44 protein-coding genes (2 of these 44 cut by a window edge) are annotated in these 57671 nt (G+C 72.3%); 18 read left to right on the forward strand and 26 right to left on the reverse strand.

Annotated features, from left to right (window positions below; all coding sequences use genetic code 11):
* On the forward strand, positions 1–9 hold the end of the coding sequence (locus ACFP1Z_RS10550) for a hypothetical protein (protein ID WP_390315753.1). It extends 171 nt beyond the left edge of the window; the window shows 9 of its 180 coding nt (coding positions 172–180); its start codon lies off the left edge, out of view; it ends in the stop codon at positions 7–9.
* A gap of 29 nt (positions 10–38) precedes the next feature.
* A complete protein-coding gene (locus ACFP1Z_RS10555) occupies positions 39–302 on the forward strand; it encodes a hypothetical protein (RefSeq protein WP_390315754.1) in 264 nt (87 codons plus the stop codon).
* Between the two features lie 67 nt (positions 303–369).
* Here the strand turns inward: ACFP1Z_RS10555 and ACFP1Z_RS10560 are convergent, their stop codons facing one another.
* Complete coding sequence (locus ACFP1Z_RS10560) at positions 370–1245, reverse strand: MBL fold metallo-hydrolase (RefSeq protein WP_390315756.1); 876 nt, start codon at positions 1243–1245, stop codon at positions 370–372.
* Positions 1246–1369: 124 nt separating this feature from the next.
* On the opposite strand from ACFP1Z_RS10560, the gene ACFP1Z_RS10565 reads away from it, so the two are divergent.
* Complete coding sequence (locus tag ACFP1Z_RS10565; protein ID WP_390315757.1) at positions 1370–1813, forward strand: MarR family winged helix-turn-helix transcriptional regulator; 444 nt, start codon at positions 1370–1372, stop codon at positions 1811–1813.
* Between the two features lie 102 nt (positions 1814–1915).
* On the opposite strand, the gene ACFP1Z_RS10570 is transcribed toward ACFP1Z_RS10565, so the two are convergent.
* The 3 genes from ACFP1Z_RS10570 to ACFP1Z_RS10580 form a co-directional block, all read right to left on the reverse strand.
* Positions 1916–3100: a serine hydrolase domain-containing protein gene (locus ACFP1Z_RS10570; RefSeq protein WP_390315758.1), complete on the reverse strand. Its 1185-nt coding sequence runs from the start codon at positions 3098–3100 to the stop codon at positions 1916–1918.
* Between the two features lie 227 nt (positions 3101–3327).
* Positions 3328–8013 carry an HAD-IC family P-type ATPase gene (locus ACFP1Z_RS10575; RefSeq protein WP_390315759.1) on the reverse strand — a complete coding sequence of 1562 codons (4686 nt, stop codon included), beginning with the start codon at positions 8011–8013 and terminating at the stop codon, positions 3328–3330.
* A gap of 204 nt (positions 8014–8217) precedes the next feature.
* Complete coding sequence (locus ACFP1Z_RS10580; protein WP_390315761.1) at positions 8218–8565, reverse strand: hypothetical protein; 348 nt, start codon at positions 8563–8565, stop codon at positions 8218–8220.
* A 324-nt stretch (positions 8566–8889) separates the two neighbouring features.
* Between ACFP1Z_RS10580 and ACFP1Z_RS10585 the strand changes: the two genes are divergently transcribed.
* The gene (locus ACFP1Z_RS10585; protein WP_390315762.1) at positions 8890–9183 is read left to right on the forward strand and encodes a hypothetical protein; all 294 of its coding nucleotides are present in this window, start codon (positions 8890–8892) and stop codon (positions 9181–9183) included.
* A 163-nt stretch (positions 9184–9346) separates the two neighbouring features.
* A complete protein-coding gene (locus tag ACFP1Z_RS10590; protein ID WP_390315763.1) occupies positions 9347–9667 on the forward strand; it encodes a hypothetical protein in 321 nt (106 codons plus the stop codon).
* A gap of 76 nt (positions 9668–9743) precedes the next feature.
* Here the strand turns inward: ACFP1Z_RS10590 and ACFP1Z_RS10595 are convergent, their stop codons facing one another.
* From ACFP1Z_RS10595 to ACFP1Z_RS10615, 5 genes are all read right to left on the reverse strand, one after another.
* Positions 9744–14567, reverse strand: coding sequence for a DNA repair ATPase (locus ACFP1Z_RS10595; RefSeq protein WP_390315764.1), 4824 nt, complete (start codon positions 14565–14567; stop codon positions 9744–9746).
* A gap of 249 nt (positions 14568–14816) precedes the next feature.
* A complete protein-coding gene (locus ACFP1Z_RS10600) occupies positions 14817–16841 on the reverse strand; it encodes an SPFH domain-containing protein (RefSeq protein ID WP_390315765.1) in 2025 nt (674 codons plus the stop codon).
* 88 nt (positions 16842–16929) lie between these two features.
* Positions 16930–17523, reverse strand: coding sequence for a hypothetical protein (locus ACFP1Z_RS10605; protein WP_390315766.1), 594 nt, complete (start codon positions 17521–17523; stop codon positions 16930–16932).
* A 182-nt stretch (positions 17524–17705) separates the two neighbouring features.
* Positions 17706–18770 (reverse strand): PucR family transcriptional regulator, encoded by a 1065-nt coding sequence (locus tag ACFP1Z_RS10610; protein WP_390315912.1) that lies wholly within the window; start codon positions 18768–18770, stop codon positions 17706–17708.
* A gap of 202 nt (positions 18771–18972) precedes the next feature.
* Positions 18973–20733, reverse strand: coding sequence for an NRAMP family divalent metal transporter (locus tag ACFP1Z_RS10615; RefSeq protein WP_390315767.1), 1761 nt, complete (start codon positions 20731–20733; stop codon positions 18973–18975).
* 569 nt (positions 20734–21302) lie between these two features.
* On the opposite strand from ACFP1Z_RS10615, the gene ACFP1Z_RS10620 reads away from it, so the two are divergent.
* Together ACFP1Z_RS10620 and ACFP1Z_RS10625 are read left to right on the forward strand one after the other, a co-directional pair.
* Entirely contained in the window at positions 21303–21467 is a 165-nt protein-coding gene (locus tag ACFP1Z_RS10620; protein WP_390315768.1) for a DUF5993 family protein, read from the forward strand.
* Positions 21467–22123, forward strand: coding sequence for a disulfide bond formation protein B (locus ACFP1Z_RS10625; RefSeq protein WP_390315769.1), 657 nt, complete (start codon positions 21467–21469; stop codon positions 22121–22123). Before ACFP1Z_RS10620 ends, ACFP1Z_RS10625 begins: the two co-directional genes overlap by 1 nt.
* A gap of 25 nt (positions 22124–22148) precedes the next feature.
* Here ACFP1Z_RS10625 and ACFP1Z_RS10630 read toward each other — a convergent pair whose 3' ends face one another.
* From ACFP1Z_RS10630 to ACFP1Z_RS10665, 8 genes are all read right to left on the reverse strand, one after another.
* A complete protein-coding gene (locus ACFP1Z_RS10630) occupies positions 22149–22745 on the reverse strand; it encodes a TetR/AcrR family transcriptional regulator (RefSeq protein WP_390315770.1) in 597 nt (198 codons plus the stop codon).
* Positions 22742–24298 carry an MFS transporter gene (locus ACFP1Z_RS10635; protein WP_390315771.1) on the reverse strand — a complete coding sequence of 519 codons (1557 nt, stop codon included), beginning with the start codon at positions 24296–24298 and terminating at the stop codon, positions 22742–22744. The genes ACFP1Z_RS10630 and ACFP1Z_RS10635 overlap by 4 nt, the downstream gene beginning before the upstream one ends.
* 153 nt (positions 24299–24451) lie before the next feature.
* Positions 24452–25099, reverse strand: coding sequence for a trimeric intracellular cation channel family protein (locus ACFP1Z_RS10640; protein WP_390315772.1), 648 nt, complete (start codon positions 25097–25099; stop codon positions 24452–24454).
* Between the two features lie 189 nt (positions 25100–25288).
* Complete coding sequence (locus tag ACFP1Z_RS10645) at positions 25289–25972, reverse strand: esterase/lipase family protein (protein WP_390315773.1); 684 nt, start codon at positions 25970–25972, stop codon at positions 25289–25291.
* A gap of 106 nt (positions 25973–26078) precedes the next feature.
* The gene (locus tag ACFP1Z_RS10650; protein WP_390315774.1) at positions 26079–26558 is read right to left on the reverse strand and encodes a hypothetical protein; all 480 of its coding nucleotides are present in this window, start codon (positions 26556–26558) and stop codon (positions 26079–26081) included.
* 90 nt (positions 26559–26648) lie between these two features.
* Complete coding sequence (locus tag ACFP1Z_RS10655) at positions 26649–27596, reverse strand: D-alanine--D-alanine ligase family protein (protein WP_390315775.1); 948 nt, start codon at positions 27594–27596, stop codon at positions 26649–26651.
* A 28-nt stretch (positions 27597–27624) separates the two neighbouring features.
* Positions 27625–28941, reverse strand: a complete 1317-nt coding sequence (locus ACFP1Z_RS10660; protein ID WP_390315776.1) for an aminotransferase-like domain-containing protein — start codon at positions 28939–28941, stop codon at positions 27625–27627.
* 274 nt (positions 28942–29215) lie between these two features.
* Positions 29216–29740 carry a DUF6415 family natural product biosynthesis protein gene (locus ACFP1Z_RS10665; protein WP_390315777.1) on the reverse strand — a complete coding sequence of 175 codons (525 nt, stop codon included), beginning with the start codon at positions 29738–29740 and terminating at the stop codon, positions 29216–29218.
* Between the two features lie 230 nt (positions 29741–29970).
* Here ACFP1Z_RS10665 and ACFP1Z_RS10670 point away from each other — a divergent pair, with 230 nt between their 5' ends.
* Positions 29971–31188 carry a tetratricopeptide repeat protein gene (locus ACFP1Z_RS10670; protein ID WP_390315778.1) on the forward strand — a complete coding sequence of 406 codons (1218 nt, stop codon included), beginning with the start codon at positions 29971–29973 and terminating at the stop codon, positions 31186–31188.
* Positions 31185–31739 (forward strand): GNAT family N-acetyltransferase, encoded by a 555-nt coding sequence (locus ACFP1Z_RS10675; protein WP_390315779.1) that lies wholly within the window; start codon positions 31185–31187, stop codon positions 31737–31739. Before ACFP1Z_RS10670 ends, ACFP1Z_RS10675 begins: the two co-directional genes overlap by 4 nt.
* A gap of 164 nt (positions 31740–31903) precedes the next feature.
* Here ACFP1Z_RS10675 and ACFP1Z_RS10680 read toward each other — a convergent pair whose 3' ends face one another.
* The 3 genes from ACFP1Z_RS10680 to ACFP1Z_RS10690 form a co-directional block, all read right to left on the reverse strand.
* Positions 31904–32473 (reverse strand): HAD family hydrolase, encoded by a 570-nt coding sequence (locus ACFP1Z_RS10680; protein ID WP_390315913.1) that lies wholly within the window; start codon positions 32471–32473, stop codon positions 31904–31906.
* A 118-nt stretch (positions 32474–32591) separates the two neighbouring features.
* On the reverse strand, positions 32592–33251 hold the full coding sequence (locus ACFP1Z_RS10685; RefSeq protein WP_390315780.1) for an HAD-IA family hydrolase: 660 nt from the start codon (positions 33249–33251) through the stop codon (positions 32592–32594).
* A gap of 73 nt (positions 33252–33324) precedes the next feature.
* Positions 33325–33801, reverse strand: coding sequence for a hypothetical protein (locus ACFP1Z_RS10690; RefSeq protein ID WP_390315781.1), 477 nt, complete (start codon positions 33799–33801; stop codon positions 33325–33327).
* Positions 33802–33988: 187 nt separating this feature from the next.
* Between ACFP1Z_RS10690 and ACFP1Z_RS10695 the strand changes: the two genes are divergently transcribed.
* Positions 33989–35146 (forward strand): amidohydrolase family protein, encoded by a 1158-nt coding sequence (locus ACFP1Z_RS10695; protein ID WP_390315782.1) that lies wholly within the window; start codon positions 33989–33991, stop codon positions 35144–35146.
* Between the two features lie 219 nt (positions 35147–35365).
* On the forward strand, positions 35366–37810 hold the full coding sequence (locus tag ACFP1Z_RS10700; protein ID WP_390315783.1) for a heavy metal translocating P-type ATPase: 2445 nt from the start codon (positions 35366–35368) through the stop codon (positions 37808–37810).
* 31 nt (positions 37811–37841) lie between these two features.
* On the opposite strand, the gene tpg is transcribed toward ACFP1Z_RS10700, so the two are convergent.
* Positions 37842–38402, reverse strand: a complete 561-nt coding sequence (tpg, locus tag ACFP1Z_RS10705; protein WP_390315784.1) for a telomere-protecting terminal protein Tpg — start codon at positions 38400–38402, stop codon at positions 37842–37844.
* Between the two features lie 27 nt (positions 38403–38429).
* A complete protein-coding gene (gene tap, locus ACFP1Z_RS10710) occupies positions 38430–40901 on the reverse strand; it encodes a telomere-associated protein Tap (protein ID WP_390315785.1) in 2472 nt (823 codons plus the stop codon).
* A 302-nt stretch (positions 40902–41203) separates the two neighbouring features.
* Between tap and ACFP1Z_RS10715 the strand changes: the two genes are divergently transcribed.
* On the forward strand, positions 41204–42181 hold the full coding sequence (locus tag ACFP1Z_RS10715) for an ArsR/SmtB family transcription factor (RefSeq protein ID WP_390315786.1): 978 nt from the start codon (positions 41204–41206) through the stop codon (positions 42179–42181).
* Between the two features lie 70 nt (positions 42182–42251).
* Here the strand turns inward: ACFP1Z_RS10715 and ACFP1Z_RS10720 are convergent, their stop codons facing one another.
* The 4 genes from ACFP1Z_RS10720 to ACFP1Z_RS10735 all read right to left on the reverse strand — a co-directional run bounded on the left by ACFP1Z_RS10720 (position 42252) and on the right by ACFP1Z_RS10735 (position 45716).
* Complete coding sequence (locus ACFP1Z_RS10720; RefSeq protein ID WP_390315787.1) at positions 42252–43193, reverse strand: TauD/TfdA family dioxygenase; 942 nt, start codon at positions 43191–43193, stop codon at positions 42252–42254.
* A gap of 126 nt (positions 43194–43319) precedes the next feature.
* Positions 43320–43529: an MbtH family protein gene (locus ACFP1Z_RS10725; protein ID WP_390315788.1), complete on the reverse strand. Its 210-nt coding sequence runs from the start codon at positions 43527–43529 to the stop codon at positions 43320–43322.
* 166 nt (positions 43530–43695) lie between these two features.
* A complete protein-coding gene (locus ACFP1Z_RS10730; RefSeq protein ID WP_390315790.1) occupies positions 43696–44712 on the reverse strand; it encodes a histidinol-phosphate transaminase in 1017 nt (338 codons plus the stop codon).
* Positions 44709–45716: a class I SAM-dependent methyltransferase gene (locus ACFP1Z_RS10735; RefSeq protein ID WP_390315792.1), complete on the reverse strand. Its 1008-nt coding sequence runs from the start codon at positions 45714–45716 to the stop codon at positions 44709–44711. The genes ACFP1Z_RS10730 and ACFP1Z_RS10735 overlap by 4 nt, the downstream gene beginning before the upstream one ends.
* 326 nt (positions 45717–46042) lie before the next feature.
* Here ACFP1Z_RS10735 and ACFP1Z_RS10740 point away from each other — a divergent pair, with 326 nt between their 5' ends.
* The 6 genes from ACFP1Z_RS10740 to ACFP1Z_RS10765 form a co-directional block, all read left to right on the forward strand.
* Positions 46043–46780, forward strand: a complete 738-nt coding sequence (locus ACFP1Z_RS10740) for an ABC transporter ATP-binding protein (RefSeq protein WP_390315914.1) — start codon at positions 46043–46045, stop codon at positions 46778–46780.
* 7 nt (positions 46781–46787) lie between these two features.
* Positions 46788–49394 (forward strand): ABC transporter permease, encoded by a 2607-nt coding sequence (locus ACFP1Z_RS10745; RefSeq protein ID WP_390315793.1) that lies wholly within the window; start codon positions 46788–46790, stop codon positions 49392–49394.
* Between the two features lie 200 nt (positions 49395–49594).
* Positions 49595–50941 carry a sensor histidine kinase gene (locus ACFP1Z_RS10750; RefSeq protein WP_390315795.1) on the forward strand — a complete coding sequence of 449 codons (1347 nt, stop codon included), beginning with the start codon at positions 49595–49597 and terminating at the stop codon, positions 50939–50941.
* On the forward strand, positions 50878–51564 hold the full coding sequence (locus tag ACFP1Z_RS10755; protein ID WP_390315796.1) for a response regulator transcription factor: 687 nt from the start codon (positions 50878–50880) through the stop codon (positions 51562–51564). The genes ACFP1Z_RS10750 and ACFP1Z_RS10755 overlap by 64 nt, the downstream gene beginning before the upstream one ends.
* Positions 51565–51776: 212 nt before the next feature.
* A complete protein-coding gene (locus ACFP1Z_RS10760) occupies positions 51777–53132 on the forward strand; it encodes a serine hydrolase domain-containing protein (protein ID WP_390315797.1) in 1356 nt (451 codons plus the stop codon).
* Between the two features lie 160 nt (positions 53133–53292).
* A protein-coding gene (locus ACFP1Z_RS10765; RefSeq protein WP_390315798.1) for an amino acid adenylation domain-containing protein crosses the window boundary here: on the forward strand, positions 53293–57671 show its 5' end (the start). 5191 nt of this gene lie beyond the right edge of the window; 4379 of the gene's 9570 nt are visible here — the first part of the coding sequence; its start codon is at positions 53293–53295; the stop codon falls past the right edge of the window.

Below are 57671 nucleotides of genomic sequence, written 5' to 3' on the forward strand. Positions count from 1 at the left end.
GGAGCCTGAACAGGACCGTCGATCAACGGGAGGGGACTATGAGCACAGTCATTCGGCGCCTTTTCAACGGCAGAGGGCACGGCAGCTTCGTCCAGCCGATCACCTCGCCGGTCGCCTTCGCGACCAGCAGCATCGTCGCGTCGATCTCGGAAGTGGACGGAAACGGCAATCCGTTCATCGGCAGTGCCCGTATGACGGTGCACAACATCGCCGCGAGGAACGGGGAGTACGACATCTGGGTCGACATCGAGTGGCCCGACGACCTCAATTACCGGCTGACGGTGCTGGTCAGCAACGACTGAGCCCGTAGGGGCGGTGCGGGGGCGCCGGGACCCCGCACCGGTCATGCCGAGCCCGGCGGCAGCCCCGTTACGCGTCCACCGCCCGCCAGACCACCCCGTTCCCGTCCGTCTCGACGCGCCCGAACACCACATCCGCGAAGTGGTTCCCGAAGCCGATCGTCCCGGGCTTGCGCAGTTCCTCGACGAGGTGGCCGCGGTGGACGGCCGCCTGTGCGCCGTCGTGGTCGACGGCGGACGGCCATTCCGGGCGGGTGACCTGGACCGGGGTGTGCATCGCGTCGCCGAAGGCGATGAGGCGGCGGCCGCCGCCGGTGATGACGTAGGCGGTGTGGCCGGGCGTGTGGCCGGGGGTGGGGAGGACCGTGACGCCGGGGAAGAACTCCTCGCCCTCGGCCACCGTGCGGACGCGCGGGGCGATTTCGGCGAGTTTCTGCTCCGTGGTGCCCGTGGCGAGGGCGGCTTCGCGCTGTTCCCATTCCGTCTCGCCGAAGAGGAACGCGGCGGCGGGGAAGTGCTCTTCCGACGCCCAGCCCGTGTGGTCGAGGTGGAGGTGGGTGAAGGCGACGGTCTCGATGCGGTCCGCGGGGTGGCCGAGGCTCGCGAGGTTGTCCAGCAGCCGGCCGCCGTGGATCTCGCCGTAGGGCTTGCCGGGCTCGGCCGGCCAGTGCTGCGGGCCGAAGCCGGCGTCGATCAGGAGCGCGCGGTCGCCGTGTTCCACGAGCAGGGAGCCGACGCCCGCGGCCAGCCAGCCGTCCGCGTCGACGTACTCGGCGTGCGCGGCCCAGAACTCCTCGGTGCTGTCGGGGAGCCAGCCGCGCGCGGAGAGCTGAGTGGCGCCGTCCGGTACGTACGTCACCTTCGTCTCGCCGAGCCGCAGCGAGCGGATGCCGGACGGGCGGCGCAGGCGGGCGGTGTCGGCGGTGTTTCCGGGTGTGCTGGTCATGGTGGTTCCCCCTGTCTGCGTGCGGAGCGCCGGTGATCACCGGCGCCGCCGCGAGCCTACGCTTACAGCTTGAATCATTCAAGCTGTAATTATTCTGACTTGATGCGCTTGTTAGGATCGGACCATGTCCGCGACGCCCGCGCCCCAGCCCCAGGATTCCCAGACCGTCGCCGAGCGACAGCTGTGCGGTCTGGTGACCGGGCTGGCCCGGCAGATCGCCGACCACGTCCGCGAGCGCGCGGCCCGGCTCGATCTCACCGCGCCGCAGGCGACCGCACTGCGCGAGCTGACCGGGCCGATGACCATGAAGGAGCTCGCCGAGCGCATGACCTGCGAGCCCTCCAACGCGACGTTCGTCGTCGACAAGCTGGAGAAGCAGGGCTTCGTCGAGCGCCGCCCGCACCCGGCGGACCGGCGGGCCAAGCAGCTCGTCCTCACCCCCGAGGGGGCCGCTCTGCGCGCACGGCTCGTCGGCCTCCTCGTCGAGGGAGGGCCGCTGAGCGGGCTCGACGAGGGTGAGCTTGAGCAGTTGCAGGAGTTGCTGCGGCGGGCCGCCGCGCAGCACTGATCCAACGACCTCGCGCGGTTTCGATTGCCACTGAACGCGTGAGGCGGGGTCCCGCCGACTGTCAGGAACAGCCGGCGGGACCCCGCCTCAACGTGTCGCCCGTCAGCCCTTGTTGAGAGCCTTCGGCTTGGCCTTGCCGCAGAACTCGGCCTCGAACATGTCCTGGTAGAGGTCTCCGTCCTCCAGCCAGTCACCGTTGATGTTGAAGGTGAGCATGTGCTTGCCGTCCCGCGTACCGGCGGTGCTGCTCAGCGAGCCCCACACGATGCCGTCGTGGCCCCACACGTCGACGCCGCAGCTCAGCTGGCGGCGGATCATGCCGAGGCCGTAGTCGAAGAACGTGCCGGTCTTGACGGGGGTGAGCATCTCCTGCGTCTGCCGGTCGGGCAGCAGCTTGCCCTGGAGGATCGCGCTGTAGAAGCGGTTGAGGTCGCCGGTGGTGCTGATGACCTCGCCGGTGGCGCCGGACCAGGCCGGGTTGTACTCGGTCGCGTCGTGGATCTCGGGGCCCGGGTTCTCGGCGTAGAGCTTGGAGTAGCCGACCGCGTGCGGGGCCGGCATCTTCGGGTCGGTGCCGGGGAAGGTCGTCTCCTTCATGCCGAGCGGCTTGATGATGCGCTGTTCGGCCTCGTGCGCGTAGGAGTTGCCGGTGACCTTCTTCACGATCATGCCGGCGAGCACGAAGTTGGTGTTGGAGTACTTCCAGCCCTTGCCGGGCTCAAAGTCCGGCTTGTACTTCAGGGCCATGGCCACGATCTGCTCGGGCGTGCGGGTCTCGTAGCGGTGCTGGAGGAAACCGTCGCCGTTCATGTACGCGCGCCACTCGGGCGCGGAGACCATGTCGTAGACGCCGCTGGTGTGGTTGAGCAGCTGGCGGACGGTGATGCGGTTGCCGTCGTAGCCGTTGCCCTGAAGGACGCCGGGCAGCCAGCGCTCGACGGAGTCGTCGAGGCTGAGCTTGCCCTCGGCCTCCAGTTGCAGCAGGACGACGGTGACGAAGGACTTGGTGATGCTGCCGGCCCGCAGGTGGTCGGCGGCGGTGCGCTCGCGCTCGGCGGCGGTGTCGGCGTAGCCGGCCGAGCCGAACCAGGTGCCCTGCGGGGTCCAGGTCTCGGCGGCGATGCCGGGCATGCCGCCGGTGGTGTGCAGGGCGTCGAGGGCGGCCTGGGTCGCGGCGTGCGGGGCGCCGGCGCCCGGGGCGGCGACGGCGGGGGCCGCGACCGCTCCGACCAGCGCGGCGGCCGTGAGGCCGATGAGGGTGCGGCGTATGCGTGCGGTACGTGCCATGTGGGGGGTCCTTCGCGACGTGCGTACGTGATGGGGCGTCATACGGATCATGCGGTCGGGACTCGTCAGCATACGGGACGGTCGGTACGCGATTTGACCCAGGGATTTACCGGGGTTTACCGGAATTCGAGGTTCCGGAACGGCAGTTGACGCATCGGCGCCCCGCCGGACCGGCTGCCCAGCTGCTCGACTGTCCGGCTGTCCGGAACCGGCGGGGCACCCGCACGTCAGCGAATCACCCGCACCGTCGGCCACAGATGCGCCGCCCACCGCGCCACCTGCCGTTCCACGGGTGGCAGCAGCCACGGCGCGAGCGCCGCCACCCCGACCGCCGCCCCGACCCCCGTCCACGCCACCGGCCCCAGCGGCGTGCAGCCGAAGAAGTGGCTGACGACCGGGGTCTGCACGACGGCGGCCAGGACGAGCGCCGAACCGAAGGTCGTCGCCAGCACCAGCGGACTGCGCTGCCGGCCCGCGACCGTCTGCGTCAGCTGCGCGCCGACCACCCCGCACAGCGCCATGGTGCTGCTGCGGCGCGCCGACCCCGGCGTCAGATGACCGATCAGCCAGGCGACGGCCGCGCCGACCCCGGTGATCAGACCGCGCTGCCGGATCTGCCGGGTCAGCGGAGCCCCGAGCGCGGCGAGTCCGACCGGGGCCGCGCCCGGGGACGCCTCGCCCGCCTCCTCCCCCGGTGCCGCGTCCTGCGGGGTGACCGCGACCGCCATCGCCGGGAACATGTCCGTCAGCAGGTTGATCAGCAGCAACTGCCGGGTGGACAGCGGCGATCCGCCGCCCAGCAGCGTGCCGAGGACGGTGAAGCCGACCTCCCCGGCGTTCCCGCCGATGAGGATGCTGACCGCGTCCGCGACGCTGCGCCACAGGGCTCGGCCCTCGGCGACCGCGTCGACCAGGGCGGACAGTCCGTCGCCGGTGAGCACGAGGTCGGCGGCGTTGCGGGCGGCGGCCGAGCCGCGGGCGGCGATGCCGACGCCCACGTCGGCGGCGCGGATCGCGGCGGCGTCGTTCGCGCCGTCACCGACCATGGCGACCACCCGGCCGGCCTCCTGCAGGGCCTCCACGACCTGGAGTTTCTGCTCGGGGGCGACGCGGGCCACCACCCCGCAGTCCCGCAGGAGTTCGGCCCGGCCCGCCCGGTCGAGGCCGGCGAGCCGGTCGCCGGTGACGACGGTGACGTCCTCGGGCCAGCCCAGACGGACGGCGACGGCGCGGGCGGTCTGCGGGTGGTCGCCGGTGAGCACCACGGGCCGTACGCCGGCCCGGCGCAGCCCCGCCACGAGGGGGGCGGCGTCGGGGCGCGGGGCGTCGGCGAGGGCCACGAATCCGACGAGGGCGAGGTCGTCGAGGGGTTTGTCGAGGACGTCCGGGCCCTCGCCGGGGACGAGCCGGCGGCGGGCCACGGCGAGTACACGCAGGCCCTGCGCGGCGAGCGCCTGCGCGGCGCGCTCGGCCCCGGCGGGCACGTCCGCGCACGAGGGCAGGACGACTTCGGGGGCGCCCTTGACGACCAACAGGGCTTCCTCGGCCGCTGGTTGAGCGGTGGGAGCGGTCTCGCCGTATGCCGGGAGGTCGGCCGTCGGCTGCCCGGTGACGGCGCCGAGGGCCCCGGGGTCCGGGACGGCTGCCGTGTCCGGCGCCGTCGGTCCGGCCGGGGCCGGGGCCGGGGACGCGTCGGACGCCGAGGGTCCGGGCCGTACGTGCCCGGCCGCCGCCGGGGGCCCGTCCGGCCTCGCTCCCTGCGTCAGTCGGCCCGTTGCCGCCGCGTACCCCCGGCTCGCCTCGAAGGGGTGGGCATCCGTCTGGATCCACTGCGGGTCGGGGGCCGCCGCCGCGAGGACGGCCTCGTCCGTGGCGTGCGCGTGGGCCTCTTCCGCGTCGGGGACGCGGGGGCAGGCCCGGGCCGCCGCCCGGAGCACGGCCTCCCCTTCGGGAGCGGCCGCCGCGTACGCGTGGCCGTCGGCCGTGACCAGGCGGACGACCTGGAGCCGGTTCTCCGTCAGCGTGCCGGTCTTGTCGAAGCAGATCGTGTCGACGCGGCCGAGTGCCTCAAGGGTGCGCGGCGCGCGCACCAGGACGCCGCGCCGGCTGAGCCGGCGGGCCGCCGCCATCTGCGCGACGGTCGCGACCAGCGGCAGCCCCTCGGGCACGGCGGCCACCGCGACCGCGACGCCGCCGCCCACCGCCTCACGCACCGGCCGGCCGCGCAGCAGGGAGAGCCCGGTGACGGCCGCGCCGCCCGCGAGTGTCAACGGCAGGACGCTGCTGGTCAGTTCCTGCAACCGGGCCTGGACGCCCGCCGCCGGGGGCACCCGGGAGGCCAGGGCCGCCGCCCGTCCGGCCTGGGTCTGCTCGCCCGTACCGACGACGACGGCCCGGCCCCGGCCGGCGACCACGGTCGTCCCCTCGAAGACCATGCAACTGCGGTCGGCGACCACCGCCCGTGGTGTGGCGGCGAGTTGTTTACGTGAGGGCAGGGACTCGCCGGTCAGCGCGGACTCGTCGACCTCCAGGTCGTACACCTCCAGCAGGCGCGCGTCGGCGGGCACGACGTCGCCCGTGCCGAGTTCGACGACCTCGCCCGGGGCGAGCCGGGCGGCGTCGACGACGGACGTCGTCCCCGTGCGCGGGTCGGCCAGGCGGCGCGCGGTGCGGCGCTGGCCCACCGCGAGGGCGGCCAGGGCGCGTTCGGCCCGCAGCCGTTGGACGCCGCCGACCAGGGCGTTCATCATGAGCGCCCCGGAGACGAGCAGCGCGTCGACGACGGAGCCGAGGACGGCGGAGGCGGCCGCGCCGACCGCGAGCACGGGGGTGAGCGGGTCGTCGAGTTCGGCCCGTACGGCCGTGACCAGGCGCACCGTCAGCCGGGCCGGGGCCAGGACGGTCCGGGCGGCCGCGCTCTCGACGACACGCGTGCGCAGTACGGACAGCGGGCCGGGAGCCGTACGGGGCACACGGGCCAGACGGGACAGCGTCTCCTCTGGACGCAGCGCGTGCCACGGGACACGCGGCGCGGGCCCCGGCACGCTGCGCGCGGCCACCCCCCGGGCCGCCCGCACACCCGCGAACAGGGCTGCCGCCGCAGCCGCGTTGACGGGCCCGACCCGCAGGCCGACAGGCAGGAACGTACGGCGCGAACGCGAGCCGCCCGTGATCACCAGCAGCCCGGACAGGGCGGCACCCGACCGCGCCAGCACCTTCGCCCGCCGCCCGACGGCCCGCGCGACGGGCGCGGCCGCCAGCAGCCGCCACACTCCGGCCATTCCGTCGAGGGCGAGGACGTCCGCGCTCCACACGACGGCGCTGTCGCGGTCGGTGACGGCGACGGCGAGGTCGCCGGTGAGCAGGCCGGTGAGAAGGCCGTCGTTGTCGACTGCGGTGCCGGGGGCGGGGGTTGTGCGTGACGTGGGGGTTGTGGGGGTGACGGCCGGGGAGACCCGGGCGACGGTCAGGACCGTTCTGCCGTCGGCGCGCAGTGCCTCGACGACCTCGGCGAGCGGGGTGTCCGCGGGGACGACCGTGTCGGCGAGGGACGCGAAGTCGCCCAGGGAGGGGTCGTCGACGAGCACGACCTCCAGCCCGGCGCGGCGTGCGGCGTCGAGGGCGGCCTCGGCGAGCGGGTCGAGTTCGCGGCCGACGAGGACGGTGCCGATGTCCTGGCCGTGTGCGGAGGCAATCATCAGGCCGGTGTCGTCGTGGCCGTGGTCGGGCACGGGGCGCAGGCTCACCTCGGGTTCACCGGCCGCGTCCAGGACGGCGGTCGCGGCCTGCCAGAGCCGGTCGCGGTCCCAGGAGTCGGTGCTGGGGTGGGCTTCGAGGACCGTACGGCGCTCGCCGTGCAGCGCGGTCGGGTGCAGGACGACGGTGTCGACGAGTTCCAGCCGCCGCAGCCGTTCGATGTCCCGGACGAGTACGCCGCCGCGAGCCAGGGCGATGCCGAGCGCGGCCGTGAACGCCGCAGGCCCGTAGCGGGCCGCCTTGGGGGATCCGGCCAGGACGGCGTCGGCGGCATCGGCCACGTTCCGGGTGAACAGCAGGGTGGCGGCGGCGCCGGCGAGACTGCCGGTGACGGCTTTGTCGGCGTACTCGCCGGCGGGCAGGCGGCGGAGTTCCGGTCTTCGCGGACGCAAGGCGGGGCCTTGCCGGTCCGGGGCGCAGACACTGTCGTGCGCGGCGTCGAACGCGACGGCCCGGGCCACCGCCTCCGCCAACTGCCCGGTACGCAGGGCCGCGTCGAGGACGAGCGCGGTCGGCGACTGCCCGAAGCCGTGGGCCGCCGCGCCGGCCGCCGCGAGGACGAGATCGGCCCCGGAACAGCCGAATCCGCGCTGCAGGAACGTACGGACCCGGGAGTCCTCCCGGAGCAGGGCGACTGCCGCGGTGACGACGCGCGGCGACTGCCGCAGCCGTATCGCGCGGGCCGTCACGGCGGTGGCGATCCCGGCCGCGTCACAGGCCAGGACGAGCGCGGCGGCTCGGACACCGGAGGTGTCGCCCGGGTGCGCAGGCTCTTGCCGGTCCGGGGCCGTGGCCGTGGCCGGGTTCGGGTCCGGGTCCGGGCCGGTCGTCAGGCCGTGGCGGGCGGCGAGCAGTTCCGTCTCCTCGACGAGGTGCTCGGTGTCGGCTTCCTCCGTGACGTGCAGGACCAGCCGGGACAGGGCGGTGTCCCAGTGGGCGTGCAGGACGTCGGGGCGGTCGAGGAGTGCTTTGCCGATCTGCTGTGCCGCAGCCGGTAAGCCGGGGTGCTCCCCGGAGTCCGGGCCGCCCGGCCGCAGGGGCAGGTGGAGCCGGGTACCGGCCCGCCAGTGACTGCCGGACGGGGTGAGGGTGTTGCGGATGACTCGGGCGGTGCGGTGGGCTGTCGCGGACAGGGTGGTCAGGGGGTGCGGTGCCAATGGGTCAGCCTTTGCGGGAGTGTTCTGGGGGTTGGGGGGGCGGTCGTGTGGTGCGGTGCGGGTGGGTTGGTCGGTTGTGTTCCCCAGCCCCGCCCCTTCCCGAAACTGGGGCTCCACCCCAGACCCCGGTCCTCAATCGCCGGACGGGCTGGATTTCGCGCACCCCGAACGGGGGTCCAGGGGGCGCAGCCCCCGGTTTTCGGTTCAGCCCGCACCACCCCGCCCCGCCCCCTTCCGCTTACGGGGAGCCCCCGAAGAACCGCCTCGCGGCGCAGCCCCCTTCGCCACCGGTCGTGCCTGCGTCAGCCAGATCAGCGCCGCTCCCGCCGCCGCGAGCGGCCATTCCACGACGCCGGCCGCGCCGAGCACCCCCACTCCGGTGTAGGCGGCGACGCGGCGGGTGCGCGGGGAGACGACGCCGACCGTGTCGAGGAGCCCGTCGACGGCTCCGGTCACCACCCCGGCACCGGGTACGCGCCGTGCGGCCGATGTCACCGCCCCGAGCGTCCTGGTCGGGCCCGACAGCCAGCTTGTGCCGGCGCTCTCGCTCATGAAGCCTCCGTTCGCAGCCGAACTCGCCTGCATGGCAGGCGCGTTGTTTACGCGCGCATTCCCATGGGTTTCCCAAAAGCTCGCTTGACAATCCCCGCCGGTCCTCGTGATTCTCGACAATGTTCGACCATGTCTGTGTCTCCCTGTTTCTCCCTGTGTCTCCCCGGCCGCGAGGAGGTGATGGGCGTGAGCCCGTGGCATAGTCCCGAGCCCGTTCCCGGGCCCGTCCGCCCGTCACCGCCCGGCCGTTGCCCGCGCACCCGTCAGTAAGACAGTCGAAGCACGTGCGCGCGACCCGGGCCCGTCCTTCCCGGGAGTCCCGCCGTGCGTGTCGAACTGTCCTGGCCGCGTGCCACCACCGGCGTCACCGCCGGTCTGACCGTCTCCTTCTCCGTCCCCGAGTTCCCGGCGGGGCTGCTGTGCCGGGCGGTGCGGCGTTCCCTGGTGCACGCGGAACCTGTCCTGTGCGAGGCGGCGGGGGCGGCCGGGGCGGGGGTGCTGGCGCAGTTGCTGGTGCCGGTGGCCGTGCGGCTGCTGTTGCGGTCGCTGGACGCGCGCGGGTCCGGGGTCCACACGCCGTCCGCCGGGCGGGAGTTGGCCCCCACCTCCCCCACCTGACCGGTCTTCAGGAAAAGCGACACGAGGGCACCCGTCCGGCGGCGCCCTCCGTGTCGTGGGGCGTCCGGCGTCGTTGAAGGGTGCCGAGCCACGGCCCGCTCCGTCGCTCGTGCCTCGAAGACCGAAGACCCTCGAAGACCGAAGACCAGGGAAAGGACTTGTGATGCGCCTTCGCCACCACGCCGCAGCCGCCGCGATCGGGGGGCTCGTCCTCGCCGTGACAGTGTCGGCCGGCACGGCATCCGCCGCGAACGGCCGGTTCTACTGGGAAGGCCCGAAGGGCGCGATCTACTACGTGCAGAACCCGCCGGACAGCAAGTGCCTGTCGATGGGCCAGGAGGCCCGCGCGGCCCGCAACGACACCAAGCAGCCGCTGAGCATCTACTCCGAGAAGAACTGCAAGGGCACCAAGGTGGTCCTGACCCCCGGCCAGCGCGCGGACCACAAGGTGTCGTTCGCGAGCGTGAAGTTCAACTCTCGTTAGCCGGCGGACCGTCCACCGGTCCGGGGGCGTCGTGCCGGTCGTGGCGCGGCGCCCCCGGCGCGTTCCCGGGAGGCCGTCATCCGCGTCCGGCGCGCTGCCCGCGCACGTACGCCTCCTTGATCTCCGCCCACCGCCGTGCCTGCTCCTCGCTCAACCGACCGCGCAGTTCGGCGAGTTTGAGGAGGTTGGACTCGGCGTCGCCGGTGAGGGTCTGGGCCTCGGCGAGGTAGTGGTCGTCGATGAGGGCTTCCAGCTCGGAGTCGTTCATGACGGGGAGGATGCGCTCGGCGAGTTTATTGGTGTTGCGGTAGGAGCCCTGGAGGCGGAAGGGAGGTTCGGTGCGGGTGTTCTCGGACTGGGCGGCGGAGGCGATATAGGCGGCGTTGACGGCGAGGACGGTGCCGGTGACGCGCTGGAGCCGGGCGAGGACGGCGGTGATCTGGTCGAGTTCGGCGGGCGCGTAGGGGTGGGCGAGGCGGTCGGGGTGGACGGAGTCGTCGCCGCGGGCGAGCCGCAGCAGCAGGTCGAGGTCGGCGCGGTCGCGGGCGGCGAGGGGGGCGAGGACGGGGTGGGAGGTGAGGGCGTTCTCGATGTGGCTGAGGGCGAAGAGGTCTTCCTTGCCGCTGAGGGTGTCGCCGAGGTTCCACACGTCGGCGCGGTTGGCGAGCATGTCGGGGATGCGGAAGCGGGCGCCGGACTCGGTGTAGGGGTTGCCGGCCATGCAGACGGCGAAGCGTTTGCCGCGCAGGTCGTAGGTGCGTGCCTGCCCGTCGCGGACGCCTTCCATGCGGCGCTGGGCGTCGCACAGGGAGATGAACTTCTGCAGGAGTTCGGGCGAGGTGTGCTGGATGTCGTCCAGGTACAGGAAGGTGTTGTTGCCCATCTCCAGCGCGAAGTTGATTTTCTCGACCTCGCGGCGGGCGGCGGCGTCGGGGGCGGCGGCCGGGTCGAGGGAGGTGGTGCGGTGGCCGAGGGCCGGGCCGTCGACCTTGACGAAGACGAGGCCGAGGCGGGCGGCGACGTATTCGAGGAGGGTGGTCTTGCCGTAGCCGGGCGGGGAGAGCAGGAGCAGCAGGCCCTGGCTGTCGGTGCGGCGGCCGTCGCCGGCGGCGCCGAGCTGTTTGGCGAGGTTGTCGCCGATGAGGGGGAGGTAGACCTCGTCGATGAGCCGGTTGCGGACGAAGGCGGACATGGTGCGCGGGGTGAGTTCGTCCAGGCGCAGGCGGGCGCGTTCGGCGGCGAGGGCCTCGGTGCGGGCGCGGGTGTACGCGCGGTGGGCGGGCACGCGGGTGCGGCGGAACGTGCCGGTGCGGGCGAGGAACTCGTCGAGCCGCAGCGGCAGGCTGCCGCCGGTGGCGACGCGGGGGTGGGCGCCGAGGAGACCGGTGGCGGTGGCGGTCAGGGGGGTGTCGAGGTGCCGGCGCTCCAGTGCGGTGCCGCACAGTTCGACGGCGGTGGCCTCGGGGAGTTCGGGGGTGTCGGCCGCGTCGAGGGTGTGCAGGTACGAGCCGAGCCAGGCGGTGACGAGCTGGTACCGGGCGGGCAGGTCGCCTTCGAGGGCGCGCAGGTCCTCGGCGAACTCCTTGGCGGCGGGCGAGCCGTCGCCGCCGAGGGAGGCCCGGAAGCCGTCGAGGAGGGTGCGGGCGGCGGCGCTGGTGACGAAGCGGGGGGTGCCGGCGGCGAGTTCCTCGAAGAGGTAGGCGCCGACGGACTCCCGGTCGGCGTCCAGCCCGGGCAGGGCCTGGCCGAGGAAGTCGCCCGCCGCGTCGGCGAGTTCGGCGGCCAGGTCGGCCACGGCGGGGACGGTGCCGAAGGCGCGGCGGGCACGGGCGAGGGACTGGGCGCGTACGGTCCAGGGCGTACGCCGGTGCTCGTCGGTGCCGTGGGCCCAGAACAGCTGGGCGGCGGCCCGTACGTCGGGGGTGTGGCGCAGCAGTCCGGCGGCGGCGTGCACGGGCAGCAGGGCGGTGAGGAGGGCGGCGGCGTCGTGGTCGTGGACGCCCCGGTCGTAGCCCTCGTCGTAGCGGGTGGCGGCCAGGCGCCGCACGGCGTCGCGCAGGGCCGCCGGGTCGCGTTCGGCGAGGGCGTCGGGGCCGGCCCGGTCGAGCCAGAGGGCGGCGAGGTGTTCGGCGCGGTAGACCTCGGGGGACTCGGAGACCAACGGCTGGTCCCAGAAGGCGCGGTGGGCGGTGAGGGCCGCGTCCCGGACGGGGGCGCGGTAGTCGGTGCCGGTGATGGCGTAGACGAGTTCGCCGTCGTGCGGGACGAGGGTGAGGTCGGTGCTCTGGGTGGTGACGGCGAAGCGGTGCCGGCCCAGGCGGATCGTTCCGGCGTCGTCGTAGAGGTCGCCGCGGTCGCGCAGCGCGCGGGCGGCCTCCTGGCGGGCGGCCTTGAGGCGGCCGTCGAGTTCGTCGGCGCGTACGGCCTCGCCGAGGTCCCGCAGTTCCCGCGCGGTGGTGCGGACCTTGGCCACGAGCGGGTCGGAGGCGAAGTAGGCGCCGACGGCGTCGGCGTCGGGCAGTGACCGGGCGCGGCGGGCGACGGTGACCAGGACGCGCTGGGCGGAGTCGGCCAGGCGCTGGGCGCGGCGGGCGCGTTCGTCGAGCTGGGCCTGTTTGCGGGCGGAGAACGCCTCGTAGATCTCCTCGCGGCGGGCGGCCACGCGCTCCAGGTAGTCGTCGAAGGCGCCGAAGCGGGCTTCGAGGTTCTCGACCTGGACGAGGAGCCGGCCGAGGTGCTCGTCGCACTCCTGGGGGGTGCCGGCGGCGGCGAGGGCGCCGTCGACGGCCTGGCCGAGGAGGGCGAACTCGGCGGTGAACTCGGCGCGTCCCTCGCTCTCCAGGAGCGAGCGGCGGCGGGCGTCGAGGGTCGCGCGGGCGCGGTTGACGGCGCCGAGGACCTCGGCGACGCGGCCGAGGATGGAGGTGCGGTCGGTGGCGTCGGCGAGGTCGAGGGAGGAGACGACGTCGGTGACGGTGCGCAGGCCCTCGGCGTGTTCGGCGAGCCGCTCGGCGAGGGGTTCGGTGGCGGCGACGGTGGGGCAGTCGGCGGCCTCGGCGGCGAGGTCGGCGACAGCCCGGTGGGTGGCGGCGAAGGCGTCCTCGCCGCGCAGGAAGGCCACGGCGCGGCGGCCGGTGGCGGCGAGGTCGTCGGCGAGCGCGGTGGTCAGTCCGGCGAGCTGGTCGAGGTCGAGGTAGCGGATCTCCCGCAGGGTCTCCAAGTGGCCCTGCGTGTGCCGCAGTTCGGTGAGCTGTTTGACCCAGCCGTCGGCGGTAGCGGGCTGTTCGCCGCGGATGCGGCGCACGAGGGTGGTGGTGCGTACGGCCGCTTCGCCGAGGGCGTCGGCGGCCCGCCCGCGGAGTTCGGTGACGCGCCGGAACTCCTCGGTGACCTGCGCGGCGGTGGCACGCACGGCGTCCAGGGGTTCGGCGAGGCCGCCGAGGGAGGGGTCGTCGAGCCAGGGGAAGGTGTCGCCGACGCGTATCGCTGCGGCCTCGATGGCCTCGAAGACGGCGGCGGTGGGCGTCATGTCGTCGGCCATCCTGGCCACGGTCAGACACTCGGAGACGCCGCGCACGAGCTCGGCGTTGCCGACACGGGCGAGCGGCCCGTCCCCGGTGGGCCGGGCGGCGGCGTACGCCTCGGAGGTGTAGGGGGTGGCCCAGGTCTGCAGGGGGTGCAGCCGGGCGGGTTCGCTGCCGGGGTCGGTGCGCAGGACGGCGAGGGTGCCGTCGTCGAAGAGGGCGCAGCCGTGGGTGACGATGGGGTTGGCGGCTTCCTCACGGATGACGTTGTAGGGCAGCAGCAGGGTGCGGCCGGTGGCGCGCGCGTGGAAGACGTACAGGACGTCCTCGCCGTTCGGGGAGCGGACGAGACGCTCGTACTCCAGGCCCTCGGTGTCGACGTCGAAGGTACGGGCGCCGCCGGTGGCGAGGTACACACCGCCGGGGAAGATCACGCCCTGGTCCTCGGGGAGACGCCGGCACGCCTGCCCGATCCCGTCGAGGCGGACGACCTCGTCGGTGCGGGTGTTGACGACCAGGTGCCGCCAGTCGTTCTCCTTGTACGGGCGAACCCGCAGCAGCAACAGCGGTCCGACGCGGGCGAATTCGACATCGGCGTCGGCGAGGGACTGCAGGGGTTCGGCGACGGGCTCGTGGTGGACGCCGTCGGCGGTCTCGGTGTCGTCGGCGGTCTTGACCGTGAGGGTGCCGCCGGCGGTGGAGACGTAGACGGTGTCGTCGACGGCGATGTGCGGGTGGCGTCCGGGCCGGTGGTCGTCGCGGGTGGTGGGGGTCCAGGTGAAGTCGTGGGAGGGCGGGAAGACGTGGTCGCGTTCGCCCTTGGCGTCGAGGTAGGAGGGGGTGCCGTCGGGGGCGATGCGCCAGCGCAGGACACGGATGTCGGTGAGCCGGTCGCCGGTCTGGAACACGGCGAGGAGGAGGGGGCCGGCGTGGTGCAGTTGGAGGAGGCGGGCGGAGCGGTAGTAGCGGTGCAGGTCGTGGAAGTCGTGCTGGAAGTGGGGGTTGTCGAGCAGGCCGGGGATAGCGTTGGTGGGGGCTGGGGTGAACTGTCCGTCGGCGCTGGCGTTGGCGTTGGCGTACAGGGCGAACACGTCGCCGGGCTCGGCGGGAGCGTCGCCGCCGGCGGCGGGCTGGTAGCCGACGAGCAGGTGCCCTCCGACGTGCGCGAGGTCCCGCGCGACAGCGGGCCGCCCAGTGGGTATGGAAGCCGACCCGGTGAGCGCGAGCCCGCCACCGCCGAAGGTCTCCACACGCCGCTCATTGAGCTCCCGGGCACGGGTGTCGAGCTCGCGGGCTGCTGTGCGCAGGCGGTCGCGGAGGACTTCGTAGGTGCCGGCTTCGAGGGGGGTGTTGGCGGGGTGGTCTTCGGTGGTCACGTGGTCCTCAGCCTCTGTGTACGTCTTGGGGAGGGCGGGGGTGGGGGGCCTGTGCGGGTGGGGGCGGGGGCGGGCTGGGGGTGCCTGCGGCGCTTTTTTCCCCAGTCCCACCCCTTCCCGTAACCGGGGCTCCGCCCCGGACCCCGTATCGCGGCTGCGCCGCTCGTCCTCAAGCGCCGGACGGGCTTGTTTTTCGGGGGCTTGGGGGCGGAGCCCCCAATTTCGGGAAGGGGCGGGACTGGGGAAAAATCACCCCCGGAGCGGACCGCCCACCAGCTCCGAAACCTTCGCATCGGCAAGCCCATTGGCCCGCACCGTCTCCAACAGCCCCTCCAGCGCCCCCACCTTCGGCCCGCCGCCGGCGATGAGTTTCGTCAAGGCACCCGCGAGCGTCAGGTCGCGCAGCCCCGCGGCCCCCAGGCCGCCCACCATCGCCGACAGGTCACTCGTGAACGTGGACCCGGATCCGTCCGCGTCGAGCCACGGCCCGGCCAGCGTGCGTACCGTCTCGGAGCGGTCGACGAGGGCGTCGAGGCCCTTGCCGAGGGCGAGGGAGCCGATGAGCTTGTCGAAGAAGACGCTGTCCCCGCCGACGATGTCGATCTTCGCGTTCTCCAGTCCGGCGGCGACGAGCCCGGCCTGGGCCTCGGCGACCTGCCGGTGGACGTCGATGCCGGCGAGGCGGACGTCCTTCTCCGCCTCCAGGCGGAGGCGGAACTCCTCGTGGGCGCGGCTGGCGTTGTCGAGGGCGGCCATCGCGGCGGCCTTCTCGGTGAGGCCTTCGGCCTCACCCTTGAGCTTCTGCTTGAGGCCTTCGGCGGCGGCGAGTGCCTTCTCGCGGGCGGCTTCGGCCTCGGCGCGGCCGGTCCTGGCGATGGCGTCGGCGGTGCGTTCCTGGACTTCGGCCTGGGCCAGTCCTTCGGCGGCGGCGTCGGCGCGCTTGCCCTCGGCGAGCCGGACGGCGGCCTGGGCGTCGAGTTCGGCGGCCTTGCGGCGGGCTTCGGCCATGGTGAGCTGTTCGGCGGCGAGGTGGCTCGCGGCCTGCTCGGCGGCTTCGGCGGCCTTGATGTCCTTGACGAGGCGTTCCTGGGCCTCGGCCTCGGCGCGGATGACGAGGGCGCGGCGCTCGCGCTCGGCTTCCTCGACCTTGCGGAGTTTCTTGATCTCCTCTTCCTGGGCGGCGACGGTCTTCTCGACGGCGATGCGCTCGCGGATGACGTCGGCGATCTCGCGCTTCTCGCTCTCGACTTCCTTGTCGGCGGCGATGCGGCGGAGTTGTGTCTCGCGTTCGCGGGCGATGACTTCGAGGAGGCGGTCCTTCTCGATGCGCTCGTTCTCGACGGCGATGACGCGTTCGCGGTTCTTCTGGGCGACGGCGACCTCGCGTTCGCGGTTCTCGTTCTGGATGCCGAGGGCTTCGTCGGTCTTGAGGTGGGCGCTCTGGGCGCGCAGTCGTTCCTCGGCCTGGACGCGGGCGGTCTCGGCCTCTTCGCGGGCGCGGACGGTGGCGATCTCGCGTTCCTGCTTGATCTCGGCGTCGGCCTGGCGGCGTTCGAGTTCGAGGACGGCCTCGCGGGCCTCGACGTTCTGCCGGGTGATCTCCTTCTCCTCGGTGCGCTGGTACTCGTTGGTGCGCACGTGCTCGATGGCGGTCAGCTCGGTGATCTTGCGGATGCCCTGGGCGTCGAGGATGTTGGCGGAGTCGAGCTGGCTCATCGGGGTCTGCTCAAGGAAGTCGATGGCCGCGTCGTCGAGGTGGTAGCCGTTGAGGTCGGTGCCGATGACGGCGATGATGCGGTCGCGGAACTCCTCGCGCTTGGTGTAGAGGTCGACGAAGTCGAGCTGTTTGCCGACGGTCTTGAGGGCCTCGGAGAACTTCGCGGCGAAGAACTCCTGGATGTTGGCGCGGTCGCTGGCGCGCTGGGTGCCGATGGCCTGGGCGACCTTGATGACGTCCTCGACGGTCTTGTTGACGCGGACGAAGAAGTTGATGTGGATGTCGGCGCGGATGTTGTCCTTGCAGATCAGTCCCTCGCGGCCGGTGCGGCGGATCTCCACGGTCTTGACCGAGATGTCCATGGTCTCGGCCTTGTGCACGACGGGCAGGACGACGGCGCCGGTGAAGGTGACGTCGACCTTGCGGGTCTTGGAGACGATCAGTGCCTGTCCCTGGGGCACCTTCCGGTAGAGCCGGGTCACGGCGAGGAAGACGACGAGGACGATGAGCAGGACGACGGCGACGACGACGCCGGCGCCCACGGTGAGGGCATCCATGAGTGAAATCCCTTGGTTGTGCGGGACGTTGGGGTACGGGCCGGGGCGGCGTCGCCACTGCGGTCGCGCGCGGGTCCGTATCCGGTGGTCAGTGCGCCGGGCGGTACGGGTCGAGCTCGCTGCTGTAGGGCGCGATGCGGAAGTACTCGCCGTCGGCGTCGTAGTCGTAGATGAGCGCGGTACTGCCCGTGGTCAGGCCCGCCCGGTCGGCTTCGCCGGCGCGGACCTGGACGATGGCGGTCGAGCCGTCGTCGGCGCGGACTTCGGCCTGGCCGAAGTCGCCGCCGACGCGTCCGGTGCGGACGACGCAGGTGCGGCCGACGAAGTCGCCGCGCGATGCGGGGCGTTCGGGGGGCAGCAGTCTGCGGCCGAGGCGGCGCAGCAGTCCCACGGTGAGCCAGCCGGCGGCGAGTGCGACCGGCAGGGCGCTCGCGCGCAGCCACGGGTGCTCGGTCAGTGCGGTGCCGGCCAGGCTCACGAACCAGGCAATGACGATGGCCAGGGAGACGGCCACGGTCACGGGCATTCCGGTGGCGCCGGCGTCGACGCCGTCACCCCCGTCGAGGGCGTCGACGTCGGCGCCTCCGAGCAGCACCAGCAGCCAGTAGGCGGCCACCACCACGAGGGCGAAGCTGAACAGGACGGCCGGGAAGGCCAGCGCGGCGCGCAGGAAATCGTCCATGTTCTCCCCTCCGTCTCGTGTGCGCGGTTCCTGGTGCGTGCCGATCATCGCACAGGGGTACGCAAGCGCACATTGCCGGATCCCGGCAATCTTTACGCGTTCCTGACGTCCTGTTGACACCAGGAACCGGAGGGGCCCTCCTGCCGTCACAGGGCCGTCGCGGGCCGTCACAGAACGCATGACTACAGCGGCTGTTCGGGCCAGCCGAGGAGCCGGGCGCCCATCGCGGCGGTCTCCAGCGTGTAGCGGTGCAGGGGGTCGGCGGGGTCGTAGCCGGTGAGGGTGGTGATACGGGCGAGGCGGTAGGAGAGGGTGCGTACGCTGATCTTCAGTCGGCGGGCGGCCTCGGCGTTGACGTAGCCGGCGGCCGCGTAGGCGTGCAGGGTCTCCAGCAGCGGTCCGGCGCCGCCGCGCGAGCCGGTGAGCGGGCCCAGTACGGTCCGTACGAGGTCGGCCATCGCGGCGCGGTCGCGCAACAGCACAGGGAAGACGAGCAGTTCGGTGGCGTGCAGCACCGGTCCGGGCAGGTCGAGCCGGTCGGCGAGCTTGAGCGCGGCGAGGGCCTCCTCGTAGGAGCGGACGACGCCGCCCGCGCCGGAGTGCTCGCGGCCGATGGCCACGCGCCGGGCGCCCGCGCGTTCGCCGAGCGCCCCGCGCACGTACGCGGTGAAGGCGTCGAGCACCGCGCGTTCGCTGCTCGCGGCGATGCACACGAGCCGCCCGTCCTTGGTGGCGAGCAGCACGTCGCGTTCGCCGAACCGGCCGATGAGTTCGCGTTCGACGCGGCGGACGTGCGGGTGCACGTCGTCGTAGGCGCGCTCGCCCTCGGCGACCGCGACGGCGTGCGTACGGGCGAGCCGCAGCCCGAAGCGTTCGGCGCGCTCGGCGAGTCGGCCCAGGTCGCTGCGCCCGTAGAGGAGGTCGTCGACGAACTCGCGGCGCTCGGCCTCCTCGCGGCGGACCGCGAGCCGCTGGGCGTGTTCGTGGCCCTCGCCGAGGGCGGCGACCGCCGCGTCGACGGCGGCGAGGACGGCCTCGCCGGTACGGGCCGCGTCGGCGCGCGTCCCCCAGGCGGGGCCGGTGATCCCGGGCAGGGTGCTCCACACGCGGCGGGTCTCGCCGAGGTAGAGGCCGACGAGCCCGCGCCAGCCGTGTCCGGCGTCGGCGGCGCGTTCGCCGAGTTCGCGCAGCGCGTCGAGCTCGGAGCGGCGCAGCGCGCGGCCGGTCTCGGAGACCTCGGCGAGCATCCCGGCGTAGCCGTCCAGGAATTCCTCGGGTATGCCGCCGCCGCTCTTCACGCTCCGCGCTCCCTGTCTTGTTGCGGTGTTCCGGACGCAAGGACCCTAGCAACCTTGCCGGAATCCGGAAGCGAGGGGCCTGTGGGGAGGTACGGCACGGGGCTGACGGGGGCAGGGACGGATGCCCCGTGCCGTACCGGCTGGTGAACCGTCAGCTGCCGACGGCCAGTTGCACGACCTTCACCACGACGAGGCCGATGGCGAGGACGAGATAGCAGCGCAGGGTGAGCAGTCCGGCCCGGCGCAGCGGCGAGAGGCGGGGCCTTTCCAGGCCGTCGAGGGCGGGGGTGCGCCACAGTTCGCGGTCGGCGTCGCGCAGGGCGCGGCGGGCGGCGCGGCGGAGCGGGGTCGGGCCGACGGGCGGCCCGGCGGATCCGCGCAGCCGGGCGGCGACGCGCGCGGTGGCGGCCCGTTCCCGCGCCCGGGTGCGCAGGGCGACGGCGGTCCCGCCGGCCAGCCCGAGGGCGGCGCCGGCCGCGAAGCCCGTCTCCAGTTGCGTGGTGGTCAGATCCGGGAAGAGGGTGGCGGCGGTCAGCGCGAGCGAGAGCAGCACCAGGGTCCAGACGATGACTCCGGCGACGATGTTCTGTTTGGCGCTGTTGACCCACGGTCCCAGCACGGCGCGGTCGTTGCACAGCAGCACCAGGAAGACCGTCGCGGACGGCAGCAGCACGCCGGCCAGTGCCTGCACGCCCTGCGTGATCAGCCCTTGGACGTGGTCGTCGGCGAGGAGCGTGACGGTCGCGGACAGGGCGATGAGGATCCCGTAGCCGATGTAGAACCAGGGGGCTTCGGTCGGCTTCCAGTGCAGCGAGTGGCGTTTGCGCAGGGTGTCGCCGAGGGTGTAGGTGGTGGCGAGGGCGACGGCGTTGGCGCCGACGAGGGAGGCGTCCAGCAGCAGGATCGCGAACAGCGCGCCCAGGGCCGTACCGCCGTGCTGGCGCAGCCCCTCCGCGACTCCCCCGGCGTCGCTGAACTGCCCGAAGAGCTCGGTGCCGTGGAAGGCGAAGGCGGCTGTCGCCATGATGGCGGCGGCGCCGGCCATGACAACGGCGATACCGATCCACAGGTCCGCGCGCTCGTAGCGGATCCAGCGGGGGGTGATGCGCTTGTCGACGACGTTGGACTGCTGGAAGAACAACTGCCAGGGCGCGACGGTGGTGCCGACGACGGCGACGATCACGAGCAGCAGCGTCGCGTCGAGCCCGCCGGGGAACTGCGGTACGAGCCCCCGCGCGGTCGCCGTGGCCGTCGGGTGGGTGAGCAGTGCCATCGGGAACATCACGACGTCGACGGCGATGAGCAGGAACAGGAACCGTTCCCAGCGCCGGAACGATCCGCCCGCCACGACCGCGAACAGCAGCACGGCCGCCAGTGGCACGGCCACGCCGGCGGGGATCCCGAAGTAGCCGAGCGCCTGCGAGACGCCGATGAACTCGGTGACGATCGTCAGCGCGTTGACCAGGAACAGGTCGCCGACGCTGAACGCGCCCCAGAACCTGCCGAACCGCTCGAAGATCAGCCGCGCGTGCCCGACCCCGGAGACCGCGCCGAGCCGCACGACCATCTCCTGGTTCACGTAGAGCACGGGCACCAGCAGGGCCAGGGTCCACAGCAGGTTCATGCCGTAGTTCTGGCCGGCCTGGGCGTAGGTGGCGACGCCGCCCGCGTCGTTGTCCCCGACCATGACGATCAGGCCGGGCCCCATGATGACGAGCAGGGTCCGCAGCCGGTGCGCCCAGGAGCGGCGCCGTGCGGTGTCGTCGCGGCGTATGGTGCCCAACGCGCCGACGATGTCGCCGACATGGGCGGAGTCGAGGACGGCGGTGCTCTCGCGGCCGCCGGGGTCCTGGCCGCGGCCCGCGTCGTTCGGGTCGCGCCCCGGGGCGGGGCGGGTGGTGTCGAAGGCCATGGTGCTACCTCCCTGTACTGCACGCGGACATGCGCAGGGGTATGCCCGCGTAGGGCGAGCCCTTGTAGGGCATGGCGGAAAACGGCCCGTGCGGGGGCCGGTGAAGTGCGTGCGGGCAGGACGACGCGTCCGGGACGCGCGGAATTCCGGCCACTGACCGCACGCGTGCGGCAGGGCCGCACGGAACGCCGGGCTGTTCCGGCGTCGTTCAGCGGCGTCGGCCGTGGTGCCGGCCGTAGTGTCGGCCGTGCCTGGGGCTGTCGCTCAACCGGTCGTTCCGGGTGCGGCGGTCGGATCGAGCGCCGCGCCCGGTTTGTCTACCAGATTGCATGTCCGACCACCCCCTTGCGAGCAGGAGCATCTTTTCAGCCACTGCGGAGGGTACCCCCGTTCCCCGCACACGCAAGTGAACTCCCGCCCAAGAACGGCCCATGAAAGGCGAGTTGGGGGCGGTGGAACGATTCTTCGGGTGCACGGGCCTCCGGATCGCGGTCAACCCCCGGCTTCCGACATACCGCCCGGGTGTGGCGATACCCGAACCGGTCGGGCATGAATGCGACGGTGCGCGGGTGGACACCCTCATCTTCGCCGGACTCCTCGCCACGATGCTCGGCATCGTCCGGCGCGCGGCCCGCACCAAGGTCCTCGCGGCCTGGTGGATCATGCTGGCCCTCACGCTGCTGTTGCTGGCGCACCACATCACCAGCAGCCTCAAGCTGGGGCTGAGTTACTGATGGCGCGGCGCACCGAGCCGCAGAACGGCCGGACCACCACCGCCGCCGCCGGGCTGCGCGGCCTCCTCGGCCACGGCCAGTACTGGTTCGCCTGCCTCTTCACGCTCGGCTGGGCCGGGATCGTGTGCGGCGGGCTGTTCTTCCAGTTCGTGGAGTGGGAGTACCCGTGCCCGCTGTGCATCGTCCAGCGCATGTTCATGATGCTGGCGTACCTGGGCGCGGCGTACATCGTCCGGCAGGGCCTGACCGGCCGGCTGGAGCGCGCCGACTGCATGACGGGCTGGGGCCTGTCCCTGGTCGCCTGCGTCGCCGGGGCCTTCGCCGCCTGGCGGCAGACGATGCTGCACATCCTCCCCGGCGACAAGGGCTACGGCAGCGCGGTGTTCGGCCTGCACCTGTACGTGTGGGCGTGGATCCTCTTCGAGGCGTCCGTCCTCGCGATCGGCGTCGTACTGTGCTTCGCCCACGCGACGACCCGACTGGACCTCCCCAACGGCCGCGCCCGCCGGCTGATCGGCAGCGGGGTGCTGTGGTTCGCCGGCGTGGTCATCGCGGTGAACGTCGTCGCGGTGTTCTTCGAGGAGGGGCTGCACTGGTTCCTGCCGGACAATCCGACGCGGTACGAGTTGCTGTACGACGTGGGGATTCTGGGGTAGAAGCGGCGGGCCGCCGGACCGGAACTCAAGCCGCAGCCGCGCCGAGCACATTGCGCACCACACCCAGCAGCTCACCCGCATCCGCCTCCGCCAACTCGGTCAGCGCCCCCGCATTCCGCGCCAGAACGATCCCCGTCAGCGCCGCCACCGCGACCTCCGCCCGCAGCCGCGCCTGCGGAACCCCGTCCCGCTCGAAGTGCTCGCCGAGCGGGTCGACCAGCCGCTCGTACAGCTGGGTACGGACGGCTTCCTGCACGACGGGGTCGCTGTAGGGGACGACCGTGGCCCGGGTCACCGGACCCGGGCCCTGGTCGGTGTGTCTGCGCAGCAGGTCGAGCAGCCGCTCCTCGTCGAGGAGGTCGGCGGGGGCGCCCCGCTCGGACTCGGCGCGCAGCATCGCCAGATACAGCTGCGGTTTGCCGCCGAAGTAGCGGGCGATCAACGCCGGGTCCGCGCCCGCGCGTTCACCGATCTCACGGGTCGTGGTGCGGTCGAAGCCGCGCTCGACGAACAGTTCGCGCGCCGCTTCGAGGAGCCGCTCGCGGGTGCGGCCGGCGTCCCGGCGCCGGGGCGCGGCCTTGGCCGTACGGCCCCCGGAGGGTGCCTGCTGCTCGGGGCTCATGGGGATCTCCGCTCCTCGGGTACGGCCCGCGCGGAGCCGGCCGCGGGCGCGGGGGTGTCATCGCCCGGGACCGTACGGACGGCGGCGCCCTCCCCCGCGCGGAACGCCTGCCCTTCGGCCCCGGAGCCGTCTGCCGTGCGGGAACGCGCGGGCAGGACGACGCTGACCACGATGGTAACCAGCCACACCACGCACCCCAGCAGCGCCGCCGTCCCATAGCCGTCCGCGCTGGGCAGTGTCCGCCCGGCGGGGGTGTGCGCCTGCAGTACGGTCGCGCTCAGCGCGCTGCCGGCCGAGTAGCCGACGCAGCGCAGCACCTGGTTGAAGCTGATGGCACTGCCCGTCTCGTGCGCGGGGACCGCGCCGACGATCAGTCCGGGCATCGCGGCGAACGTACAGCCCACGCCGAGCCCGGCGATCCCCATCGCGAGGAACAGCTCCCACAGGCTGTCCCGGGCGAACCCGAAGCACGCCATGGCCGCCAGGGACACCGCGCACCCCACCGGCAGCACCGCCTTCGTCGACAGCCGCCGGGCCAGGAGTCCGGCCAGTCTGCTGGAGACGACGCTGGCGGCCGAGAACGGCAGCAGGATCAGGCCGGTGACGACGACGGACGCGCCGAATCCGTACCCGGCGGCGGCCGGGGTCTGCGCGTAGCGGGTCACCAGGGAGACCAGGAGGTACATGCCCAGGCCCGCGATGAGACCGATCACGTCGGCGGTCAGCACCACCGGGTGCCGCACGAGCCGCAGTTCCACCAGCGGGTGCGGGCAGCGCAGTTCGTGGAGGATCCACCACAGCAGCAGGACGAGCGAGAGGACGGCCACCGCGAGCAGTCGCGGCGAGGTCCAGCCCCAGGACTCCCCCTCGCCGAGCACCAGCAGCACCCCGGCGAGAGCGGCCCCGAGCAGGACGGCGCCGAGGACGTCCAGCGGGTGCGGCGCCAGGTGCCGGGTCGGCGGCAGGACGAGCGCGGCGGCGCCCAGCGCGAGCGCGCTGACGACCGCCGCGAGCCAGAAGCCGGCGTGGAGGCCGAAGAGCTGGGTGAGCAGCCCGGTCACCGGGTAGCCGAGGCCGACACCGGCGACCAGGGTGATCGACAGGATGCCGACCGCCGACCGCGAGCGCTCCGCGGGCAGGTTCTCCCGCACGGTGGCGATGGCCAGCGGTATCAGCCCGAGCCCGACCCCTTGCAGGGCCCGCCCCGCGAGCAGGGCGCCGAAGCCCAGCGGCAGCGCGGCCAGCACACTGCCGACGCACACGACGGCGACCGCGCCGAGGGTCACCGCCCTGCGCCGGGGCCCGTCGCCGAGCCGTCCCATGGTGGGCGTGGCGACGGCGCCCACGAGCAGGGCGATGGTCAGCGACCACTGGGCGGTGGCCGGGGAGACGTGGTCGACGACGGCGATGCGCGGCACCAGCGGGGCGCCGAGGCTGCTGACCATGGCGGCGACCATGCCGAGATAGACGAGGACGGGGACGAGGGCCCGTTGCCGCCAGGGGGTGGGGAGGTTGTCGGAGGCCGTTACCGGCTGTGGATCCGCTGTCTGCACGGACGCTCCTCACGTTGTCATCGAGTGATGTCATCACATGATGACATACGCGGGGCGCGGAGCACACCACGGGAACGCGGAACGGCCGGGGCCGGGCACTTGAGTGCCCGCCCCCGGCCGTTCCGTCTAGTACAGCGGTGGTGTACTTCCCGGCTACTGCGTCCCTCCGGCATCGGCCTTCGGCCGGCGCGGCCGGGGCTCGTGGGTCAGCCGGGGCAGGTGCAGTCCGAAGTAGAGCGTGGCCATCCGCACCGCGAAGACGGCGCCCGCCGAGACGACGGCGGACGTGGTGGCGTTGGCGCCCGCCCAGTGCAGCAGCAGATAGCAGCTCGCGCCGATGACAGCGGCCGTCGCGTAGATCTCCTCGCGCAGCAGCAGCGGAGGGAACTCCCCGCACAGCAGATCACGGATGACCTCACCGGTCACGCCCGTCACGACCGCCAGGATGATCACGGCGAACGGCGTGACGCCCGCGCTGATCGCGGCCCGCGCGCCGATGACCGTGACGACGGACAGACCGATCGCGTCCACGGTCAGCAGGGCGCGGCGCGGCAGCCGCCGGTAGCGCAGGAACACCATGGTCACGACGGCGGTCACCGTGATCACCGTGAGCAGGACCCAGTCGTGCGTCCAGTACAGCGGATGCCGGTCGAGGATCAGGTCCCGCAGCGTCCCGCCGGACACGGAAGCGGCGAAGGCCAGCACCAGCCCGCCGAAGGGGTCGAGCCGCGCCTTGTGCGCGGCGAGCACACCGCTCGCCGCGAAGGCGGCGATTCCGACCAGGTAAAAGACGTGCAGCACCGCTGCCTCCATCCCATGACGCGCGCAACGGTGCGCGAAACGCGTAAACCGGCTGGGACACCATCGACCCGCCGCAGAACCCGCCAATTCAACCATGGCGTGGCGGTGGGGCGCTTCGGCCGTCCGGCGGGGCGAGGTCGGGGCGGGGACCGATCGGGATCGGCCGAAAGCACCAGTGACCGGCCGGGCTCAGCCCGGCGTCGCGAGGAAGCCCCGGAGCTGCCCGGCCACGCCGTGATCCCTCAGGAAGTCGTTGTGCTTCAGGCACCCGGCCGTCTCGATGTTGACCGCCCCCGCCAGTCGCGTACTGTCCGGCGGCGCGATCTGCTCGTCGCAGGACGACCACCAGGTCGCGTACCGCACGGGCGGTGGGGTCTCGATGTTCTCGTTGAGGTGGGTGAGGACGTACGAGCCGGGGGTCATGTCCCGGCACCCCTGATCCCACACGGCACAGAGGTAGGCGAGGCTCGTCCCGTGATTGGGCCCGGCCAGCGAGGCCCAGTGCGCGACCTTGTCCTCGCCGCCCCCGAATTTCACGTACCAGCGGGTGGGCAGACTGCCGAGGCTGTGCGCGACGAGGTCGACGCGGGGTGCGCCGGTGCGGGCGCGTATGTCGTCGACGTACGCGGCGAGTTGGCCGCTCAGGGTCTCGTTGGTGGACTGGCCGGTGTCGTAGGACCAGGCGAAGAGACGGTCCTGCGGATATCCGGCGGCGGTGAAGGCCGCTCTCATACCGTCCCAGACGCCGGGGCCGGCGTTGCGGCCGTGGACGAAGACGACGGGGAGGGGTGGTTCGGCGGCCCGGGACGGTACGGGCATGGCCGCCGCCAGGGCGAGGGTGGTGGCGGCCGTGGTGGCGAGGAGGCGGCGCATGGGGCACCTTCCCTGCGGCTCCGAGGACAGGTGGGGAACTCCCCGGGGTTATAGGTGACTTGCCCTCAGACCGGAAGCCCGAGCGCGCCGCTCCTCTGGACGACCTCTACTCGGCCCCCGCCCCGTCCAACCGCTCCGCAAGCCGCTTCGCAAGCCGCTCGATGGCCGCCCGTATCCCGTCCCCGTAGGAGTCGTCCCCCAGGGCATCGAGGTACGTCCGGGCCCGGTCCAGATGCTCGCGTGCCCGGTCCCCGTCCCCGACCTTGTCGTAACTCGACGCCAGGTTGAGGTGCAGCGAGGGGTAGAAGCCGCGCACGGCCAGCGAAGCGTGGTGTGCCCGCACCCGCTCGTCCGTCAGCGAGTCCGCCGCCTCCAACGCGCGCAGGTCCCAGGCCAGTTCGTCCTGCGGCTCGGGCTGGACGTCGGCCATGTAGTGCGCGAGCACGCAGCGGTGGAAGGCGTCACCGTCCGGCGATATCTCCAGCCAGATCTCCGCGAGCCGGTCGCGCGCGGCGCCGGGATCGCCTTCGCGGTGCAGCGTGACGGCTGCTTCGATGCGGGACATGGTCGTGTCGGTGCCGGTCATGTGCGTCGGTCTCCCTCGTCCTGGCCAAGTACGCCAACTACTACGACGAGGTTAGGGAAGGGGTCTGACATCGGGGGTCGTCGGCGACCCTCAGCCGCGTAGCACTTGCAGGGCGAGTTCCTTGAAGAAGGCGGCGATGTGGTGTCCGGCAGCCTGCAGGGCGATCGGGTAGGTGCTGGTCGCGGTCATGCCCGGGGCGACGTTGGTCTCCAGCACGTAGAGGTCTCCTTCGCGGGTGGCGATGGCGTCCGTACGGGACAGGTGGCGCAGCCCGAGAGAGCGGTGCGCCAGGACGGCGGTCCGGCCGGCTTCGGCCAGGAGGCCGGGGTCGAGCGGGGCCGGGCAGCGGAAGTCCGTGAGCCCTGAGGTGTAGCGGGCGGTGTAGTCGTACGAGCCACCGGGAGTGACGATCTCCACAGGGGGCAGGGCCACGGGTTCTCCGTCGATCTCGGCGACGGCGATGGCGAGTTCACTGCCGTCGACACGTTCTTCGATCAGTACGTCAGGGTGATAGCCGGCGGCGGTGACGAGCGCTGCGGCGAGCTGGTCGGCGGATTCCACGGCGGTGACGCCGAGCGCGGAGCCGCCCGCACGCGGTTTGACGACCAGGGGCAGACCCAGGTGCTCGATCACGCGCCGGGTGAGGGCCGCGACCCCGTAGTCGTGGAACGCCTGCTTGGGGAGAGTGACGAAGGCCGGCGTACGGATACCGGCGGCGGCGAAGACGTCCTTGGCGGTCGGCTTGTCGAAAGCGGCGCGGCAGGCGGAAGGACGCGCCCCCACGTACGGCACACGGGCCATCTGCAGGACTTCGCGGACCGTGCCGTCCTCCCCCGCCGCACCGTGCAGGAGCGGAATCGCCACGCTGGGCGGGTGGTCGGCGAGTTCGGGCAACAGGGTGGCGTCGGTGTCACGCAGTACGGCGTCCACGCCCGCGCGTTGCAGGGCGTCGATGACGTACCGGCCGGACTGCAAGGACACGTCGCGTTCCGGGGACAGTCCACCTGCCAGGACCAGGACCTGCTTGAGATCGCTCACTGCGGCTCCCTAGTAAGGGGGGTGCGATTCAGGGGAGTTCGGGGCCGGGTGCCTGCGGGCCCCGTACGGTTCTGCGGGGAATCGGGCCGAACGCCTCGTGCAGCGTGATCTCCTCGCGGATCACCTCGGCGAGCCGCCGGACGCCTTCACGGATGCGGTCGGGGGTCGGGTAGCAGTAGGACAGGCGCATCTCGTGGCGGCCGTTGCTGTCGGCGTAGAAGCCGGTGCCGGGGACGTACGCGACGCGTGTGCCGATGGCGCGCGGCAGCATCGCCTGGGCGTCGAGCCCGGCAGGGAGCGTGACCCACACGAAGAACCCGCCGCCCGGCGTGTTCCAGCCGATGCCGGGCGACATGTACTGGTGCAGAGCGTCGAGGAGGGCGTCGCGGCGCTCGCGGTACATCTCGCGGAACACCTTGAGCTGGTCCTCCCACGGCTGGGTACGCAGGTACGTCTCGACGGTCATCTGCGCGAGCGGGGACGGTGACAGCACTGCGGATTCGGCGGCCAGGACCAGCTTGTCCTTCACGGCCGTGGGGGCCAGGGCCCAGCCGACACGCAATCCGGGCGCGAGGGTCTTGGAGAACGAGCCGAGGTAGACGACGTCGGGGTCGTCGGCGCGCAGCGCCCGCATGGGTTCCCCGTCGAAGTGGAGCAGGCCGTAGGGGTTGTCCTCCAGGACGAGCACCCCGGCGCGCCGACAGATGTCGATGACTTGCTGCCGCCGGGCCGGAGAGAGGGTGACACCTGCCGGATTCTGGAAAGTGGGCACGGTGTAGAAGAGTTTGGGCGGACGCCCTTCGGAGCGGAGACGAGCCAGGACGGCTGCCAGCGCTTCGGGGATGACACCTTCACGGTCGAGGGGAACGTGCTCGACCCGGGCCTGGAAGGCGGCGAAGGTGTTCAGGGCGGTGACGTAGGTGGGGGCCTCGGTCACCACGGTGTCGCCCGGGTCGATGAACACGCGGGTGACGAGGTCGAGGGCCTGCTGGGAGCCGGCCGTCACCACGACGTCGTCGGCACGGGCATCGGCGATCCCTTCCCGGGCCATGACCGCGCAGATGCTTTCCCGCAGCCCGGCGTCCCCCTGTGCCGCCCCGTACTGCAGGGCCACTGTGCCCCGGCGTGCCACCAAGTCGCTCATCAGGGCCGCCATGTCGTCGAGCGGGAGTGCCGCGATGTTCGGCATGCCGCCCGCGAGCGAGACGATCTCCGGGCGGGAAGCGACGGCGAACAGGGCACGGACCTCGCTGGCGAGCATGCCTTGTGCGCGTTGCGCGTAGTGGGTGCGCCAGGGGTCACGGGGGTGGGAGTGGTCGGGCGGGTCGTCGGGTTGTGGCTGCATGGCTCTCTGCGTCCCCTCGGTCGGCCGGAGTTGACGGGCGTGGCGAGCGTAGGCGCGTGTGCGCGGTGAGGTGGGGCGGTTCGGGGGGTATTCGCGCTGCCGGGGGACGAGGGGATCAGGCGGGCGGCGGGCCGTGCCGGCGTCAGGACCAGAGAAAGGCGTCGGCACGGCCCCTTTCATGCGGCGCATTCCAGGCCGCACTCGGTCCCGGGAGTGAGCGGGAGGCCCGCGTTCCCGTGACCGGCTTGTGGGGGTGGTGATACGGGCCGGATCCCTACCGCGTCGGTGCCGTCGGCCGGGCGGGCGTACCGGTCTCGTCTTGTCCGTCGCCCGGGTAACAGTGGCTCTCGCCGTCCCAAGCGTCTGCGGCATCGGTGACGACCACCCCGGCGCTCCCGGCGAGCAACTCCAGCCGCTGCACCTGGCCGAGCAGCGCCCGTGCGGACTGGGCCAGGGCGCGCGCGTAGGCGTACGCGGACAGCAGGCCGTCCCCGGGGCCGAGTTCCGTGGCGCGGTACAGCCCTTCCTCCGCGACTTCCTCGACGGCCTCGCGCCGCGGGTCCTTCGCGTCCAGCGTCTTGACGGCGTCCTGGAGCGTTCGGGCCTTCGTCATGACGAAGCGGCGCAGCATGTCCGTCGCGACGGCCACTTCCACCGCCGGCGGCGGCATCTGCGACGGGCCGTCCAGGACCGCTCTGATCGCCTCCCGGATGCTGACCGTCTCGGCGTCGGGGCGGGGGCGTGACGGGAGAGGGGGCACGCCGAGGGTCATACCGGTACCGGGGTACACGCCAGGCATGGGGGAAGCTCCTTCAGGAGGACGGGATCGCGAGATCGGCCGCCGGACGCCAGGAGGTTCGTTGCCCTCCGAGAGGCACCCCAGGCGGCGGCTCACCAAGGAGAACGCACAGACACCGGTCAGGCACAGGTCATAGTGCCGAGACGTTGGCGGCGCACCACCGGACTACTTTGCCGAGTCTTTATGGGAACTCTGTACCAGCAGGCAGTGCCCGCCGTACGGTGCTTGATGTGAGCAACCAGCGGCTCCAACAGGCCATGGAAGAAGCCGGTTTAAGACAGACAGAGCTGGCTGATGCGGTGAACGACTATGTAGAACAGCTCACTGGCAGGCCAGGGAGGACCACGGACCGCACGGTGCGCCGGTGGCTGACCGAAGCAGTCGTATGGCCACAGGAGCGGCAGCGCCTCGCCCTGACGGCAGTACTGGGCCGGACCCCGGAGGAACTCGGTTTCGTACCGCCGCCCAGTAAGCGGCACACCGCAGCACCCCCGGAGGACCCCATGCAGCGCCGAACCTTCGTCGCCTCCGCCACCGTCGCCACAGCGGCGGTCCTGACCGCCTCTGCCCAGCCCACCGCCACGCAAGGCCAGTGGCGCTCCGGAGCCACCGACGTAAAACGACTACGTGACCAGTTACAACGTCTCACCTGTGCCGATCAGGCCCGGGGCGGAATGCAGTTCGAACAAACCGCTCAGGCGATCTGCCACGAGGCAACCGCCGCAGTGAACGCCGGCGGCTGCTCCCAACGCGTTCAGCGGCTGTTCTATGCCGTGGCCGCCGACGCGATGGCCGCTGCTGCCTGGTACGCCCTGGATGGCACCCGTACAGCTTCAGCCGCTCGGCATCTCGACACCGCCATCAGGCTCGCCGAACTCTCGCACGACCCCTACGCCCTTCTGCACGCGTGGAACTCCCAGACACACCACGCCTTGACCACCGGGCGCCGAGCCGACGCCCTGGCATCAGCGGAACGCCTTGCTTCCCTCCCCACCACCCGCCGAGACCCGCTGTGCCGGTCGCTGGCCCATGCCCGAATCGGCACCGCCACCGCCCTGCTCGCCGACCTACGCCGCAGCGAAGCCGCCTTCGACCGCGCCCATAACATCCTCGCCACCGCCGAGGACATCCCGCGCCCCGGGTGGCTCGGCTTCTTCGGTGCAGCGGACCTCCACTCGCTCAACGGCAAAGCGCTGCGGGTCCTCGGGAAGCCACAGCACGCCGAGGCCCATGCCCACGCAGCCCTCTCCGCCGTAAGGTCCGGGTACCACCGCGATCACACCCTCTACCACGTCCACCTGGCCGAGGCCCAGCTTGCCCAAGGAGAACGCGAAGCCGCCGCCGACACCATCCGCCGCGCCGCCGAACTCGCCTCCGGCCTCCCCGGCAGCGCCCGCGCCCAAACCGCCATCGACCGCCTCACCAAGACCATGAAAGCCGCCCGATGACCAAGACCCCCGACCGGTTCACCCGCACTCCGCTGACCGGCGAAGCCATCGACACGATCCTCCACGTCTACGTGGACGCCCGCGCAGAACTCCAGCACCTGGAGCACTACCAACCCCCGCGAATGCGGCAGCAATTGGAGCGCCACGCCACCCGGCCCGGCTGTGTGGCCGCCCTCGCGTGGCACGAGGGCGAACCGGTCGGCTACGCCTACGGCTGCCCGCTCGGTGAGGAGAACACGTGGTGGCCGAGGGCCTACCCGCAACCCCCGGCGGACATCACCCGCGAGGACGGGCGGCGTACGTTCCGGATCGATGAGGTCGCTGTCCTGACCTCTTGGCGCGGCACCGGCACAGCCCGGAAGATCCATGATCACCTGCTGTCCGGCTGGACAGGACGGGCAACACTCATGGTGAACCCGCTCGCCGGAGACGGCAAAGTCCAGGCCGTCTACGAGGCTTGGGGATACGTGTCGGTTGCCCACGCTCAGCCGCAGAGCACCGCCCCTGTCCTCTCTGTCATGGTCCGCCCTGCCAAACAGGCTGCCGCGTAGTGGTTGTCGCCCACCCCTTCGAAATGCTCCAGCAGGTGCTCCGGGTAGGGGCCGGACCGTCCGATCGGCAGGTATGGCCTGATCAATTCCCAGTCGGTATTGGCCAGTTCAGGGCGGGGCATCCCAGCCTTCTACCAGGCCGGCACGACAACAGAAGCAGTTTCTCAGCTGTCGAGCACGGAACTCAGTGCCTTCTGGAGATCGGCAAGCTCGCGGTAGTGCACACCCGTCATGCCAAGTGAGTTGGCGGCCTCGACGTTCTCCAGACGGTCGTCCACGAACAGGCACCGGCTGACGGCGGTTCCTGCCCGGCGGGCTGCAATCTCGTAGATCTTCCGGTCAGGCTTGGCCACCCCCACCCGGGCGCTGCTGACGACGTGGTCCGCGAGATCCGCCAGCCCCATCGTCTCAAGGTCGCGTTCCAGCTCCAGGGTCGCGTTGGTCACCAGGACCAGGGGCATGTGTCTGCGCACCAGGCGCAGCAGGGTCACCACCGCGTCGTCGGCCCGGAACGGAGCATCGGCAAGCGCCATGCCCAGCTGACGGGCACACATCTGCGGTACCTGGTCGGAGAGCACCGATGCGATGGAGTCCACCCACTCCTTTTTGGTGATCTGGCCGAGGAGGAGCGGCAGGTCCACTTCAGGGGCGAAGGCCACCCTCGCGGTGGTGCCCTCGGCCAGTCCCGCTGCACGTTCCAGCTCGGCCAGTGGAGCCATGTCGTAGAAGCGCATCACGTTGTCGACGTCGCACAGCACCGCATCGAAGGGCCTGCTGGATATCTCGGAAGCCGTCACGGCTCATGAATAGCACCGACGCCCGGTGCCGGCGCCCGGCTGCGGCGACGACGCGTCAACGAGCCGCGTCAATGCCCAGCAGCGCCTCCAAGCGCGCCACCGCTCCCGTCCCAGGCCCGGCCAGGACCGTGGTCATCCCCACCTCGCGGGCAGGCGGAAGGTTCCGTTCCTGGTCGTCCGCGAATACGCACTGCTCGCCGGGCAGGCCCATGCGGTGCAGCACCGTGCGGTAGATCGCCGGGTCGGGTTTGGCGACCCGTTCGCGTTCGGAGACCACCGTCACGTCGAACAGGTCCCACACGCCGACCGCCTCGTACGGGTCGTACGGGGTCAGGCCGAAGGAGTTCGAGAGCATCGCGACCGTGTATCCGGCCGCGCGTGCCGCCCGGGCCAGGGCGATCATGTCGGCCGCCGGTTCGACGCCCGCCCAGGCGCGGCCCATCAGGTTCTCGTGGTGGCCGAGTCCGAGGAGCCGTGCGGTCTGCCGGTTCCACTCCTCCTGGCTGATTGCCCCGATTTCGAGCTCGGCGTACAGGCGGCGCCCGTCGGGGTGGCTGTCGAGGGCATGCCCCCACGCTTCCGGTGCGAGTCCTTCGCTCTCGCACCAGGCGCGGTGAACGGGGAGGACGTCGGTGGTCAGGACCCCGGCGAAGTCGAGGACAAGGCCGCGGAACCGGCGCTCGGAGCCCTGGGCCCTGTGGATGCCGCGAGACATGCTGACCGTGGTCCCTTCGACGCGACCTTCAACGCGACCTTCAACGTGACCCGCGACATGGCCTGAGCGTCGCTCAACCCTCGCCCCGGTCCGGCGCCTCTCCCAGTCCCTCCAGGTCGCTCAGGTCACCGGGGTCCGCCTCCTCGACCATGATCCCGCCGTAGGACAGCGGCCAGTCCTCCAGCCTGACGACTTCGCTCAGCATGGCGGGGACGATCCCTTCGGTGACCTGCCGCATCGGCCGCCCTGTCGCCTCGGCGTGACGGCGTGCCTGCTCGTACCAGCCGCACAGGGCGGCGACCACCAAGGCGCGCAAGCCGGCCTCGTCGTGGTGGTGCCACGCCGCGTCGGCGTGCACCAGAGCGAGCTCCGCGACATCTGCCTGCTCACCTTCTTCCGCCACTTCCGCTACTTCCGTTACTTCCGCTACTTCCGCCTCGTGCGACCGGTCGTAGATCCACTCCTGCACCCACCGGTTCATCAGCGCTTGCGCCTCGACCAGTTCAGGACGCTCCAGCACCGCGATCTCGTAGTCCGACAGCCTGCGCACGACCGAACTCTCCTCCCTGCAAGGGGTGTTGGCGCCGACCGTACCGGGGCCGTCACCGGACCGCCACTGGCGGAAACTTCCGCCAAACAGCCCCAAACATCCCCGTACGCCCAGTAAGCTGCCGCGTGCATTCCTGACACCTGACATCGACCCGTCTCGTGCGGTACCGACGGCAACGGAGGTTGTCTTGGGCACAGTTCGGAACGACAGGACCTGCGGCACCAGCGGAATCAGCAAGCGCGGCACGCACGGCACGAGCGGCCGGGTCAAGCGGCATCTCGCCATACTCGGCGCGGCGCTCACGGCCGTGGCGGTGGCCGCCTCGTCGGCGGGGGCGGGCGCGGCACAGCTGGAGAAGGGCTGTTACGACAGGGCTGCGCAGCCCTACACCTCGGCGGTGGACAGCCATCTGCACTTCCGCCCGTTCGGGGGCAAGGCGATTCCCTTCGGGGAGCTCGCCAACTATCTCCACAAGAGCGGAGTGCGGCACGCGAGCATGTACGGCATCGGCCAGACGCTGCCGGCGGATTCGAGCTGCACGTACTACCTCGACTGTCCCGGCACGCCCGTCGTGCCGAGCATGAAGAACGACTTCGTCAACGCCTCGGACTACGCGGCGGAGAAGCCCGAGGATCCCGAACTCACCCTGTCCATGACCTTCATGGACCTCCGCCGGCCCGAGACGATTCCGCCGGGCATCGCCCTGTACGACCGGGAGTTCCCGGGGATGTTCCGCTGGGCGGGCGAGGTCAACGTCGTCAAGCAGGCGCTCTTCCCGAACGGGCACCAGGCCGCGACGGACGAGAACATCAAGAACTGGGCCCCGTTCATGAACACGCTGCGGGACCGGGGCATCCCCATCACCCTGCACTCGGACCTCGGTGAGAACGCGCATCCGACGAAGTATCTGCACCTGATGGAAGAGGTGCTGCGGCGCTACCCGCACAACAAGATCGTCTGGGCTCATATGGGGCTCTCCAAGGAGCTCACCACCATGAACCCGGACGAGCACATCAAGATCGTGCAGCGTCTCCTCGACGAGCACCCCAACCTGACCATCGACCTGAGCTGGCGGGTGCTGGAGGACGCGTACTTCAGCAAGCCCGGGGTGCGCGCGAAGTACGCGTCGTTCCTCGACCGGAACCCGACCCGGGCCATTCCGGGAACGGACTTCGTGGCGTCGCGGAACAAGGACTACCGGACCTACGAGGAGGAACTCGAAGTCACCAGCCGCATCAACAAGGCACTGGACGACGAGGCGTTCCGGGACATCGCGCTGGGCGAGAACTACTACCGGCTCCTGGGGTCGCACGAGAAGGCTCCGCAGGTGTGCCGGGCCCGGTGACGGCGCCGCTCCGGGCCCGGGCCCGCCCGGCCCCGGCGGTGACCCCCGCAGCGTAGCTGCTCCGCGCCGGGGGCGGGCGGGGTGCCCCAGCCAGGGTGGCCGCTTCCGGGCGGGCCGGTCGGTCCTGCCCGGGCCGGCAGGCCCCGTTTCGCCCCGTTTCCCCGGGCGGGGCACGCTGGGAGGTGCAGGGAAGGCCGCGGCAAGGACGGAGGCCCGGGGATGGACGCCAGCGGCACCGCCGAGATCGCCGTCGCGCTGGCATCCGTGGCGCTCGTCGTCGCGCTCGGCCTGTTCTTCTTCGGGCCGCGCAAGGCCCGTACCGCGCGGATCGAGGGCGGGGTGCAGCGGGCCGAGATCACCGTACGGGGCGGTTACAGCCCCGACGTGATCGTGCTGCGGCAGGGAGTGCCGGCCGAGCTCGTCTTCGACCGGCGGGAGAGCGGTGAGTGCACCTCCCGTGTGGTCTTCCCCGAGCTGCGGGTCAGCGCCGCGCTGCCCGCGTACGCGCGGACCACCGTCCGGCTCAGCCCCGAGCACGCAGGGTCCTTCGGCTTCGCGTGCGGGATGAACATGGTCCGGGGGACGCTCGTCGTCGAGCCCCACGAACCGGGCGGCGGGGCCCAGGGCGGTCAGGCGCCGCCCGAGGAGTCCGCCGCTGCGGCGGAGGACGACGAGGCCGCCGAACGGGCCGCGGAGATCGCGGACTTGACGCGCCGGGTCGCCGTGGGCGCCGTCCTCACCCTCCCCGTCCTGCTCGCCGTCATGGCCCATGACCTCTTCCGGGCCGGCTGGGTGCCCGCTCTCCTGCTCGATCACTGGCTTCAGCTCGTCCTCGTCACGCCGGTGATGTTCTACACCGGCCACCCCATCCACGTGACGGGCTGGCTCGCCCTCCGCCATCGTGGCGCCGATATGAACTCCCTGATCACCCTGGGCACTTCGGCGGCCTACGGCTACAGCCTCCTCGTCACCGTCGCGCCCTTCCTCTTCCCCGCCGACGTCCGCGCGGTGTATTTCGAGGCCGTCGGCGTGATCCTCACGCTGATCCTCCTCGGCCGGCTGCTGGAGGCCCGTGCCAGGGCCGGTACCGGTGAGGCGATCCGCGCGCTGCTGGGGCTGCGGGCCCGTACGGCCCGGGTGGTCCGCGACGGACAGCAGCAGGAGATCCCGGTGGAGGAGGTGGCCGTCGGCGACGAACTGGTCGTCCGGCCCGGCGAGAAGGTGCCGGTCGACGGCGAGGTGCTCGACGGTTCGTCGCCCGTGGACGAGTCCATGGTCACCGGTGAGCCGATGCCCGTCACCAAGCGGGCCGGGGACACGGTCATCGGCGGCACCGTCAACGGCACCGGTTCCCTGTGTGTGCGCGCCGCCAGGGTCGGCGCGGACACGATGCTGGCCCAGATCGTCCGGCTGGTGCGGCAGGCGCAGGCGTCCAGGGCGCCCGTTCAGCGGCTCGCGGACGCCGTGTCCGCCTTCTTCGTCCCCGCCGTGATCGCCGTGGCGATCGCCGCCTTCGCCGTCTGGTTCACCGTCGGCCCCGCACCGGCCCTGACCCTCGCCCTGGTCTCCGCCGTCTCCGTGCTGATCGTCGCCTGCCCGTGCGCGCTGGGGCTGGCCACTCCGCTGTCGGTCATGGTCGGCACCGGCAAGGGCGCTCAGGCAGGCATCCTGATCCGCTCGGCGGAGGCGCTGGAGACCGCGCACAAGCTCGACACGGTCGTGCTCGACAAGACCGGAACCGTCACCGCCGGAAAGCCCGTTCTCACCGACGTCCACACCGTGAACGGCTTCGCCGAGGACCAACTCCTCACGCTGGTGGCCGCCGCCGAGGAGCCCAGCGAGCATCCGCTCGCCGCCGCGATCGTCACCGGGGCGCGCGAGCGCGGCGTCACCGTGCCGGAGGCGACCGGCTTCGCCTCGGTCACCGGCAAGGGAGTCGAGGCCGAGGTCACGGGCCGTACGGTCCGCGTCGGCACCGCGCGGCTGCTCCGCGACGCCGGGGTGGACACCGGCACCCTCGAACCGGTCGCCGACGGCTTCTCCGCCCAGGGAAGAACCCCGGTGCTCGCCGCCGTCGACGACCGCCCCGCCGGGGTATTCGCCGTCGCCGACACCGTCAAGGACGACTCCGCCCAGGCCGTCGCCGCCCTCAAGCGCCTCGGCCTGGACGTCGTCATCATCACCGGCGACAACGCGCGTACCGCGCACGCCGTCGCCGGCCAGGTCGGCGTCGACCGCGTCCTCGCCGAGGTGCTGCCCGAGCACAAGGCCGAGGAGATCCGTCGCCTCCAGCGCGAGGGCCGCACCGTGGGCATGGTCGGCGACGGCGTCAACGACGCCCCGGCGCTGGCCGCCGCCGATGTCGGGCTCGCCATCGGCACCGGTACGGACGTGGCCATCGAGGCCGCCGACATCACGCTCGTCTCCGGATCCCTGACCGGCGTCGTCACGGCCGTACGGCTCTCCCGGGCCACGATGCGCAGCATCCGGCAGAACCTCTTCCTGGCCCTCGTCTACAACGCGGTCGGCGTCCCCGTGGCCGCCGGGGTCCTCTACCCGCTGTGGGGCATCCGGCTCAGCCCCATGGTGGCCGCGGCCGCCATGGCGCTGTCCTCGCTGTCGGTGGTCACCAACTCGTCACGGCTGCGCCGCTGGCGGCCCTGAGACCTTGAGAACGGACGGGCCCTGCAAGACCCTAGGAGTAGTCCATCTCCACGTAGTCCACGTCCGTGAACTCCACCCCCAGCCCGTCCGCCCGGCGGCCGTCGTCCTTGAAGTACACCTCCTGCAGGCCCTCGGCCACGATGTCCCGCAGCCGTGCGTCCGCCTCGCCGGCGGTCTCGGCCTCGAAGAGGCGGGCGGCGTACTCGGGCGGCAGGTGCTGGGTGATACGGCGGACGCGGGCGTCGTCGGTGGAGCCGGGGGCCGCGGTGAAGCCGAAGCGGGCCCGGGTCTCGATGACGATGCCGGTGGTGGTGGCGGCCTGTTTGCGGGCGCGTTCGCGGACGCGGGGCTGCCATTCCTTGCGGACCTCGGCCTCCAGCCGGTCCGCGAGGTCCTTGCGCGGGTGCTGGAACTGGCCCGTCACATAACGCTCGACGGTGCGCTGGGAGATGCCCAGTCGCCGGGCGACCGCCTTGGTCGAGCCCTTCTCGACCCTGACCAGGAAGCGCATACGCGCCGGCGCGCCCTTGGGGATGGGGCGGGTGAAGGCCGCCTGGGTGGCCTTGTCGAGACTCTCACTGAAAATGCCCATCGTGACCAGCTACCTCTGCCTCTTGCCTCACTCGCCGTCCGCCGCGGCGTCCGTGCCCTTGATGTGGCGGGCCGGATTGTGGCCCGCGTCGAGGAGTTCGGCCGCCCACAGGAACGACTGCGTGCCCTCGTGCTTGACCATGCCCGGCGAGACGCCGAGCCGGAAACCGCCGGGCAGCGGCTTGCCCTCCGGGGTGCGCGGCAGGAAGTCCAGGGGGCCGGGTCCGGCGGAGGGGTAGACGGCGCAGTCGGACAGGACGGCCACCGGGTACAGGCCGGCGGACGCCAGCTTGTTCATCTTACGGTGCATGTTGACGCGGGCCGTGGAGATGACGGCGGCGCGGATGTCGGGGCGCCAGGTGGGGCGTTCGAGGGCGGGCCAGCGCTCGCCGGGGCGGTAGCGGGCGCCCTGCGGGCGTTCGCGGAGTTTGCCGATGCCGCCCTTGACGGTGGCCTTGATCGCGGAGAGGACGGCGGCCTGGCCCGGGTCCTCCTGCTTGTGCTTGTCCATGGCCGCGAGGTATTCCGTCTCGTCCAGGCCGGGGACGACGCCGAGGCGGTCCATGGTCGCCAGGTAGGCGTCGCGCAGCCGCTGGTACCAGGGGTCGAGGTACGGGCCGTGCTCGGGACGGACGTACGCCTCCAACGGCCGTACGGCGAAGCCGAGTTCGACGGCGTACGCGACCGTGGGGGTGGCGTACCAGGCCGGTCCGGCGGGGCGGTCGCCGTGCGGGGTGAACGGGGACGGCAGGCGCGGGTCGAGTTCGATCCAGGAGAGGTCGACGAGCCAGCAGCCGGGCATCTTGGGGTCGAACGTGGGGTGCCGGTCGTGGACGGCGGGGCCGAGCCCCACGGTGAGCCGGTTCGCGGCGGCCGCGAAGGCCATGTTGACGTCGACGCCGACGGCGTACGGCAGGTCGCACTCGGCGTCGGTCAGCAGTTGCGGGTCACGGATCCACTCGTACGCCTCCTCGTCGAGGACCTCGCCCGTGGCCCGGCCGACCGCGACGGGGTGTTCGTCGGGGGCCTCGGGCGGGGCCGGGTCGACGGGCCGCGTCAGCGAGCCGGGCAGGGGCGCGCTGACGTACTGGCCGGTGGCCTCGTCCTTGACGGCGCGGGTCGGCGGGCGCAGCGCCGTCATCAGCTCCAGGCCGTTGACGGCGGTGGAACCGCGCGGGGTGATCACACGGCGCGCGTAGTCGCCCAGGACCTGGGCGAGTTCGGCGGGCGGCAGCTCGGCCGCGTCGCCCCACGAGCGGGTGTCGAGGGCGTCCCAGGGGAGGATCGCGAGCTGTACGCAGCGGCGCTGCCCGCCCTGCGCGGGGCGGTAGATCCGGGCCCAGGGGCCGAAGCCGCGCCGGGTGAGCTGCCATTTCGCCTTCGCGATGCGGCGGACCACCGGGTGGTCGTCCGGCAGCCGCAGGGTGCGCCGGTCCTCCAGCTCCAGGGGGAGCCCGAAGCGTTCTGCCGCTGACGCGGTGAGCACGATCAGCGGGTCGAAGTCCATGCCGGAACGGTGCAACCGGGGTGCGCCCAGGCCGGATTCGCCGAGCGTCCACTCCACGAGCGCCGGGAGCGACGTGGCCGGGCAGTCGAGGACGAGCCCGTCGACCCCGTAGAGGCTCCCGTCACCGTCGAGGACGGCGAGGGGCCCGTGGGGGTAACGGGGATCGAAGGGGGCGGCGGGCCGGGCGGGCTTGACCGCCGGAGGGGCGGTAGCCGCCTTGCGGGGAGGGGACTTGGGGGTCGGGGGCCCGGTGGGGGGCTCCCCGGCGGGGGATGCTTCCGGGACCGACGAGGGTACGGGCTCGGTTCCGGGAACCGACGGCGGTACGGGCTCGGTCCCGGGAACCGACGAGGGTACGGGCTCGGTCCCGGGAACCGACGAGGGTACGGGCTCGGTCCCGGGAACCGACGAGGGTACGGACTCGGCCCCGGGAACCGACGGCGGTACGGGCTCGGTCCCGGGAACCGACGAGGGTACGGACTCGGTCCCGGGAACCGACGGCGGTACGGGCGCGGTTCCGGGAACCGACGAGGGTGCGGGCTCCGCTTCGGGTGCTGTGGAAGCCGGAGCGGAGGCACGTCCCGGGGCACTCCCCGCGCTGCCGGTCCGCCCCGGCGCACCCTCAGCCCCCAAGACCTCTGAGCCCCCACGCACCGCAGAGTGCGCATCGGTACCCACAGCGTTCCCGGCCACGCCGTCACTCTCAGCCGGAACCGACACCTCCGAGGCCGGCCCCTGCTCCCCCTCCCCCTCCGCCGGATACAACTTCGCCAGCTCCGCCAGCAGATGCGCGTACGCCTCGCGCTGCGGCGGGCGGGGGTCCGTCTTGCCGTTCTCCCAGTTGACGACCGTGGCCCGGCGGACCTTCAGTGCCTTGGCGATCTGGTCCTGGCTGAGGCCGTGGGCCTTGCGCAGCCGCTCCCGCTCGGGCGGCGGCGGCAGCACCGGCTGGCCCGCGATCAGCGCTTCGACCGCGTCGAACAACTCGGACATGGAACGGGATACCTCCTGACACCCACCTGTCCCCCCACCCCCAGCATAACCGGAAGCGCACTTTACGCGTTCATTTTGCGTACACGCGTCCGGGGGCACCCGGAGAACACCGAAGCGCACCCCTTGGTCCGCAAAGCCCGAATTTCAACTCGCAAATTTGACATGGCCGTTGCCGAGGTGGACCTAGCACCACCTGCGACGATCGGTTAAGCTGCGACAGCGGCATGACCAAAACGGGGGAGGTTATGGAATGCGACACATGGCGTACTCCTGCAGACAAACAGGAGCAAAACAGTAAAGCCATGAACTCTGTACTACGTGTATCGACCCAACGCATACATTTCACGCTCGACGACCTTTTAAGAGTTCGCGTCGGCACGGCGCCCGGCTCCCACGTCGAAACCTTCTTCGCGCTCATGTCGCTCGACCAGCCGGGCCATCCGGCCCTGGTCGACTGGCGCATGAAGGCCCGTCAGAAACTTGGGCAGCAGCGGGTCACCCTGCTCAAACAGCTGCCGAAGGTCTTCCCCTCGCCGGCCCGGCTGCTCGCGATGCTGCGCGGCGGGGCCATGGAGTCCCGGCTGGCACTGGGACGTCTGGGGGTTCCGGCGGAGCAGCTGGCGAGCCTGGTGCACGACTTCTGGCGGATCGCCGTGGCCCCGTACTGGTCGCGCATCCGTGACCATCTGCACGACAGACAGGGGCAGTTGGAGCGGCTGATGGCCGTCGGCGGGGTCGAGCACCTGCTGTCGAACTTCATGCTGTCCAACCTGCAGGGCGGCGGGCACTGGTCCACCCCGGTGCTGGAGCTGCCGCACGAGCGCGACGGGGACGTACGCCTCGACGGGCGCGGACTGCTGCTGGTGCCCTCGCTGTTCCTGCCGCAGCGGCCGGGGCACCTGCTCGACCTCACCGATGCCGGGGGCCAGCCGGCGCTGCTGTTCTCGGCGGCGCCGGACGACGGCACCGAAGCGCTGTGGGAGGAGCCGGGCGACGACAGCCAGGCGCTCGCGGCGCTCGTGGGCAGTACGCGCGCCAGTGCCCTGGAGGCGCTGGTGGACGGCTGCACCACCGGTGAACTCGCCCAGCGGCTGGGCATCTCGGCGCCGGGCGCGAGCCAGCACACGGCGGTGCTGCGGGCCGCCGGGCTCATCACCACGCGGCGGGAGCGCAACAAGGCGCGGCACGCCCTGACCCCGCTGGGCCGGGCGCTGCTGCGGCCCCGCGCGGGCAGTGAGGGCCCGCTGTGCGGTACTGCGGAGCCGGCGCTCTGCACATAGTTGTGCGTGCGTGCTGCCGGTCCCCTGAGGGGACCGGCAGCACGCTCCTTCTCGGAATCCTCAGGACTTCTCAGGCGCCGATGATCCTGGACCGGCGGCCGCTGTCCGCGTACAGGCGGCGGATGTCCCGGGTGATGTTCAGCCGCTTGAGCCAGCGGTCCTTGCCGTCGTAGCGGGCCGCGAAGGGCTCACGGCCGTGCACGACCTGGTAGTTGTCGACGAAGACGATGTCGCCCGGTGCGAGGACGACCCGGTCCGCGGCCGCGCCGAGGATTTCCTGGGTCGCGGTGATGGCGTCCGCCGCCTCCGGGTCCTCCCCCGACATGAAGTCGACGTCGAAACGGAAATACGGGAAACGCTCCGCTCCGTAGAGCACCCGGCCCGTGGTGCCGGCCGGGTCGGCGCCGGTGTGGGAATCGTCGGGGTAGTAGCGGAAGCGTTCCTGGGAGAGGATCGCCCGGAGTTCTTCCGGGAGTTCCAGGGAATCGATCCGGGTGATGGTGGTGCCCACCGCGTCGGGATTGCGCAGGCAAAGCAGTGAAACGTAGTCGGCGCGGTGCGGGTGGAAGACGTCCTCGGTGTGCAGCGACAGCGTCTTGGCGCTGCTGGCGCTGGTGAGGGAGCCTTCCATGCCCGGGGCGGGGCACACGTCGTGGACGATGCGGCCGTCCTGCTGGCTCGCCCAGCCGAACGCGTCGCCCATGGCGGAGCCGCACAGCAGCAGCGCGAGTTCCTCGCGGCGGCCGGCGGCGGTCTTGGCGGCCAGGTCCCAGCCGGTGGGGGTGGGCGCGAGGGCCGGGTCGAGGGGGATGCCGGAGACCACCGTGACGGCGGACTCCTCGGCGCGGGCGCGGGCGAGGAAGGCCCGCAGCCTCAGGGGCAGTTCGTGCGCGGCCTCGGCGGCGCGCCCGATGGCCTCCATCGCGTCCCAGTCGTCGGCCGTGGCGGTCAGGCCGTCGAGGACGCGGTCGAAGTCCTGCCGCTCTTCGGCGGTCAGCACCAGCTTGTGCACGTGGCTTCTCCAGTCGGGAGGTCGGTCGGCGGAGCGGTCGCGAGACGGCGGGGTCCGGGAGCGGAGGGGGCGGCCGACGTTCGGCCGCCCCCTCCGCTCCCGCCCTGCCGTCCGGGCCGTTCGCCCCTACGCGGCCGTCCGGGCCACGAGGCTCGCGGGCCGCATGTCGGTCCAGTGGGTGGTGATGTACTCGACGCAGCCGTCGCGGGTGTCCTTGCCGTGGACGGTCCTCCAGCCGTCGGGGACGGCGATGTACTCCGGCCACAGGGAGTGCTGTCCCTCGTCGTTGACCAGCACGAGGTAGGTGCCGTCGGCGTCCTCGAAGGGGTTGGCCATTGCTGTTCTCTCTTCCTTGGGTCTTGCGGTGGCCCGGCGGGGTGCGCGGGTGCCGGGCGTGTGTACGGGGCCGAGGGTGCGGTGGTCGGGTGGGCGGGGTGCCTGCGGCGGCTTTTCCCCTACCCGCCCCTTCCCGCAACTGGGGCTCCGCCCCAGACCCCGGTCCTCAATCGCCGGACGGGCTGGATTTCGCAGCCCTCAGCACCGCGTCGTTCGCCTCCGGCGTGCCGATCGTCAGGCGGATGCCCTCGCCGGGGTACAGCCGCACCTGGACGCCGTGTTCGGCGCACGCCGCGTGGAAGGCCTCGGCGCGCACCGGCTCGTCCAGCCAGACGAAGTTGGCGCGGCTGTCGGGGATGTTCCAGCCGAGTTCCCGCAACTCCCGCTGGACGCGGGCGCGTTCGGCGGTGATGACGGCGATGCGGGCGTCGAGTTCGGCCTCGGCCGTGACGCTGGCGGTGACGGCGGTGTGCGCGAGGCGGCTGATGCTGTACGGCACGGCGGTGGGCCGGATCCGGGCGACGACGTCGGGGGCGGCGATGCCGTAGCCGACGCGCAGCCCCGCCAGGCCGTACGCCTTGGAGAAGGTGCGCAGCGTCAGGACGTTGCGGCCGGCGCGCATCAGGTCGATGCCGTTGGGCAGGTCGGTGTCGCGGGCGAACTCGGTGTACGCCTCGTCGAGGATCACCAGGACGTCGGCGGGCAGGGCGTCGAGGAAGCCGTCGAGGGCCTCGCGGGTGACGACGGTCCCCGTGGGGTTGTGCGGGTTGCACAGGATGATGACGCGGGTGCGGTCGGTGACGGCCGCGGCCATCGCCGCGAGGTCCTGTTCGCCGCTGTCGGTCAGGGGGACCTCGACGCGTTCCGCTCCCGCCATGTCGGCGATGATCGGGTAGGCGTCGAAGGCCCGCCAGGCGTAGAGGACCTGGTCGGTGGGGTGCTGGATGTACGCCTGGAGGGTCTGCAGGGCCACGCCGACGGAGCCGCTGCCGACGAGGACGGACTCCACGGGCACCCCGCGCCAGTCGGCGACGAGGGCCATGAGGTCGTCCGGGTAGAACTGGGGGTAGCGGTTGACCTCGGCGAAGGTGTCCGCCATGGCCGCCTGTACCGACTCCAGGGGCGGGTACGGGGTTTCGTTCAGGGCCAGTTGGTGCAGTGTCCGCAGTGCTGTCGCGCTCACGCGGCGGGCTCCAGCTGGAAGATGACGGTGCTGGAGGGGGTGGTGTAGACGTGCTGCTTGGTGCACGTCCAGCCGGCCTCCTCGAAGACCTCCAGCCACTCCTCGCGGCTGGGGATGTACTGGCCCATGACCGCGTGGGCGGTCTCGAAGCCGAGGGTGAACACGGGCAGTTCGCGTACCGGGTTGACGGTGTCGCGGTGGGTGTCGGCGAGGATGAAGTACTTCAGGTTCGGCAGTTCGGTGCGGATGCCGCGCAGCAGGGCGACGCAGTTCTCGCGGGGCCAGAAGTCGTGGCCCATCAGGTAGGACGTCATCAGCTCGACGTCCTTGAACTCCTCGTACCGGCTGAGCTTGCGGGCGTCGCCCTGGATGAGCTTGACGCGGTGCTGCAGCCCGTTCTCGGCGAGGGCCTTCTCGCCGACCTCGATGGCGCCGGCGGCGATGTCGATGCCGACGCAGCGCACCGAGGCGTCGCGGCGGGCGAGCTGTACGAGGCGTTCGCCGCTGCCGCAGCCGAGGTCGGCGGCGACGGAGTACTCCAGGCCGTCGAGGACGGAGAAGAACGCCTCGTCCATGAAGACGTCGTTGACGTCACGGCAGGCGATGGACACGGCGGTGGAGTCGCGCTGGATCCAGTCGCCGTTGCGCGCGTCCTCGAAGGCGACTTCGCCCATGCGCCGGAACAGCGAGCCGTAGCCCTTGGTGAGCCACTGGAACAGGCCCTTGGTCTTCGAGAATTCCTCGAAGGTGGAGCCGCGGGTGACGGTGTCGCCGTCGACGGCGACGACGTCCGCGTAGGTCAGGGCGCGCAGAATGGCGCGCAGGGACATCTCGTGCAGTCCCTCGGACTGCGCGTGGGCGGGAATGTCGAGGGAATCCCGCTCGGCAAGGGCCCGGAACACACCGATGTCCCAGGCGGCGCTGACCGCCCAGGTGGCGATGCTGGAGTTGAACAGCTCCGCGGACTTCGTGAACTCGGTGCTGCCGACCGTCTCGTTGGCCATGTCCCCGTTTCCTCCGGTGAGGTATCGCGCGTCATCACGCCGCCGCGCACGCGTCGTCTCGGTGTTTTTCCCCCGACGGCAGCAGCGGCCAGGGGACCACTGTCGTACCGGGGTGCGGGCGCGCGCCAACTCTGTAAGCTGACGCGAAAAGAGGCAGGTTGCGTCGCGGGCGAATTCCCCGGGCTCCTGTCCATGGGGGTGGAGAAATCTCCACCGGGAAAACGGCACTTGGGGCCCGTGACCAGGGCGCGTCGCACCGGTTGACTGGTGATCACCCGCAGACGCCACGGTGTGCGGGGCAGAACGTGGGAGGACGAGTGACTGTCATCGGAGCGGGTGTGGAGCAGGCCGTGACGCTCAGCGCCGTGGCCCGGCTCTACGGGCGCGGCGACAGCCAGGTCTCGGCTCTTCGTGGTGTCAGCTGTGGTTTCGCCCGGGGGTCCTTCACGGCTGTGATGGGTCCGTCGGGTTCGGGCAAGAGCACCTTGCTGCAGTGCGCCGCGGGGCTGGACCGCCCGACGTCGGGATCGGTGTTCATCGGCGGTACCGACATCAGCACGCTGTCGGAGACCGAGCTGACCAAGCTGCGCCGTGAGCGGATCGGGTTCATCTTCCAGTCGTTCAACCTGCTGCCGTCGCTGACGGCCCGTAAGAACGTGGAGCTGCCGATGCGGCTGGCCGGGCGGCGTCCGGGCCGGGCGCAGGTGGACCAGGCGCTGCGGCAGGTCGGTCTGGGCGACCGGGGCGACCACCACCCCTCGCAGATGTCGGGTGGCCAGCAGCAGCGGGTGGCGGTGGCGCGGGCGCTGATCAGTCAGCCGGACGTGCTGTTCGCGGACGAGCCGACCGGGGCGCTGGACACCAACACCAGCCGTGAGGTGATGGGTCTGCTGCGTTCGGTGGTGGATCACGCGGGCCAGACGGTGGTCATGGTCACCCACGATCCGGTGGCCGCGGCCTGGGCGGACCGGGTGCTGTTCCTGGCCGACGGTGCGGTCCAGGGCGAGCTGTACTCCCCCACGGTCGCCGCGGTGACCGAGCACATGAGCCGGTTGGGCGGCTGAACCTCACATGATTTCGATAGCTCTGCAGACCTTGCGCAATCGCTGGGGCCTGTTCCTCGGGTCCCTGATCGCGCTGTCGCTGGGTGTGGCGCTGATCGCCAGTACCGGCGAGGTCCTCAACGCGACCCGTGCCCCGGGCAAGCCGTCCGGGCCGGGCCGTTACGACGCGGCGGCGGCCGTGGTGCGCGCGCCGCAGTCCTTCACCGTGGACTTCGGTTCCGGTGACGGCAAGTACGACCAGCGGCAGGCGGCGACGCGGCCGCACCGGCTGGACGACGCCCGTGCGGTGGCCGACGCCGTCCGGGCCGTGCCCGGGGTGGAGCGGGTGGTCGTGGACCGTTCGCTGCCCGCCCAGGTGATCACGGCCACGTCGGACAGTTCCGGGGAGCGGCCGGTGGGGCACGGCTGGTCCAGTGCCGCTCTGGCGCCGTACCGGCTGACGGAGGGCAAGGAGCCGGCCGCCGACGACGAGGTCGTCCTGGCGTCGGGGCTGGCCGGGCACGTGAAGGCGCGGGTGGGCGACGCGGTGTCGGTCGTCACGCCGGAGGGCCGCAAGCAGATGCGGGTGGCGGGTATCGCGGCGCCGCCGCAGGGCCGTTCGCTCGGCGAGGCCACCGTCTTCTTCACCGACGAGGCGGCACGCCGGCTGTCGGGCGACGCGGGGCGCGCCGACGCGGTCGGTGTGCTGGCGCGGCCGGGTACCGCTCCCGGGGCGCTGGCGGAGCAGCTGCGGGCCGCGCTGCCGGACAAGTCCCTGAAGGTGGGCACCGGTTCGGCCAAGGGCGGTGACCCGCAGGCCGCCGCCCGGGCCGCCTCGCTGAGCGATGTCGCGACGCTGCTGGCGATCATGGCGGTCATCGCCGGGTTCGTGTCGGTGTTCGTGGTCTCGGGGACGTTCGCCTTCGCGATCGCGCAGCGGCGCCGGGAGCTGGCGCTGCTGCGGACGGTCGGTGCGACGCCGCAGCAGGTCCGCCGCATGATCATGGCGGAGTCGGCGGCGCTGGGTGTCGTCGCCTCGGCGGTCGGCTGCGCGCTGGGCGTGGCCGGCGGCCGGTTCCTGGCCTCGGTGCTGGTGGGCTTCGGGATGGCACCGGAGGGCTTCGCAGTGGAGCCGTCCGCGGCGATCCTCGTGGGCAGCTTCTTCACCGGTGTCGTCGTGGCGCTGCTGGGTGTCTTCGCCGCTTCGCGGCGGGCGGCGAAGGTGCGTCCGGCGGAGTCGCTGCGGGACGCGGCGCTGGAGACGGGGGTGATGACGCGCGGCCGGTGGATCACCGGTTCGCTGTTCCTGGCCGCCGCCGTGCTGCTGATCATGATGATGATGGGGGCCGGCGGTGACGGCGCGGTGGTGATCGCGCTAGTGCTGACCGAGATCCTGGTCGTGGCGATGGTGGCGTTCGCGCCGCTGCTGGTGCCGCCGCTGGTGCGGCTGGCGACGCTGCCGCTGGCGGCGGTGACGTCGGTGACGGGCATGCTGGCGGGGGAGAACGCCCGCTCGGCGGTGCGGCGTACGGCCGGTGCGGCCGCGCCGATCCTGGTGACCGTGGCCGTCTCCGGTTCGCTCATCGGTGTCACCAACGCGAGCTCGGCGACCCAGATCGCCGACAGCCGCAAGCACTTGACGGCGGATGTGGTCGTGGCCGGCCCGGGTGCGGGGATGCCGGCTTCGGCGGTGCGGGAACTGGCGGGTGTGCGGGGCGTGGCGTCGGTGACGCCGGTCTCGGAGGCCAGTGGCTTCCTCGTCGGCTCCAGCTATGTGATGTCCAGCGCTGTCGGCGGCGTGGCCCCGGAGAAGCTGGGCTCGGCGTTCAAGCTCGACCCGGTCAAGGGCTCGCTCGACGATCTCAAGGGCGACTCCCTGGCCGTCACGAGCCTGATCGCCGGTCAGCTGGGCTGGCGCACGGGCAGCGAGGTGGAGGTGTATCTCGCCGACGCCACGAAGGTGCGGCTGAAGGTCGCGGCGGTGCTGAAGTCCTCGGCGAGCCTGCCGCCGGTGATCCTGCCGCAGGCCACGCTGGCCGCGCACCAGCCGGGCACGATGTCCTCGGCCGCGTATCTCTCGCTCGCGCCGGGCGCGGACCGCGCGGCGGTGACGGCCGCAGCCGACAAGGTCGCCCAGCAGTACGGGGCGCAGGCCGTGGCCCGTGGCGCGTGGCTGGAGCAGCGTGCGGAGGCCACCCAGCAGGAGGGGCAGGTCCTGATGCTGGTCCTGCTGGGCATGGCGATGCTCTACACCGGTATCGCGATCGCCAACACCCTGGTGATGGCCGCCGGGGAGCGGGCCGAGGGCATCGCCCTGATGCGCAAGATCGGTGCGACGCGGGCGCAGATCCTGCGGACGGTGGTGTGGGAGACGCTGACGGTGGTCGTCGTCGGCGGAGTCCTCGGACTGCTCGCGGACGGGGTGACGATGATGGGCATGAGCCGGGCGCTGTCCTCCTCCGGTGAGGGCGCGCAGTTCCCGGTGCCGTGGCTGGAGCTCGGTTCCGTACTGCTGGCCTGTCTGGTGGTGGCGCTGCTGGCGACCGTCCTGCCGACCCTGCACCAGCTGCGGGGCCTGGCCGCCCCGGCCCGGCGGGGATCGGACGGGCCGAAGCCGGTCCCGGCCGGCGTCTGATGCGGCGGGAGCCGCTGTCGACCAGGCCGGTCCGGGACGACCACTCCCCCGAGGTCGTCCCGGGCCGGCCACCCGCGAGCACCCTCGGCCCCCGCGAGGGTGCCCCTGCGGCGGCCGCCGTCGTGCGGCCGCCGCAGGCACTCCCACTTGGCATCACGGATCGCGGCCCCGCCGCCGGGGACGCGCCTAGGCTTGGGCCGGTGAGCTTCACCGACTCCGGGGCCTGGCGGACCATGGCCCGCAGCCCCGTGCGCTTCCTGACCTCCCCCTCTCCGTGGCGGTCGGCGGCGTACATCGTCTCCTCCGGCCTGCTGGGGCTGCTGTCCCTGCTGGTGCTGGGCAGTGTGCTGGTGTGCGGGCTGCTGCTGTCGGTCGTGGGGGTGGGGCTGCTGGTGCTGGCCGGTTCGGTGCTGCTGGGCATGCCGCTGGCGGTGCTGGAGCGGCGCAGGCTGCGGCTGCTGGAGGGGCCGGACGTACCGGCCCCGGCCGGCGGCCACGGGCCGGTGGCAAGGCCGGGGCTGTGGCCGTGGCTCGCGACCCGGCTGCGGGAGACGGCGACGTGGCGGGAGTTCAGCTACGCGGTGGTCTTCGCGCTGGTGCTCTCCCTCGTCGACTCGGCGCTGACCGCCGGAATCGGTCTGCTGCTGGCGGCGATCGTGGCCCCGGTGTGGGTGACGGTCTCCTCGCAGCAGCCCGAGGCCCTGGTGATCTCGGGGCTGGCGCTGGCGGCGACGCCGGTGGTGGCCTATGTGCTGACGGCGGCGGCCGCCGCGCAGGCGGCGTTCGCGCGGCTGATGCTCTCCCCCCGGGAGGGGCAGTCGGCCGAGACCGTCGTGGAGCTGACCCGGTCGCGGGCGCGCATGGCGGACGCCTTCGAGGCGGAGCGGCGGCGCATCGAGCGGGATCTGCACGACGGCGCGCAACAGCACTTGGTGGCGCTGGTGATGACGCTGGGCCTGGCGGAGCTGGAGTTCGCCACCGCGCAGGACAAGAACGCCAAGGACAAGAACGCCCAGGAGAAGAACGCCAAGGGTGCCGAACTCGTGGGCCGCGCCCGCAAGGAGGCGAAGCAGGCGCTGGAGGAGCTGCGCGATCTCATTCGCGGGATCCATCCGCGGGTGCTGACCGACCGGGGCGTGGCGGCCGCCGTCTCCGAGGTCGCCGTGCGCTGCCGGGTGCCGGTCACCGTGGACATCGAGCTGCCGGGCCGGCTGCCGTCGCAGGTGGAGGCCACCGCGTACTTCTTCGTCAGCGAGGCGCTGACGAACGTCGTCAAGCACGCGAAGGCGTCCGCGGCGACCGTGCGCGGCCGCCTGGAGGACGGGCTGCTGCGGGTCACCGTCACCGACGACGGGGCCGGCGGGGCCACGCTGCGGGACGGCGGGGGTCTGGAGGGCTTGGCCGACCGGGTCGCGGTGGTCGATGGAAGACTGACCCTTTCGAGCCCTACCGGCGGTCCCACCGCCCTCAGTCTGGAGATTCCGTGCCGGCAACTGCCCTGCGTATCGTCCTCGCCGAAGACTCAGCCCTCGTCCGGGAGGGGATAGTCGAGCTCCTCAACCGGTTCGGGCACCAGGTCCTGGAGGCGGTGGGCGACGCGGACTCGCTGATCGCGGCCGTGCGCCGGCACTCCCCCGACCTGGTGATCACCGATGTGCGGATGCCGCCGGGCCACGGCGACGACGGGCTGCGCGCCACGATGCGGCTGCGCAAGGACGACCCGGACCTGGCCGTCCTGGTGCTCTCGCAGTACGTGGCGGGCGCCTACGCCATGGACCTGTTCCGGCCCGCCGCCCCCCGCTCTCCCCAACGCCAGAGCCGAGCCGGCCTGGGATACCTGCTCAAGGACCGGATCGGCGAGGTCGGCGAATTCGCTCAAGCCGTCGAACGTGTCGCCGCAGGAGGCATGGTGATTGATCCTCAGGTCGTGCAGCATCTGCTGACCGAACGCGACCGCAAACAGCAGTCGGAGCTGCTGACCGCGCGCGAGCAGGAAGTGCTCGGGCTGATGGCGCAGGGTTTCTCCAACGCCATGGTGTGCGACGCCCTGCAGATCTCCGAGGGCGCGGTCGCCAAGCACATCGGCAATATCTTCGCGAAACTGGGCCTGACCCCCGACGACGGCAACCGCCGGGTGCTGGCGGTGCTCGCCTATCTGCGCGGCGAGTGAACACCCCGGGCGGTCCCGCGCATTTGCCCTAGGGCAATGCATTGCCCTAGGGCATAAGCTCCGGCCGCACAATCTCCGCCCAACTCCCCCCGTATTCAAGAGATTTCCCCGGATTCCGCGTGGCGCACCGGGCGCCGGTGAGCCGATTCTTTTCGCGTCAGCTTACGGAGCTGGCGTGCCCGGCCCGCGCGGGGCGAAGGTGTGCCCCAGGTATGACGCAGGGGGAATCGATGAACGTGGAGAACCTGTCCGTACGGCTGCGGGAACTCGCCGTCCGGCACCGAGTGCCGGGCGGGCAGCTGGCCGTGCACCGGGCCGGTGAGACCTTCGCCGTGGAATTCGGCGAGGAGGAAAGCGGACAGGGCACACCGGTGACCGCCGACGCGAAATTCCCGCTCGGCTCGATCACCAAGGCGTTCACGGCGGCACTCGCCGTCCTGCTGGTCGACAGCGGCGACCTCGACCTGGACGAGCCCCTCACCGACCTGCTGCCCGAACTGCGCGCGCCCGGCGCCGCGTTCGGCGCCGGGGCCACGCTGCGGCAGCTGCTGTGCCACGGCAGCGGGCTGCCGCCGGGCCGCGACTCCGAGAGCCTGGAGAACGCCACCCGGCGCGGCTACCTCGCCGACGTCGCGCGCATGGCCCCCATCAAGGATCTCGGCGCCCCCTCCGCTTCGGCGTTCTCCTACTCCAACATCGGCTACACCCTCGTCGGCCTGCTCGCCGAGAGAGCCGCGCGCATGGAGTGGCGGGAGGCCCTGGAGAGCATCCTGCTGGAGCCGCTGGGCATCGAGCCGGCCTACATCGCGGGCGGCACCGCCCGCCCGTACGTCCCGGGGCACGCCGCGCAGCCCGCGCAGGGCCGCGCCGTCCCGGTGCGGCAGACCCTGCCGGACATCGAGGCGCCGTGCGGCGCGCTCGCGCTCAGTGCCCTGGACCTGCTGGCGTTCGGGCTCCTGCACACCGACGACGCGCAGGGTGTGCCCGGGCTGATCGAGCCCGAGGCCCTGGAGGAGATGCGCGTTCCCGTGCCCGGGGCGGAGCCGTTCGGGCTCGCCGACGGCTGGGGGCTGGGCCTGTCGCTGTACCGGGCGGACGACGGCTCGTACTGGACGGGCCACGACGGGACCGCCGACGGCGCCTCCTGCCATCTGCGCGTCGACCCGGTGAGCGGCACGGCCGTCGCGCTGACGACGAACGCCAACACCGGCATGGCGCTGTGGGAGGACCTGCTGGAGGTACTGCGCGAGGACGGCCTGGACGTGGCCAGTTACTCGTACTCCTCCTTCCGCGAGCCGCGCGAGCCGATCGCCGCGCCGGACGCCTGCGCGGGCCGCTATGTCCACGGCGAGATCGAGTACGTGGTCGTCCGCGACGCCGCCAGCGAGGCCGTCCTGGAGGTGGACGGCGAGCCCTTCGCGCGGCTGACCGTCCATGAGGACCTGGCCTTCACCATGACGGAGCTGTCCGGCAACGGCATGGTCTACCTGGGGCGGTTCCTGACCGACCCGGCCACCGGCGGCCTCGACCAGATCCAGGTCACCGGACGCCGCGCCCAGCGCGTCTGACCCCCGGGAGCGCCCTCGCCGCCCGCGCGACGACCGTGCGGCCCAAGGCTGTTGCGGCGCTCCCCCACGACTTTTCTCTTCCGGCGGCGCAGTCCCGCGCGGACCGTCCCACGCGCGCGAGCGGTGCGGCGCGCTCCGCACCGAGTATGGAGCTTCACACATGGAATCTGCTGTCCCCTCCGTCTCCCCCGCAGCGCGGCCCCTGGAGCGCACGCTGCACGAGCTGTTCCAGGAGCAGTCGGCCCGTACACCCGACGCCACCGCCCTGATCTCCGGCGGCGACACGCTCACCTACGGGCAGCTCAACGCGGACGCCAACCGGCTCGCCCGCCACCTCACCGCACTCGGTGCCGGACGCGGCGAACTCGTCGCCGTCTGCCTCGAACGCGGACCCCAGCTCATCACCGCACTCCTCGCCGCCCTCAAGACCGGCGCCGGATATGTCCTGTTGGACCCGGCCTTCCCCGACCAGCGTCTCGCCGACATGGCCACCGACGCCCGCGCGCGCCTCCTCGTCACGGTCGACGCGCTCGCCGGACGCCTGCCCGCCGTCGACCATGTCGTCCGCCTGGACACAGCCGCTCTCGACACCCTCGACAGCAGCGACCTCCCGGCCACCTCCGGCCCGGAAGACGTCGCCTGCGTGATGTTCACCTCCGGCTCCACCGGCCGCCCCAAGGGTGTCGTCTCCCCCCACCGGGCCGCCGTCCGCATGTTCTTCGGGCAGGACTTCGCGGAGTTCGGCCCGGAGCAGACCTGGCTGCAGGCCGCCCCCATGTCGTGGGACGCCTTCGCCTGGGAGCTGTGGGGCGCGCTGCTGCACGGCGGCCGCTGTGTGCTGCACCCCGGTTCCGCCCCGGACCCCGAGGTCATGGCCCGTCTCGTCGCCGAGCACGGGGTGTCCACGCTGTTCCTGTCCACGAGCCTGTTCAACGTGATGGTCGACGAGTACCCGACGGTGCTGGGCTCCGTACGGCAGATCGTCACCGGCGGCGAGGCCGTCTCCCCCGCGCACATGGCCGCGCTGCTGAGGACGGCTCCCGCGCTGCGGCTGGTCCACGCGTACGGTCCCGTCGAGAGCATGATCTTCGCGACCTGTCACCGGGTCACCGAGGGCGACCTGGGCGGCACCACCGTCCCGATCGGCACGGCTGTCGCGCACACCCGCGTGCACGTGCTGGACGAGGAGCTGCGGGCGGTGCCGGACGGCGAGCCCGGCGAGGTGTGGATCGGCGGCGCCGGTCTGGCGCTGGGCTATCTGCACCAGCCGGCGCTGACCGCCGAGCGGTTCGTCGCCGCGCCCTTCGACCCGGCGGAGCGCCTGTACCGTACGGGCGACCGGGCGCGCGTCCTCCCGGGCGGCGCGCTGGAGTTCCTGGGCCGTATCGACGACCAGGTCAAGGTCCGGGGTTTCCGCGTCGAGCCGGGCGAGGTCCGTACGGCCGTGCTCGCGCACCCCGACGTGGCCTCGGCGGCGGTGGCCGCCGTGCGGCGCGGCAACGGGGCCCGGCAGCTCGTCGCGTACGTCGTCGCCAGGGCCGGGCACAAGGCCCCGGACACGGGCGCGCTGCGCGCGTTCCTCGCGGCGTCGCTGCCCGAGCACATGGTGCCCAGCGCCTGCCTCGCCCTGGAGCGGCTGCCGCTGACCCCGGCGGGCAAGCTCGACCGTGCGGCGCTGCCCGCCCCCGACTGGAACGCGCTCGCCCGCGCCGCCTACGTCGCCCCGCGCACGCCCGCAGAGACGGCTGTCACCGAGGTGTGGGCCGAGGTGCTGGGCGTCGAACGCGTGGGGGTCGAGGACGACTTCTTCGACCTGGGCGGTGACTCGATCCTGAGCATGCGCGTGGTCTCCCGGCTGCGTGCCGCCCTGGGCGTCCGGCTGCCGGCGCGGGCCCTGTTCGCCGCGCCGACCCCGGCCGCGCTCGCGGCGACGTTCACTGCCCGGGAGGAAGGGGAGGACCGCGCCGAGGAGCACACGCCGATCCCGGTACTGCCGGCCGCCGAGCGCGCCGGAGCGCTGCCGCTGTCGTACGCGCAGCAACGCCTGTGGTTCCTCTACGAGTTCGAGCAGGGCGCCGTCGAGTACAACACCTCGGTCGGCCTGCGGCTGACGGGCCCGCTGGACGTGGCCGCGCTGCGCGGGACGCTGCTGGCGCTCTCCGAACGGCACGAGGTGCTGCGGACGACCTTCGACGCCGTGGACGGCGTCGCGGTGCAGCGCGTGCACGACGTGCTGGAGCCGGAGCTGCGTACGGCCGTGGCCGACGGCCCGGAGGAGCTGGAGGCGCTGCTGCGCGAGGAGCAGCTGCGCCCGTTCGACCTGCGGCAGGGCTCGCCCATGCGGGCGCTGCTCGTCCGCACCGCCGAGGGCGAGCACGTGCTCGTGCTGACCCTGCACCACCTCGTCACCGACGGCTGGTCGATGCGGGTGCTGGTGGAGGAGCTGGCCGCGCTCTACCCGAAGGTGCTCGCGGGCGGCGTAGGCGCCGCGCGCGGGGTTCTGCCCGGACTGCCCGTGCAGTACGCCGACTTCTCGGTGTGGCAGCGCCGGGAGCTGTCGGGGCCGGAGCACGCGCGCAGGCTCGCGTACTGGAAGGACAAGCTGGACGGTCTGGTGCCGCTGGACCTGCCCACGGACCGGACGCGCGCCGCCGTCCGGGCCACGGCCGGTGCCGCGCACCGCTTCGAGCTGCCCGCCGGCCTGGTGGCCGCCCTCAGGGAGCTGGGCCGCGGGCGCGGGGCCACGCTGTTCATGACGCTGGTCGCGGGCGTGCAGGCGCTCCTCGCGCGCTACAGCGGCGAGAGCGACATCGCGGTGGGTACGGCCTCTTCGGGGCGGTCGCGTGCCGAACTGGAGGAGCTGGTCGGCTTCTTCGTCAACACGCTCGTGCTGCGGTCGCGGGTGGCCCCGGAGGAGGGCTTCGCGAGCCTGCTGGACGGGGTGCGGCAGACGGTGCTGGAGGCGTTCGACGCCGAGGACGTGCCCTTCGACCGGGTCGTGGAGGCGGTCGCGCCCGAACGCGACCTCAGCCGCAACCCGTTGGTGCAGGTCGTCGTCGCGCTGCAGCAGGGGCTTCCGGAGGTGCCGGACGCGGGCGGGCTGCGCGTCGAGGAGTACGACCTGCCGCGCGTGTCCTCGCGTTTCGACGTCTTCGTCGAGTTCTGGCCGAAGGGCGCCGGCGGTGAGGCGCTGGAGTGCGTCATCGAGTACAGCACGGAGCTGTTCGACGCGGTGACGATCGAGCGGATGGGCCGTTATCTGCGGGCCCTGTTCGCGTCGGCGGTCGCCGAGCCGGAGCGGCCGGTGGGCACGCTCGCGCTGGTGTCCGCGCCGGAGCGGCGCGAGCCTGCGGCGGAGCGGGCCACGTATCCGGCGGAGCGCACGCTGCACGAGCTGTTCCAGGAGCAGGCGGCCCGTACACCCGACGCGACCGCCCTGATCTCCGGCGGCGACGAGGTCACCTACGGGCAGCTCAACGCGGACGCCAACCGGCTCGCCCGCCACCTCACCGCACTCGGTGCCGGACGCGGCGAACTCGTCGCCGTCTGCCTCGAACGCGGCCCCCAGCTCATCACCGCCCTCCTCGCCGTCCTCAAGACCGGCGCCGGCTATGTCCTGTTGGACCCGGCCTTCCCCGACCAGCGTCTCGCCGACATGGCCACCGACGCCCGCGCGCGCCTCCTCGTCACGGTCGACGCGCTCGCCGGACGCCTGCCCGCCGTCGACCACGTCGTCCGCCTCGACACAGCCGCTCTCGACTCCCTCGACAGCAGCGACCTGCCGGCCGCCTCCGGCCCGCTGGACCCGGCCTGTGTGATGTTCACCTCCGGCTCCACCGGCCGTCCCAAGGGCGTCGTCTCCCCCCACCGGGCCGCCGTACGGGTCGTCTTCGGGCAGGACTTCGTGGAGTTCGGCCCGGAGCAGACCTGGTTGCAGGCGGCGCCGATGTCCTGGGACGCGTTCTCGCTGGAGCTGTGGGGCGCGCTGCTGCACGGCGGCCGCTGTGTGCTGCACCCGGGTTCGACGCCGGACCCGGAGGTGATCGCCGAGCTCGTCGCCGCGCACGGCGTGAGCACGCTGTGGCTGTCGGCGAGCCTGTTCAACGTGATGGTCGACGAGTACGCCGATGTACTAGGGGGCCTCGGCTCCGTGCAGCAGATCGTCACCGGCGGTGAGGCGGCCTCCTCCGCCCATGTCGCCCGCGTCCTGGCCGAGTTCCCGGAACTGCGGCTGGTCAACGGCTACGGGCCGGTGGAGAGCATGGTCTTCGCGGCCACCCACCGGATGACGCCGGAGGACACCCGGCGGCCGTCCGTGCCGATCGGCCGCCCCATGGCGCACACGAGCGTCCACCTCCTCGACGAGCACCTCACGCCGGTCGCCCCGGGCATCCCGGGCGAGCTGTGCGTCGGCGGGGACGGGCTGGCGCTGGAGTATCTGGGGCAGCCGGAGCTGACCGCCGAGAAGTTCGTCACCGCGCCCTTCGACCCGGCCCTGCGCCTGTACCGCACCGGTGACCGGGCGCGGCTGCTGCCCAC

It is taken from the genome of Streptomyces gamaensis (assembly GCF_042656465.1).
Lineage (GTDB): Bacteria > Actinomycetota > Actinomycetes > Streptomycetales > Streptomycetaceae > Streptomyces > Streptomyces gamaensis.

Coding starts and splice junctions, on each gene's coding strand:
- ACFP1Z_RS10660 (WP_390315776.1), bottom strand. CDS start 28,941: ATGCAGCCACAACCCGACGACCCGCCCGACCACTCCCACCCCCGTGAC.
- ACFP1Z_RS10665 (WP_390315777.1), bottom strand. CDS start 29,740: ATGCCTGGCGTGTACCCCGGTACCGGTATGACCCTCGGCGTGCCCCCT.
- ACFP1Z_RS10650 (WP_390315774.1), bottom strand. CDS start 26,558: ATGACCGGCACCGACACGACCATGTCCCGCATCGAAGCAGCCGTCACG.
- ACFP1Z_RS10680 (WP_390315913.1), bottom strand. CDS start 32,473: ATGCGCTTCTACGACATGGCTCCACTGGCCGAGCTGGAACGTGCAGCG.
- ACFP1Z_RS10700 (WP_390315783.1), top strand. CDS start 35,366: ATGGACGCCAGCGGCACCGCCGAGATCGCCGTCGCGCTGGCATCCGTG.
- ACFP1Z_RS10570 (WP_390315758.1), bottom strand. CDS start 3,100: ATGGCACGTACCGCACGCATACGCCGCACCCTCATCGGCCTCACGGCC.
- ACFP1Z_RS10630 (WP_390315770.1), bottom strand. CDS start 22,745: ATGAGCCCCGAGCAGCAGGCACCCTCCGGGGGCCGTACGGCCAAGGCC.
- ACFP1Z_RS10760 (WP_390315797.1), top strand. CDS start 51,777: ATGACGCAGGGGGAATCGATGAACGTGGAGAACCTGTCCGTACGGCTG.
- ACFP1Z_RS10725 (WP_390315788.1), bottom strand. CDS start 43,529: ATGGCCAACCCCTTCGAGGACGCCGACGGCACCTACCTCGTGCTGGTC.
- ACFP1Z_RS10565 (WP_390315757.1), top strand. CDS start 1,370: ATGTCCGCGACGCCCGCGCCCCAGCCCCAGGATTCCCAGACCGTCGCC.
- tpg (WP_390315784.1), bottom strand. CDS start 38,402: ATGGGCATTTTCAGTGAGAGTCTCGACAAGGCCACCCAGGCGGCCTTC.
- ACFP1Z_RS10625 (WP_390315769.1), top strand. CDS start 21,467: ATGGCGCGGCGCACCGAGCCGCAGAACGGCCGGACCACCACCGCCGCC.
- ACFP1Z_RS10610 (WP_390315912.1), bottom strand. CDS start 18,770: ATGCTCGCCGAGGTCTCCGAGACCGGCCGCGCGCTGCGCCGCTCCGAG.
- ACFP1Z_RS10615 (WP_390315767.1), bottom strand. CDS start 20,733: ATGGCCTTCGACACCACCCGCCCCGCCCCGGGGCGCGACCCGAACGAC.
- ACFP1Z_RS10745 (WP_390315793.1), top strand. CDS start 46,788: ATGATTTCGATAGCTCTGCAGACCTTGCGCAATCGCTGGGGCCTGTTC.
- tap (WP_390315785.1), bottom strand. CDS start 40,901: ATGTCCGAGTTGTTCGACGCGGTCGAAGCGCTGATCGCGGGCCAGCCG.
- ACFP1Z_RS10600 (WP_390315765.1), bottom strand. CDS start 16,841: ATGGATGCCCTCACCGTGGGCGCCGGCGTCGTCGTCGCCGTCGTCCTG.
- ACFP1Z_RS10715 (WP_390315786.1), top strand. CDS start 41,204: ATGAACTCTGTACTACGTGTATCGACCCAACGCATACATTTCACGCTC.
- ACFP1Z_RS10580 (WP_390315761.1), bottom strand. CDS start 8,565: ATGAGCGAGAGCGCCGGCACAAGCTGGCTGTCGGGCCCGACCAGGACG.
- ACFP1Z_RS10685 (WP_390315780.1), bottom strand. CDS start 33,251: ATGTCTCGCGGCATCCACAGGGCCCAGGGCTCCGAGCGCCGGTTCCGC.
- ACFP1Z_RS10560 (WP_390315756.1), bottom strand. CDS start 1,245: ATGACCAGCACACCCGGAAACACCGCCGACACCGCCCGCCTGCGCCGC.
- ACFP1Z_RS10675 (WP_390315779.1), top strand. CDS start 31,185: ATGACCAAGACCCCCGACCGGTTCACCCGCACTCCGCTGACCGGCGAA.
- ACFP1Z_RS10555 (WP_390315754.1), top strand. CDS start 39: ATGAGCACAGTCATTCGGCGCCTTTTCAACGGCAGAGGGCACGGCAGC.
- ACFP1Z_RS10645 (WP_390315773.1), bottom strand. CDS start 25,972: ATGCGCCGCCTCCTCGCCACCACGGCCGCCACCACCCTCGCCCTGGCG.
- ACFP1Z_RS10590 (WP_390315763.1), top strand. CDS start 9,347: ATGCGCCTTCGCCACCACGCCGCAGCCGCCGCGATCGGGGGGCTCGTC.
- ACFP1Z_RS10735 (WP_390315792.1), bottom strand. CDS start 45,716: ATGGCCAACGAGACGGTCGGCAGCACCGAGTTCACGAAGTCCGCGGAG.
- ACFP1Z_RS10605 (WP_390315766.1), bottom strand. CDS start 17,523: ATGGACGATTTCCTGCGCGCCGCGCTGGCCTTCCCGGCCGTCCTGTTC.